The sequence below is a fragment of the Gordonia sp. IITR100 genome (assembly GCF_002009645.1).
GTDB classification, from domain to species: Bacteria; Actinomycetota; Actinomycetes; order Mycobacteriales; family Mycobacteriaceae; genus Gordonia; species Gordonia hongkongensis.
In genome coordinates this window covers 57,672-98,689 of the sequence record NZ_MVKV01000019.1, presented here as the reverse complement: position 1 = coordinate 98,689, position 41,018 = coordinate 57,672, and the positions used below count along the sequence as shown (strand labels likewise).

40 protein-coding genes, 1 tRNA gene and 1 pseudogene (1 of these 42 only partly in view) are annotated in these 41,018 nt (G+C 68.5%); 23 read left to right on the top strand and 19 right to left on the bottom strand.

Annotated elements, in window-relative coordinates; translation table 11 throughout:
* Positions 1-205: 205 nt before the first annotated feature.
* From B1818_RS20560 to B1818_RS20475, 18 genes are all read left to right on the top strand, one after another.
* Positions 206-2,422 carry an HAD-IIA family hydrolase gene (locus B1818_RS20560; RefSeq protein WP_058253149.1) on the top strand — a complete coding sequence of 739 codons (2,217 nt, stop codon included), beginning with the start codon at positions 206-208 and terminating at the stop codon, positions 2,420-2,422.
* 11 nt (positions 2,423-2,433) lie between these two features.
* Positions 2,434-2,724 carry a hypothetical protein gene (locus B1818_RS20555; protein ID WP_058253150.1) on the top strand — a complete coding sequence of 97 codons (291 nt, stop codon included), beginning with the start codon at positions 2,434-2,436 and terminating at the stop codon, positions 2,722-2,724.
* A 52-nt stretch (positions 2,725-2,776) separates the two neighbouring features.
* Positions 2,777-3,664, top strand: a complete 888-nt coding sequence (locus B1818_RS20550; RefSeq protein WP_058253214.1) for a TlyA family RNA methyltransferase — start codon at positions 2,777-2,779, stop codon at positions 3,662-3,664.
* 70 nt (positions 3,665-3,734) lie between these two features.
* Positions 3,735-4,754, top strand: a complete 1,020-nt coding sequence (locus B1818_RS20545) for an NAD kinase (RefSeq protein ID WP_058253151.1) — start codon at positions 3,735-3,737, stop codon at positions 4,752-4,754.
* A gap of 2 nt (positions 4,755-4,756) precedes the next feature.
* Complete coding sequence (gene recN, locus B1818_RS20540) at positions 4,757-6,511, top strand: DNA repair protein RecN (protein WP_058253152.1); 1,755 nt, start codon at positions 4,757-4,759, stop codon at positions 6,509-6,511.
* A 102-nt stretch (positions 6,512-6,613) separates the two neighbouring features.
* Positions 6,614-7,801, top strand: a complete 1,188-nt coding sequence (gene steA / locus B1818_RS20535; protein WP_058253215.1) for a putative cytokinetic ring protein SteA — start codon at positions 6,614-6,616, stop codon at positions 7,799-7,801.
* 3 nt (positions 7,802-7,804) lie between these two features.
* Positions 7,805-8,740: a copper transporter gene (locus B1818_RS20530; RefSeq protein ID WP_058253153.1), complete on the top strand. Its 936-nt coding sequence runs from the start codon at positions 7,805-7,807 to the stop codon at positions 8,738-8,740.
* A 142-nt stretch (positions 8,741-8,882) separates the two neighbouring features.
* Positions 8,883-10,682, top strand: coding sequence for a CTP synthase (locus tag B1818_RS20525; RefSeq protein WP_078113827.1), 1,800 nt, complete (start codon positions 8,883-8,885; stop codon positions 10,680-10,682).
* Positions 10,683-10,687: 5 nt separating this feature from the next.
* Positions 10,688-11,323: an NUDIX hydrolase gene (locus B1818_RS20520; RefSeq protein WP_058253154.1), complete on the top strand. Its 636-nt coding sequence runs from the start codon at positions 10,688-10,690 to the stop codon at positions 11,321-11,323.
* On the top strand, positions 11,320-12,240 hold the full coding sequence (gene xerD / locus B1818_RS20515) for a site-specific tyrosine recombinase XerD (RefSeq protein WP_058253155.1): 921 nt from the start codon (positions 11,320-11,322) through the stop codon (positions 12,238-12,240). Before B1818_RS20520 ends, xerD begins: the two co-directional genes overlap by 4 nt.
* Before the next feature lie 159 nt (positions 12,241-12,399).
* Positions 12,400-13,347, top strand: coding sequence for a ParA family protein (locus B1818_RS20510; RefSeq protein WP_058253217.1), 948 nt, complete (start codon positions 12,400-12,402; stop codon positions 13,345-13,347).
* Entirely contained in the window at positions 13,344-14,270 is a 927-nt protein-coding gene (locus tag B1818_RS20505) for a ScpA family protein (RefSeq protein WP_078113836.1), read from the top strand. Before B1818_RS20510 ends, B1818_RS20505 begins: the two co-directional genes overlap by 4 nt.
* Positions 14,267-15,028 carry an SMC-Scp complex subunit ScpB gene (scpB, locus tag B1818_RS20500; RefSeq protein ID WP_078113826.1) on the top strand — a complete coding sequence of 254 codons (762 nt, stop codon included), beginning with the start codon at positions 14,267-14,269 and terminating at the stop codon, positions 15,026-15,028. Before B1818_RS20505 ends, scpB begins: the two co-directional genes overlap by 4 nt.
* Positions 15,029-15,034: 6 nt before the next feature.
* Positions 15,035-15,967, top strand: coding sequence for a pseudouridine synthase (locus B1818_RS20495; protein ID WP_058253158.1), 933 nt, complete (start codon positions 15,035-15,037; stop codon positions 15,965-15,967).
* Positions 15,964-16,677, top strand: coding sequence for a (d)CMP kinase (gene cmk, locus B1818_RS20490; RefSeq protein WP_058253159.1), 714 nt, complete (start codon positions 15,964-15,966; stop codon positions 16,675-16,677). Before B1818_RS20495 ends, cmk begins: the two co-directional genes overlap by 4 nt.
* Positions 16,674-18,113, top strand: a complete 1,440-nt coding sequence (der, locus tag B1818_RS20485) for a ribosome biogenesis GTPase Der (RefSeq protein WP_078113825.1) — start codon at positions 16,674-16,676, stop codon at positions 18,111-18,113. Before cmk ends, der begins: the two co-directional genes overlap by 4 nt.
* 126 nt (positions 18,114-18,239) lie before the next feature.
* Positions 18,240-18,503 carry a GlsB/YeaQ/YmgE family stress response membrane protein gene (locus tag B1818_RS20480; protein ID WP_058253218.1) on the top strand — a complete coding sequence of 88 codons (264 nt, stop codon included), beginning with the start codon at positions 18,240-18,242 and terminating at the stop codon, positions 18,501-18,503.
* A 151-nt stretch (positions 18,504-18,654) separates the two neighbouring features.
* Positions 18,655-18,728 (top strand) — tRNA-Pro (locus B1818_RS20475).
* Between the two features lie 57 nt (positions 18,729-18,785).
* On the opposite strand, the gene B1818_RS20470 is transcribed toward B1818_RS20475, so the two are convergent.
* The 8 genes from B1818_RS20470 to B1818_RS20435 form a co-directional block, all read right to left on the bottom strand.
* Positions 18,786-19,874 (bottom strand): ATP-binding protein, encoded by a 1,089-nt coding sequence (locus B1818_RS20470; protein WP_254859773.1) that lies wholly within the window; start codon positions 19,872-19,874, stop codon positions 18,786-18,788.
* A gap of 37 nt (positions 19,875-19,911) precedes the next feature.
* Entirely contained in the window at positions 19,912-20,385 is a 474-nt protein-coding gene (locus tag B1818_RS20465) for a GNAT family N-acetyltransferase (RefSeq protein ID WP_058253219.1), read from the bottom strand.
* A gap of 42 nt (positions 20,386-20,427) precedes the next feature.
* Entirely contained in the window at positions 20,428-21,369 is a 942-nt protein-coding gene (locus B1818_RS20460; protein WP_078113824.1) for a diiron oxygenase, read from the bottom strand.
* Entirely contained in the window at positions 21,366-22,247 is an 882-nt protein-coding gene (locus B1818_RS20455; protein ID WP_078113823.1) for a prephenate dehydrogenase dimerization domain-containing protein, read from the bottom strand. The genes B1818_RS20460 and B1818_RS20455 overlap by 4 nt, the downstream gene beginning before the upstream one ends.
* The gene (gene pabB, locus B1818_RS20450) at positions 22,244-24,385 is read right to left on the bottom strand and encodes an aminodeoxychorismate synthase component I (RefSeq protein ID WP_139363059.1); all 2,142 of its coding nucleotides are present in this window, start codon (positions 24,383-24,385) and stop codon (positions 22,244-22,246) included. The genes B1818_RS20455 and pabB overlap by 4 nt, the downstream gene beginning before the upstream one ends.
* 1 nt (position 24,386) lies before the next feature.
* Positions 24,387-24,785, bottom strand: a complete 399-nt coding sequence (locus tag B1818_RS20445; RefSeq protein ID WP_078113822.1) for a chorismate mutase family protein — start codon at positions 24,783-24,785, stop codon at positions 24,387-24,389.
* Between the two features lie 289 nt (positions 24,786-25,074).
* Positions 25,075-25,377 carry a hypothetical protein gene (locus B1818_RS20440; RefSeq protein ID WP_065629820.1) on the bottom strand — a complete coding sequence of 101 codons (303 nt, stop codon included), beginning with the start codon at positions 25,375-25,377 and terminating at the stop codon, positions 25,075-25,077.
* Complete coding sequence (locus B1818_RS20435) at positions 25,374-25,946, bottom strand: recombinase family protein (RefSeq protein WP_078113821.1); 573 nt, start codon at positions 25,944-25,946, stop codon at positions 25,374-25,376. The genes B1818_RS20440 and B1818_RS20435 overlap by 4 nt, the downstream gene beginning before the upstream one ends.
* Before the next feature lie 270 nt (positions 25,947-26,216).
* On the opposite strand from B1818_RS20435, the gene B1818_RS20430 reads away from it, so the two are divergent.
* Positions 26,217-27,131 carry an alpha/beta fold hydrolase gene (locus B1818_RS20430; RefSeq protein ID WP_078113820.1) on the top strand — a complete coding sequence of 305 codons (915 nt, stop codon included), beginning with the start codon at positions 26,217-26,219 and terminating at the stop codon, positions 27,129-27,131.
* A 105-nt stretch (positions 27,132-27,236) separates the two neighbouring features.
* On the opposite strand, the gene B1818_RS20425 is transcribed toward B1818_RS20430, so the two are convergent.
* A complete protein-coding gene (locus tag B1818_RS20425; RefSeq protein ID WP_068972186.1) occupies positions 27,237-27,740 on the bottom strand; it encodes a methylated-DNA--[protein]-cysteine S-methyltransferase in 504 nt (167 codons plus the stop codon).
* A gap of 108 nt (positions 27,741-27,848) precedes the next feature.
* Between B1818_RS20425 and B1818_RS20420 the strand changes: the two genes are divergently transcribed.
* Together B1818_RS20420 and B1818_RS24685 are read left to right on the top strand one after the other, a co-directional pair.
* On the top strand, positions 27,849-28,274 hold the full coding sequence (locus B1818_RS20420) for a nitroreductase family deazaflavin-dependent oxidoreductase (protein ID WP_058253168.1): 426 nt from the start codon (positions 27,849-27,851) through the stop codon (positions 28,272-28,274).
* A gap of 80 nt (positions 28,275-28,354) precedes the next feature.
* Positions 28,355-28,832, top strand: a pseudogene (locus tag B1818_RS24685) (phage tail protein).
* 9 nt (positions 28,833-28,841) lie between these two features.
* Here the strand turns inward: B1818_RS24685 and B1818_RS20410 are convergent.
* Positions 28,842-29,894, bottom strand: coding sequence for a fused (3R)-hydroxyacyl-ACP dehydratase subunits HadA/HadB (locus B1818_RS20410; RefSeq protein ID WP_078113833.1), 1,053 nt, complete (start codon positions 29,892-29,894; stop codon positions 28,842-28,844).
* Between the two features lie 63 nt (positions 29,895-29,957).
* Complete coding sequence (locus B1818_RS20405) at positions 29,958-31,217, bottom strand: oxygenase MpaB family protein (protein WP_078113819.1); 1,260 nt, start codon at positions 31,215-31,217, stop codon at positions 29,958-29,960.
* Positions 31,218-31,356: 139 nt separating this feature from the next.
* Between B1818_RS20405 and B1818_RS20400 the strand changes: the two genes are divergently transcribed.
* The gene (locus B1818_RS20400; RefSeq protein ID WP_058253222.1) at positions 31,357-32,007 is read left to right on the top strand and encodes an MBL fold metallo-hydrolase; all 651 of its coding nucleotides are present in this window, start codon (positions 31,357-31,359) and stop codon (positions 32,005-32,007) included.
* Here the strand turns inward: B1818_RS20400 and poxB are convergent.
* Complete coding sequence (poxB, locus tag B1818_RS20395; protein WP_078113832.1) at positions 32,004-33,740, bottom strand: ubiquinone-dependent pyruvate dehydrogenase; 1,737 nt, start codon at positions 33,738-33,740, stop codon at positions 32,004-32,006. The two genes, B1818_RS20400 and poxB, sit on opposite strands and share 4 nt — an antisense overlap.
* Positions 33,741-33,872: 132 nt before the next feature.
* On the opposite strand from poxB, the gene B1818_RS20390 reads away from it, so the two are divergent.
* Positions 33,873-34,904 carry an LLM class flavin-dependent oxidoreductase gene (locus tag B1818_RS20390; protein ID WP_078113818.1) on the top strand — a complete coding sequence of 344 codons (1,032 nt, stop codon included), beginning with the start codon at positions 33,873-33,875 and terminating at the stop codon, positions 34,902-34,904.
* Between the two features lie 29 nt (positions 34,905-34,933).
* Here the strand turns inward: B1818_RS20390 and B1818_RS20385 are convergent, their stop codons facing one another.
* From B1818_RS20385 to B1818_RS20355, 7 genes are all read right to left on the bottom strand, one after another.
* Positions 34,934-35,563 (bottom strand): GyrI-like domain-containing protein, encoded by a 630-nt coding sequence (locus B1818_RS20385; RefSeq protein ID WP_078113831.1) that lies wholly within the window; start codon positions 35,561-35,563, stop codon positions 34,934-34,936.
* A gap of 10 nt (positions 35,564-35,573) precedes the next feature.
* Complete coding sequence (locus tag B1818_RS20380; protein ID WP_078113817.1) at positions 35,574-36,377, bottom strand: ABC transporter permease; 804 nt, start codon at positions 36,375-36,377, stop codon at positions 35,574-35,576.
* A complete protein-coding gene (locus B1818_RS20375) occupies positions 36,374-37,372 on the bottom strand; it encodes an ATP-binding cassette domain-containing protein (RefSeq protein WP_078113816.1) in 999 nt (332 codons plus the stop codon). Before B1818_RS20375 ends, B1818_RS20380 begins: the two co-directional genes overlap by 4 nt.
* A gap of 31 nt (positions 37,373-37,403) precedes the next feature.
* Positions 37,404-37,889 (bottom strand): PPOX class F420-dependent oxidoreductase, encoded by a 486-nt coding sequence (locus tag B1818_RS20370; RefSeq protein ID WP_058253174.1) that lies wholly within the window; start codon positions 37,887-37,889, stop codon positions 37,404-37,406.
* A gap of 28 nt (positions 37,890-37,917) precedes the next feature.
* On the bottom strand, positions 37,918-39,117 hold the full coding sequence (locus B1818_RS20365; RefSeq protein WP_176455963.1) for a serine hydrolase: 1,200 nt from the start codon (positions 39,115-39,117) through the stop codon (positions 37,918-37,920).
* 73 nt (positions 39,118-39,190) lie between these two features.
* A complete protein-coding gene (locus B1818_RS20360; protein ID WP_078113815.1) occupies positions 39,191-40,498 on the bottom strand; it encodes a polysaccharide pyruvyl transferase family protein in 1,308 nt (435 codons plus the stop codon).
* An 89-nt stretch (positions 40,499-40,587) separates the two neighbouring features.
* On the bottom strand, positions 40,588-41,018 hold the final stretch of the coding sequence (locus B1818_RS20355) for an FAD-dependent monooxygenase (RefSeq protein ID WP_078113814.1). 1,198 nt of this gene lie beyond the right edge of the window; only the last 431 of its 1,629 coding nucleotides appear in the window; its start codon lies beyond the right edge, outside the window; its stop codon occupies positions 40,588-40,590.

Sequence of the window (41,018 nt, the reverse complement as noted above, 5' to 3'; positions counted from 1 at the left end):
CCCGGAAGCTAAGCCCTCCAGCGCCAATGGTACTGCACCCTAATCAGTGTGGGAGAGTAGGACACCGCCGAACACAATTTCAGAAAGGCCCCGTATTCGATGATTTCTTTCGTCGGATATGGGGTCTTTCTCGTGCGTCGGTCGCCTGATGCGTCATCGCCGGGCGGCACAACTCAGCAAGGTTCGAGGGCATAGATTGGCAGCTATGAGTGATCGTGATCGTCCGCGCCGCGACGGGCGCGGCCAGCGGGACACACGTGGACAGCGGGATGGCGGTCGAGGTGGCCGGAATGATCGTCCGGGGCGTGACCGCGGATCTGATCGCGGCAGCCGGCAGCCCGGGCCACCGCTACCCGAGGACATCGCGGCGTCGGATCTCGATCCCGAGGTGCGCCGTGATCTGCTGACGCTCGACAAGGCCAACGCCGAGATCGTCGCGCGGCACCTGGTGATGGTGTCGCGCATCCTGCTCGAGGATCCCGTCCAGGCGCTGGAACATGCACGTGCCGCTCGCGCTCGCGCTTCCCGGGTCGGCGTCGTTCGCGAGACCGTCGGCATCGCTGCCTACAACGCGGGCGAGTGGCAGGAGTCGGCGACCGAACTGCGCGCAGCCAAGCGCATCACCGGCAACCCGGCCCTGTTGCCGCTCATCGCCGACTGCGAACGCGGACTCGGGCGCCCTGAGCGTGCCGTCGAGATCGCGCGCGGTGACGAGGGACGGTCACTGACCGGCGACGATGCCACCGAGATGCGGATCGTCGAAGCCGGTGCCCGCATGGACCTCGGTGAACCGGAGAAAGCGGTCGTCACGCTGCAGGCCGAGAACCTCAAGCCCGGGCAGATCGGTACCGGACCGGCCCGTCTCTTCTACGCCTATGCGTCTGCCCTGGAAGCTGCCGGTCGTCGCGACGACGCGATCACCTGGTTCATGAACGCGGCGGCCGCCGACGTCGACGACGTCACGGATGCCGAGTTCCGGTTGACCGAGCTGGCCAACGACGACCAGCCGTCCGAGAGTGTGGGAGTGAACGGCGCTGCGCCAGGCGAGCTCGACAGCCCGCTGTCGGTGCCGGCTGTCGAGCGGGACATCGACTCCGATGCGGACCCGATCCCGCCCGCCTCGGCGCCTGCGCCCGATGTCACTCCCGCAATCGATTCACCTGCTGCGTCCGGTGCCATCGAGAACGACACCATCGAGAAGGACACCATCGAAGCCGTTCCGGGTACGGCCGACCTGTCGCAGACCTCGGATTCGGTGGCGCTTTCCGCCGTTGCTGAGGAAGGGAGCGATCCCGGCGATGACGTGATCGCCGAGTCGACCATCGTGGAAGGGGTGCCCAATCCCCTCGCCACCCTGGACGAGTCGTCGGAAACCGAGTCCGTGGCCGAAACCACCACCGCCTCGCCGTCCGACTCCGTGACCCTCGTCGATCGTCACGACGCACTACTCCTCGACCTGGACGGCACCGTGTTCGCCGGGCACCACGCGCTGCCGAATGCGCTGGATGCCCTCGCCCGGCTGAACATCCCGCGGTTCTTCGTGACCAACAACGCGAGCCGGCGGCCGTCGGAGGTGGCCGAGCACCTGCGTGAGCTGGGGTTCGAGGCGACCGACGACCTTGTCGTCACGAGTGCACAGTCGGGCGCGCGGCTGCTGTCCGAACATCTCGAGCCGGGTTCACGTGCATTGGTGATCGGTACCGACGGACTCGCGCAGGAAGTCCGCGAGGTCGGTGTCGGGGTGACGCGTAGTGCCGACGACCGACCGGCCGCGGTGATCCAGGGACACTCGCCGGACACCGGTTGGGCGCAACTGTCGGAGGCGGCGCTCGCGATCCGGGCCGGCGCGCTGTGGATCGCGACGAACATCGACGCCACCCTGCCGTCCGAACGGGGCCTGCTCGTGGGGAACGGTTCGATGGTCGCCGCGCTGCGCAACGCGACGGGCAAGGACCCCATGGTGGCCGGCAAGCCCGCCGCACCGTTGATGGCCGACGCGATCGCGCGTGCTCGGGCGAGTGCGCCGCTCGTGGTCGGGGACCGGCTGGACACCGACATCGAGGGCGGCCATGCCGTCGGTATCGAGAGCGCCCTGGTACTGACCGGTGTGAGCACGGTGGACGATCTGCTGTCGGCGCCCCCGGAGCAGCGACCCACCTACGTTCTCGACGACCTCGCCGGCCTGTTCGTCGACATCGACGCTGTGCGGGTGTCCGACCAGCCCGGTTGGGACATCACCGTCGAGGGTTCGACCGTGCGGGTCGCCGGTTCCGGCGCGGACGCGGGACTGGTGCCCGCGCTCGCCGCCGCCACCTGGGCCGCAGTCGATGCGGGGTCCGCGGATCCGGACGAATTGCGGGTGATCGCGGAGGGAGCCGCGAGGACCAAGCTCGAGTCCCTCGGTGTCACAGTCGTCGGCTAGCGTGGTCCACGATGACTCACCCGACCGCCTCCCCGGCTGACCCAGGACCGTCCCGGCCCACGCCGGGAGCGATGCCGCGTCGGCAGTTCGACCCCGTCGCCGACGCATTCGCCACCGCCGATGGGGTCGGGGAGCTGCCCGACGTGGAGGCCGAGGTCACCGAGATGCTCGCGCAGGTCGACGAGATCCGTGAATCGGCGGGTGACGCCTTCTCGCTGGCGGCGCTCGAACGTCAGGCGGCGCTTCTCGAGCAGGCCCATGACACGCTCACCGCGGCCCTCGACGCCGTGGACCGACGATGAGACCGGCCTCGGTGCGGAAACCGGAGTCGTCCACGAGGGAGCGGTTCTGACCATGGTCGCCAGAGCACGACTCGATGCCGAACTCGTCCGCCGAGGTCTCGCCCGATCGCGCGAACAGGCGCGTGAGCTCGTCGATGCCGGGTCGGTCCGGGTCAACGGGACCATCGCGTCGAAGGCGGCCACCGGGGTCACCCGGGACACCCCGATCGTCGTCGACGAGGGTCCGCGAGACGACTGGGCGTCACGAGGCGCGCACAAGCTCCTCGGTGCGCTCGAGGCGTTCGAGCCGGGTGGCCTGACGGTGGAGGGGCGTCGGTGCCTCGACGCCGGCGCATCGACCGGGGGATTCACCGATGTACTGCTGCGCCGCGGGGCCCGCGAGGTGGTCGCCGCGGACGTCGGATACGGACAACTGATCTGGCGGTTGCAGAACGACGAGCGCGTCGTGGTCCACGACCGGACCAACGTCCGGCACCTCGAGCCCGGGTCCATCGGCGGCCCGGTCGACGTCGTGGTCGCCGACCTGTCGTTCATCTCGCTGGGCCTGGTGCTGCCCGCGCTGGCCCGTTGCTGCGCGCCGGGCGCCGACCTGCTGCCCATGGTCAAACCGCAGTTCGAGGTCGGCAAGGACCGGGTGGGGTCGGGCGGCGTGGTCCGCGATCCCGCGCTACGCGCCGAGGCGGTACTCGGGGTGGCGACCGAGGCCGCCGCGCACGGACTGCGGACGCGCGGCGTGGTGGCGAGCCCGCTGCCCGGGCCGTCGGGGAACGTCGAGTACTTCCTGTGGTTGCACAACGAGCTCGCCGACCGGACGGGCGAGGAGTCGGGGTGGAGCGATAGGGTCGACCGGGCGGACTCGACCGACGCGGATCGCCTCCTCGGGTCCGCGGACGAACTCCGGGACATGATCGAACAGGCGGTCGCCGCGGGACCGCGCTGACCGCTGGGCCCGCGTCTCCGTACCGACACCGCACTTGTCCCAGACCGCACTTCGATGGAGGGGATCACCAGTGACCGACGATCCGGCACCGGACCACACCGGTGCCCGCGAGTTCTTGGTGGTCGCCCACACCGGACGCGAGAACGTGCTCGAGACCATCGAGGCGATCGCGCGCCACTGCGCGGCCGCCGACGTCGCGCTGCGCGTGGTCGACCACGACACCCTCGACCGCGACGCCCCCGATCACGATGTGCTGTACCGGAACAACGAGGGCGAGTCGCCCCGTCCCCGCAACGTACCGGTCGACCCCGAATACCTGCGTTCGCTCGGCGCGGTCGTCGAGGTCACGACGGCCGAGTCCGCGACGGCAGAGGGCTGCGAACTCGTCATCGTCCTGGGCGGTGACGGCACCTTCCTCCGGGCCGCCGAGCTGGCCTATCCCGCCGAGGTCCCGGTCCTGGGTATCAATCTCGGACACATCGGCTTCCTCGCCGAGGCCGAGGCGCATCGCGTCGACGAGGTCATGACCCAGCTGATCGCCCGGGACTACCGCATCGAACCGCGGATGACCCTCGACATCGCCATCGTGGACCCGGCCGACCCGGATCCGCCGACCGCGTGCAGCTGGGCGCTCAACGAGGTCGCGGTCCTGAACACGAGCAACAACGGTGTCCTCGAGCTCGTGACCGAGGTCGACGGCCGGCCGGTCTCGGCCTTCGGCGCCGACGGAGTGCTGGTGTCGACACCGACCGGGTCGACGGCCTACGCGTTCTCCGCCGGCGGGCCGGTGATGTGGCCCGACCTCGAGGCCATCCTGGTCGTGCCGAACAACGCCCACGCCCTGTTCGCCCGGCCGATGGTGACGAGTCCGCGATCGCGGATCGCGGTGGAGGTGGACAAGAACGGGCGGTCCGCGCTGGCGCTGTGCGACGGCCGACGCGCACTCGACGTGCCCGCGGGAGCGCGGGTCGAGGTGGTGCGCAGCGAACGGTCGGTGCGTTGGATCCGGATCGATTCCGACCCCTTCGCCGACCGACTGGTCACCAAGTTCGCCCTCCCGGTCACGGGATGGCGAGGGAGGCAGGCATAGTCGTGCTCGAAGAGATCTCGATCTCCGGTCTCGGTGTCATCGAGGAGGCGCAGGCGCGCTTCCATCCGGGATTCACGGTGCTCACCGGCGAGACCGGAGCGGGCAAGACGATGATCGTCACCAGCCTGCACCTGCTGTCCGGTGCCCGTGCCGACGCGACGCGCGTCCGGACCGGCAGCCCCAAGGCAGTCGTCGAGGGCCGGTTCCGGCTCGCGAACAACGGCGGAGCGCACCGGGATCCGGTCGTCGCCGACATCCTGGACTCCACCGGAGCCGAACTCGACGACGACGACACCGTCATCGCGGTCCGGTCGGTCAGCGCCGACGGACGATCCCGCGCCCATCTGGGCGGCCGGTCCGTTCCGGTGGGCGTCATGGGCCAACTCACCACGGCGGTCCTGGCCATCCACGGCCAGAACGACCAGTTGCGGCTCCTCCGCCCCGAACACCAGCGCGCGGCACTCGACACGTTCGCCGGCCCGAAGGCGGCTGCGGCGCTGGACTCATACCGGAAGGCACGAACGGCCTGGGTCGAGGTCCTCGACGAACTCGACGCCCGGCGCGCCAACTACCGGGAACTCGCGCAGGAAGCCGACCGGCTGCGGTTCGGCATCGACGAGATCGCCGCCGTCGATCCGGTGCCCGGCGAGGACGAGGAGCTGACCGCGACGATCCGCCGGCTCTCCGACCTGGAGTCCATCCGTGGTGCCGCCGACCAGGCGCACGCCATCGTCGCCGGAGATTCGGGATCGTCGGTCATCGAAGGACTCGGAACGGTGCGCACGCTGCTGGAGACCGCGGCCGACGACACGCTGCGTGATCTCGTACCGCGCGTCGCCGAGGCGCTCACCGTCATCACCGATGTCGGCGCCGAACTGACCGCCTTCACGTCGGGCCTACCCGCCGACGCCGAGGAGCTCGACAAGTTGCTCGCCCGTCAGGCCGAGCTGAAGACGCTCGTCCGCAAGTACGCGCCGGATGTCGACGGGGTGATCGACTGGCGCCACAAGGCCGAGGCCCGGCTCGCGGAGATCGAGGACCCACGGGCCTCCATCGAGGAGCTCGAGGTTGCCGCGACGGCGGCCCGGGGCAAGGTGCAGGCCGCGGCGGACAAGTTGCACACGCTGCGGTCCAAGGCCGCGAAGTCGATGGCCGACAAGGTGTCTCGAGAGCTCAAGGGGCTGGCGATGGGGGACTCGGCGCTGGCGGTCGCGGTCAACCCGGATGCGGCGACGCCCGACGACCGGCTGACCGTCAGCGTCGCGGGCACCGCCGCGCACGCCGGCGCCGACGGCGCGGACAAGGTCGAATTCGCACTTCTCGCTCATCCCGGCGCCACGCCGCTGCCCATCGCGAAATCGGCGTCGGGCGGCGAACTCTCACGGGTCATGCTCGCCCTCGAAGTCGTCCTCGCCGCACCCACCTCGGGATCGGTGATGGTCTTCGACGAGGTCGACGCCGGGGTCGGTGGTCGCGCGGCCGTGGAGATCGGGAAGCGGTTGTCGAGGCTGGCCCGAGCACACCAGGTGATCGTGGTGACCCACCTCCCTCAAGTCGCGGCGTTCGCCGACAACCACCTGGTCATCGGCAAGAGCAAGAAGGGCGCGCTCGTCACCAGCAGTGTGCGCACCCTCGATCGGAGCGAGCGAGTGGCGGAGTTGGCCCGCATGCTCGCGGGCCTGGGGGAGTCCGACACCGGGCGCGCCCACGCCGAGGAACTGCTGGCCACCGCGGAGGCGGAGCGCGCCGCCGACTGAGCACCGCCGACGGTGAAACACGTGGTGCGTGTGTGACAAAAGTTGCTGTTGTTACGGCGCGCCTCCCCGGCTGAGGCGTGCCTTCGGCCGATCATGGCCGTCATGAAGATGCCTGCACTGCTCGCGCGTAACACCGAAGAACTGCCTGGCGTGACCGGTATCGCCAGAATCGACAAGAACACGAAACGGCTGCTCAACCGCGTCGGGCCGGGCGACATCGCCATCCTCGACGAGGTCGACCTCGACCGGGTGACCGCCGACGCGCTCGTCGAGGCCAACGTAGTGGCCGTGGTCAACGCCTCGCGGTCGATCACCGGCCGCTACCCCAACCTCGGACCCGAGGTCCTGGTGGCCTCCGGCATCGTGCTGCTCGACGATGTGGGTCCGGAGATCTTCAAGCGGGTCAAGGACGGTGCCAAGGTGCGGGTCCACAACGACCGGCTCCTCGTCGGCGAACGGCGACTCGCCCTCGGTACCGAGCTCGAGGAGCGCGACATCGCCGACATCATGATCGGTGCCAAGGCGGGCCTCGTCGACCATCTCGAGGCGTTCTCGGGCAACACGATCGAGTTCATCCGCAGCGAGTCGCCGCTGCTGATCGACGGGGTCGGTGTGCCGGAGATCGACGTCGACGTCGCAGGCCGTCACGTCGTCATCGTCGGCGAAGGTGCCGACCGTGCTGCCGACCTCCGCTCGCTGAAGCCGTTCATCAAGGAGTACCAGCCCGTCATGGTGGGCGTCGGGGCCGGTGCGGACACGCTGATGAAGGCCGGGTACAAGCCGTCGATCATCGTCGGCGATCCCGAGACCATGAAGACTCCGACGCTGAAATCCGGTGCACAGCTGGTGCTTCCGGCCGACACCGACGGACATGCGACCGGGCTCGAACGCATTCAGGACCTCGGCATCGGGGCCACCACGTTCCCGGCTGCCGGGTCGGCCGGCGACCTCGCGTTGCTGCTCACCGACTACCACGGCGCCGACCTGATCGTCACCGTCGGCTACCCGGGATCGCTTGACGACTTCTTCGACCGGTCGCGCCGGGAGAGCAATCCGTCGATGTTCCTGACCCGACTGAAGGTGGGCCAGAAGCTCGTCGACGCGAAGGCGGTCGCCACGCTCTACCGCAGCCGGGTGTCGGGTGCTGCCATCGCGTGTGTCGTGCTGGCGGCACTCGTCGCCGTCATCGCCGCCGTGCTGCTGTCGAACGCGGGCACCGACATCACCGACTGGATCGTCGTGCAGTGGAATGCGCTGCTCGACTGGGCTCGAGAGGTCTGGAACCGGTAGCCGATGATCTCGCTACGACAGCATGCGATCTCGCTGATCGCGGTCTTCCTCGCGCTCGCCCTGGGACTGTTCCTGGGGTCGGGATTCGTCGGGGACCGCGTCAACTCGATGACCGGCACGAGTCGTGACCGCATCGGCGACCTGGAGAGCGAGCGCGACGATCTCAACGCAAAGCTCAACGCCTCCAACAGCTTCGACCTCGCCATCACGCCCCGGCTGATCGCGAACAAGCTCAAGGGGCAGTCCGTGCTGGTGGTCACCGCACCGAACGCGGCGGATGCCGATGTCGATGCGGTCAAGGAATCGATCTCGGGTGCCGGTGCCCGCTTCGGCGGACAGATCGGCTTGACCGACGCACTGCTCACCGACGGCAAGGCCGAGGAGCTGCGGACGATCGTCGACCAGACCATTCCGCCGGGCACGATGCTGCGCGCGGAACTGACCGATTCCGGGGGCCGGGTGGGGGACCTGCTCGGGGCCCTCGTGCTGTCGAACGAGACGGCACGGCCGGCGTCGTCCGGGGACCGTCGGACCGGTCTGGCGACACTGCGCGACGGTGGGTTCATCGACTACGCCGACAACGCGATCACCCCGACCGATCTGGTGGTGGTGGTGACCGGTGACGAGTTCGGTCCGGACTCCGGTGCGCAGGGCACGCTGGTCGGCCGCCTGGCCGCCACGCTGTCGGCACGCGGGGTCGGCGGGGTACTGGTCGGACGCACCGGCTCCGCGGCGGGCGGGTCGCCGATCGCCATCGTCCGCTCGGATCCGTCGCTGGCCAACGCGGTCTCGACCGTCGACAACATCGACCAGCCGACGGGTCTCATCACGACGATCCTCGCCCTGGCCGCCGAGGCCGACGGGACGACCGGCTCCTACGGCACCGGCCCGGGCGCGACCGCGATCACCGTCGGTGCCGACGGACGACCGGCCGCCTGAGATCGAGTCCGCCACCGAACGCGAGCACCGCCACACCCGTCGACGGTGTGGCGGTGCGGCGTCGGGCGTCGGTGGTGTTACCCTGGAGTCCCGTAGGTAATCAGGGCATCGGCCCCGATTCGGCCGACGGGAGACACTTCTTTTGCGACCACTTCGCCATGTACACGACACCAAGCACATCTTTGTGACCGGTGGCGTCGCCTCTTCGCTGGGCAAGGGCCTGACGGCCTCCAGCCTGGGTCAGCTTCTCACCTCGCGGGGCCTGCGGGTCACCATGCAGAAGCTCGATCCGTATCTGAACGTCGATCCGGGCACCATGAATCCGTTCCAGCACGGTGAGGTGTTCGTGACCGAGGACGGCGCCGAGACCGATCTCGACGTCGGACATTACGAGCGTTTCCTCGACCGCAATCTCTCGCAGTCGGCGAATGTGACCACCGGACAGGTGTATTCGTCGGTCATCGCCAAGGAGCGCCGCGGCGAGTACCTCGGTGAAACCGTTCAGGTCATCCCGCACATCACCGACGAGCTCAAGTCGCGCGTGCTGGCCATGGCCGAACCCGACGCCGACGGTGAGGTGCCCGATGTGGTCATCACCGAGATCGGTGGCACTGTCGGCGACATCGAGTCGCTGCCGTTCATCGAGGCCGCGCGCCAGGTGCGCCACGACGTCGGCCGCGACAATGTCTTCTTCCTGCACGTCTCGCTCGTGCCCTACCTCGCGCCGTCGGGGGAACTCAAGACCAAGCCGACCCAGCACTCGGTCGCCGCGCTGCGCAACGTCGGCATCCAGCCCGACGCGCTGATCCTGCGCTGCGACCGCGATGTGCCCGAAGGGCTCAAGAAGAAGATCGCGCTCATGTGCGACGTCGAACTCGACGGCGTGATCTCGACCCCCGACGCCCCGTCGATCTACGACATCCCGAAGGTGCTCCACAGCGAGCACCTCGACGCCTACGTGGTCCGCAAGCTCGGTCTGCCGTTCCGCGACGTCGACTGGACGGTGTGGGGCGAGCTCCTCCGCCGTGTGCACGAGCCGCGCGAGACAGTGCGTGTCGCGCTGGTCGGCAAGTACGTCGATCTCCCCGACGCCTACCTGTCGGTGACCGAGGCCATCCGCGCCGGTGGCTTCGCCTGGAAGGCGCGCACCGAGATCAAGTGGGTGCCGTCGGATGAGTGCGCCACCCCGGCCGGCGCGCAGGCCGCCCTCGGCGACGTCGACGCGATCCTGATCCCCGGCGGCTTCGGCATCCGCGGCATCGAGGGCAAGGTCGGTGCCATCTCGTACGCACGGCGGCGCGGGATCCCGCTGCTGGGCTTGTGCCTCGGGCTGCAATGTGTGGTCATCGAGGCGGCGCGCTCGGTCGGCCTCGACGAGGCCAGCTCGACCGAGTTCGACCCGGAGACCCCGCACCCGGTGATCTCGACGATGGCCGATCAGGCCGACGCCGTGGCCGGCGACGCCGACCTGGGCGGCACCATGCGACTCGGTGCCTACGACGCCGTGCTGAAGGCCGGATCCGTCGTCGCCGAGGCCTACGGGACGCGGGAGGTGTCCGAACGTCACCGTCATCGCTTCGAGGTCAACAACGCCTACCGCGACAAGATCGCCGACTCCGGGCTCGTGTTCTCGGGTACCTCGCCCGATGGGCACCTCGTCGAATTCGTCGAGTACCCCAAGTCGGTGCACCCGTACCTGGTTGCCACGCAGGCACACCCGGAGCTCAAGAGTCGGCCGACCCGGCCGCATCCGTTGTTCCGGTCGTTCATCGAGGCGGCCCTGAAGTACAAGGCGGCCGAACGTCTTCCGGTCGACCTCGGCGACGACTACGAGTCGAACGACGCTCCCGCGGACGCGGTGGCCGCCGTCAACGCGGTCACGGTGGAACCGGTCGCCGGGCTGGGCGAGGCAGTCCTCGACGACCCTGCCGGCAGGGACTGACCGCGTTGGGCCACGACTTCGAGGTCAAGGACAGCCGCACCGTCTACGACGGCGCGATCATCACCCTCCGGGTCGACGACGTCGAGATGCCGGGCGGGCGCGTCGCCGAGCGCGAGGTCGTCGAACACTTCGGCGCCGTCGCGATCCTGGCGCGCGACGACGCCGGCCGGGTGGCGATGGTGCGGCAGTACCGTCACCCCATCGGCCGACGCCTGCTCGAGTTGCCCGCCGGGTTGCTCGACCAGGCCGACGAAGAACCCCTGGCCGCCGCCCAGCGCGAGCTGGCCGAAGAGGCCGACCTCGCCGCCGACTCGTGGCACGTCCTGGTCGACCTCGCGCTGTCACCCGGCTTCACCGACGAGGCGCTGCGGTTGTATCTCGCCGAGGGGCTGCACCATCTCGACGCGGCCGAACGCGTCGACGAAGAAGCCGACATGTCGATCGAGTGGGTGCCGCTCGACGACGCCGTCGCGAAGGTGTTGTCGGGGGAGATCGTCAACGCGACGAGCGTGGCCGGCATCCTGGCCGCGGCCGCAGCCGGCGGGTCGACGGCCGGCCTCCGCGGCGTCGACGCCCCGTGGCCGGACGAGCCGACCGCGTTACGGAACCGACGTGCCGACGATCGGGGCCGCCGGTCGTGACCCTGGCCGCCGACATCGCGCGCTACCTCGATCACCTGACGGTGGAGCGGGGTGCGGCGGCCAACACGGTGTCGTCCTACCGGCGCGATCTCGAGAGGTACCGCGGGTATCTCGACCGGCGGGGGATCCCGTCACTCGACGCCGTGACCGAAGAGGACATCCGCGAGTTCCTCGTCGAACTCCGTCGCGGTGACGCCGAGGCGGGCTTCGCCCCGCTCGCCGACAGTTCGATCGCGCGAACTCTCGTCGCCACCAGGCGTTTTCACAAGTTCGCGGTGGACGAGGGGATCGTGCCGACCGACGTCGCGCACGAGGTCCGGCCGCCGCGCGCGGCGCGGCGCCTGCCGAAATCCCTGCCGGTCGACGAGGTGCTCGCCATTCTCGATTCGGCCGGCGTCGAGGACCATCCGCGCGGGTTGCGGGACCGCGCGCTGCTGGAATTCCTCTACAGCTGCGGGGCGCGGATCTCCGAGGCCACCTCCCTCGATCTCGACGATCTCGATCTCGACGACATGCGCGCGGTTCGCCTCCGGGGCAAGGGCGGGAAAGAGCGTCTCGTGCCGCTCGGCGGGCCCGCCGTCCAGGCACTCGAGGCGTACCTCGTCCGCGGGCGACCCGCGCTGGTGTCACGGGCGACGCCCGCGGTGTTCCTGAACGCGCGCGGCGGGCGGCTCTCGCGGCAGAGCGCGTGGCAGGTGCTCGTCACCGCGGCCGAGCGCGCCGGCCTCGACAAGGCGGTCTCGCCGCACACCCTCCGGCACAGCTTCGCGACCCATCTGCTCGACGGCGGCGCCGACGTCCGCGTCGTCCAGGAACTGCTGGGCCATGCCTCGGTCACCACCACGCAGGTGTACACGCTCGTGACGGTCAACACGATGCGGGAGGTCTATGCCGTCGCCCATCCGAGGGCGCGTTGACCCCGCGGATCCCCCGGGCGCGCCGACGCCGGGATGACCGGGGAGATGTCCTAGGCTGATACGAGGCTCGGCCGTGGACGGACAGGACGACTGAACCACCGAGAAGCGGCATCGAACAGCGAAGGGAGCGGCGGACACGTGACCACTCCGAGCGCACCCCTGTCTGGCGCCCGTCCGGGAGGGTCTGGCGCCCGTCCGGGAGATCAGTACAGCATCCAGGTGTCGCCCGGAAACGACACCGAAGAGGCCGAGCACGATGCCGACGAGATCGGCCCCACCGGGCGGCCGTATCGCGACGTGCCCCAGCCCGCTCCGCTGGACCGTCACGGACCTGCCACGGTGATCGCGGTCTGCAATCAGAAGGGCGGCGTCGGCAAGACGACGTCGACCATCAATCTCGGTGCGGCGCTTGCCGAATACGGTCGTCGAGTCCTGCTCGTCGACCTCGACCCGCAGGGTGCGCTGTCCGCGGGACTCGGTGTGCCGCATCACGAGCTGGAACAGACCGTCTACAACCTGCTCGTGCCGCCGCAGGTGGCGACCGACGAGGTCCTGATGCGGACCCGCGTCGATGGTCTCGACCTGCTGCCCAGCAACATCGACCTGTCGGCCGCGGAGATCCAGCTGGTGACCGAGGTGGGTCGCGAGCAGTCGCTCGGCCGGGCACTGCATCCCGTGCTCGACCGCTACGACGTCGTCCTCATCGACTGCCAGCCGTCGCTGGGTCTGCTCACCGTCAACGCGCTGGCCTGCGCCGACACCGTGCTCATCCCGATGGAGTGCGAGTACTTCAGCCTGCGCGGGCTGGCCCTGCTCACCGACACGATCAACAAGGTGCGCGACCGGCTCAACCCGCGCCTGGACCTCGGCGGCATCCTGGTGACGATGTTCGACGCCCGCACGCTGCATTCCCGTGAGGTGATGGCCCGCGTCGTCGAGGTGTTCGGTGACGCGGTCTACGACACCGTCATCGCCCGCACCGTCCGGTTCCCGGAGACCAGCGTCGCCGGGGAACCGATCACTTCGTGGGCGCCGCGGTCGGCGGGCGCGAAGGCGTACCGGGCGCTCGCACGCGAGGTGATCGCCCGCAACGTCACGCCCGCATGACGACCGGCGCCGACCAGGCAGTCACCGAACCCGCCGTCCCCGAACCCGCCCTATCCGAACCCGGCGCGTCCGATTCGGTTGTTCCCGAAGGTGCTTCGAGCTCGGCGGAAGCGTCGTCCGAGGTCGGTGGCGAGGAGTCCGGTTTCCGGGTCAAGCTGCGCAACTTCGAGGGTCCGTTCGACCTGTTGCTGAACCTGATCTCGCAGCACCGCCTCGATGTGACCGAGGTGGCGCTGCACGAGGTGACCGACGACTTCATCGCCTACACCCGCGAACTCGGCCCGGAGATGGGGCTCGACCAGACGACCGAATTCCTCGTCGTCGCGGCGACGCTGCTGGATCTCAAGGCGGCTCGCCTGCTGCCCTCCGGCGAGGTCGATGATCCGGAGGACCTCGCACTCCTCGAAGCCCGGGACCTGTTGTTCGCGCGGTTGCTGCAATACCGCGCCTACAAGCAGGTCGCCGCCCTGTTCGGCGAACTCGAGGCCGCCGCGCTGCAGCGCTACCCACGCGCGGTGTCGCTGGAGAAGCGCTTCGAGGATCTGCTGCCGGAGGTCACCCTCGGTGTCGACGCCGACGGCTTCGCGCAGGTCGCCGCGGCGGGGCTGACGCCGCGTCCGGTGCCCACCGTCGGCCTCGACCATCTGCATGACGTCCAGAAGGTGTCGGTTCCGGGCCAGGCACGTCGGATGGCATCTCTGCTCAGTGCCGCACCGGGCACATGGCTGACCTTCGGCGAGCTGACCGCGGACTGCGAGAACGTGCTGGAGATCGTCGGTAGCTTCCTCGGCCTGCTCGAGTTGTTCCGGGAGCAGGCCATCACCTTCGAACAACCCGAGGCACTCGGCGATCTCGCGGTGATGTGGACGGGGGAGCGCGGTGCCGACGACCTGCGCATCGACAAGGCAGAGGACTACGGATGACTGATCACGCTCCTGAGGTCGACCACCACGACCCGACCGGCGCAGCCGAGGGAGAGGACCCGGGACCGGCCGAACCCGTGCAGACCGCTCTGCACGGGGAAGGGGAGGAGTACCTCGACGACGCGCGCCTCCGCTCCGCTCTGGAGGCGGTGCTGCTCGTCGTGGACACACCGGTCACCACCGAAGAACTCGCGAACGCCGTCGACCAGGATCGGACGCGGGTCCGGGAGACGCTGAACGCCATGTCGTCGGAGCTCACGGCGTCGGGCAGCGGCATCGATCTGCGCTTCGCCGGCGACGGCTGGCGTTACTACACCCGTGCGGAGTACGCCCCCTACGTGGAGCGGCTGCTGCTCGACGGCGCGCGGTCGAAGCTCACGCGGGCGGCGCTCGAGACGCTGGCGGTCATCGCCTACCGGCAACCGGTCACCCGGGCACGGGTGAGCGCCATCCGCGGCGTCAACGTCGACGGCGTGATCCGCACCCTCGTCGCTCGCGGACTGATCAACGAGGTCGGCAGCGAACCGACCACGAACGCGACGACCTATGCCACCACCGAACTCTTCCTGGAACGGCTCGGGCTGGCGTCACTGTCGGAACTGCCCGATCTGGCGCCCCTGCTGCCCGACGTCGACCTGATCGACGACCTCGACGAGGAGCTGCTGTCGGATCCCCGATTCGCCAAACTGTCCTCCCAACCGTCAGACTCGAATGAACTGATCATCGACGGTGGCACCACCACCGACTCACAGGACTGAGAGAACATGGCATCCGCTGGCCGAGATGGCTCACCGGGAAAACGCCGCAAGGGCGCGCCCGCACAACAGCCGCGAACCAAGAAGACCCACCGCAAGGGGTCGTCGAAGCCGAACGCCGAAGTGGGCCGGATCCGGTTGAACAACGCCCGACCGGCGCGGCACCAGACACCTGAGCACGGCGAGGGTGCCGGCGCCAACTACGTCGAAGACGGCGTCCGCCTGCAGAAGGTGCTCGCCCAGGCGGGAGTGGCCTCGCGTCGCGGCGCCGAGGAACTGATCGCGGCGGGTCGTGTCGAGGTCGACGGGGAGATCGTCACCGAGCAGGGTCTGCGCATCGACCCGGACACCGCGATCATCCGCGTCGACGGTGCCCGCGTCATCATGGACGAGACCCGTCAGTACCTGGCGTTCAACAAACCCAAGGGCTGGCAGTCGACGATGTCCGACGACCAGGGCCGTCCCTGCGTCGGTGATGTGGTCGCCGAGCGGGTCATGGCCGGTCAGCGCCTGTTCCACGTCGGCCGCCTCGACGCCGACACCGAGGGTCTGCTGCTGCTGACCAACGACGGTGAACTCGCGCACCGGTTGATGCACCCGTCGTTCGAGGTGCCCAAGACCTACCTCGCCACGCTCAAGGGCGAGGTGCCCCGCGGGATCGGACGTCGCATGCGCGAGGGCGTCGAACTCGACGACGGCCCGGTGACGGTCGACAAGTTCACCGTGATCGAGGTCCACGAAGGCCAGTCGCTGGTGCGGATCACCCTCCACGAGGGTCGCAACCGCGTGGTGCGGCGCATGATGGACGAGGTCGGCTTCCCGGTCGTCAAACTGGTTCGCACACACGTCGGTTCGGTGGCACTCGGCGAACAGCGCCCGGGCAGTCTGCGTGTTCTGGGCAACGACGAGGTCGGTGGGTTGTACAAGGCGGTCGGCCTGTGAGCGACGGAGCTTCGGAGTCCGCCGGCGGGACCACGCATGTCGTGGCGATCGACGGTCCGGCCGGTACGGGCAAGTCCTCGGTGTCCAAGCTCCTGGCGGCCGAGGTCGGCGCCAGTTATCTCGACACCGGCGCGATGTACCGCGCGGTGACCCTCGCCGTTCTCGATGCCGGTGTGGCGCTGGATGATCCGGCCGGAATCGCCCGCGTGGTCGCCGACGTCGCCATCGAGTTGGTCCCCGATGGGGACGGCGCCAAGGTCTTCCTCGACGGGCGCGACGTCTCCGGGCCGATCCGCACCGACCACGTCACCAGCGCCGTCTCCGCGGTCTCGGCGGTACCCGAGGTGCGCACCAAACTGGTTGCGCTACAACAGCAGAACGCGCAGGGTCGGTTCGTGGTAGTGGAGGGGCGCGACATCGGGACCGTGGTGTTTCCCGACGCCGACGTCAAGATCTTCCTCACCGCGACACCCGAGGCGCGGGCCGAGCGCCGGCACAAGCAGAATCTCGCCGGCGGTCGCGACAGCGACTACGACGCGGTGCTGGCGAGCGTGAACCGCCGCGACCATCTCGACTCGACACGCAAGGTCTCGCCGTTGCGCGCGGCCGACGACGCGACCGTCGTCGACACCAGCGACAAGACCCTCGACGAGGTGCTCGCGGAACTGAGCGGCCTCGTCGCGACCCGGATCGGAGCAGTGGAACGGTGAGTGACGACTACTCGAACGACCTCGCGGCGCTACCCGGCGACGGCACCTGGTCGGACGAATCCGAGTGGCAACTGACCGATGTCGGGGGAGCCGACGACGCGTCCGGTGTCGAACACATGCCGGTGGTCGCGATCGTCGGGCGGCCGAACGTCGGCAAGTCGACGCTCGTCAACCGCATCCTGGGGCGTCGTGAAGCCGTGGTCGAGGACATCCCCGGCGTCACCCGGGACCGGGTGTCGTACGCGGCGTCGTGGTCGGGCCGGCGGTTCACCGTCGTCGACACCGGTGGCTGGGAACCCGACGCGAAGGGCCTGCAGCAGGCCGTCGCCGCGCAGGCCGAGCTGGCGATGCGCACCGCCGACGCGATCGTCGTCGTGGTCGACGCCACGGTCGGCGCGACCGCGACCGACGAGGCCGTCGCACGGGTCCTGCGACGCTCCAAGACCCCGGTCATCCTGTGTGCCAACAAGGTCGACAGCGAGCGACTCGAGTCCGACACCGCATCGCTGTGGTCGCTGGGACTCGGTGAGCCGTATCCGGTGTCGGCCGCACACGGCCGCGGCGCCGGCGATCTGCTCGACATCATCCTGGACAAGCTGCCCGAGACCCCGCGGGAGGCACCGACTCTCGGCGGTCCGCGTCGCGTCGCCCTGGTGGGCAAGCCGAACGTCGGCAAGAGTTCGCTGCTGAACAAGCTCACCGGCACCGAGCGGTCGGTGGTCGACAATGTCGCCGGGACGACCGTCGACCCGGTCGACGAACTCGTCGAACTGGGCGGCAAGACCTGGAACTTCGTCGACACCGCCGGTCTGCGCCGCAAGGTGCGGACCGCGAGCGGCCACGAGTACTACGCGTCGTTGCGGACGCGGTCGGCGCTCGATGCGGCCGAGGTGGCGATCCTGCTGATCGACGCGTCGGAACCGATCACCGAACAGGACCTGCGGGTGCTGTCGCTCATCATCGAGAGCGGCCGCGCCCTCGTGATCGCGTTCAACAAATGGGATCTCGTCGACGAGGACCGTCGGTACCAGCTGGACAAGGAGATCGACCGCGAGCTGGCCCGCGTGCCATGGGCGCGTCGGGTGAACATCTCGGCGTCGACCGGCCGGGCCGTCCAGAAGCTGGTGCCCGCACTGGAATCCGCGCTCGACTCATGGGACAAGCGCATCTCGACCGGCCCGCTGAACAACTGGCTCAAGGACGTCATCGCCGCCAATCCGCCGCCGCTGCGCGGGGGCCGGCAGCCGCGCGTGATGTTCGCGACCCAGGCCTCGGTCCGGCCGCCGACCTTCGTGCTGTTCACCACCGGCTTCCTCGAGGCGGGCTACCGCCGGTTCCTCGAGCGGCGCCTGCGCGAGGAGTTCAACTTCGACGGTTCGCCCGTCCGGATCAACGTCCGAGTCCGAGACAAGCGGGAGCAGCGCCGCAAGCGCTGATCACCGTCCGGCACATCCGCCACCGTTGGGCAGGTCCGCCACCGCGCAGGTGGCGGACCTGCCCATCTCCGGTGGACGTGTCGCGCGCCGGTGGCGCACGACACCTGCTGTGAGATACTGCGTCTCGTGCTCATCCTGGCAATCATCGTTTTCGGCATGGTCATCGGCGCCCTGGCGCAGATCCTCCTCGGCGGCAAGAGCCTGCGCACCGTCGATTGGGGTCTCGCCCTGGTGGCCGGCATCGTCGGCTCCTTCGTCGGCGGACTGCTCATCAGCCTGCTCTCGGGCGACGGCCTCGAGCTCCGTCCCAGCGGCATCATCGGCTCGCTCGTCGGCGCCGTTCTGGTGACCGCCGGGTGGATCTTCTTCAAGAAGCGTTCGACCGTCTAGCAGCCGGTGTCAGATGTAGCGCTTCGTGGCGGCAGAAGCAACGGCACACTACATCTGGCCACCGGCCCCGAAATGAGGCCTGACCAGGCGATTGGTTCGGGACCGTGCTCGTCGGCTAGGCTTTACATCGCTCCGCTTCTCCAGGGAGCAACGGGCTGTGGCGCAGTTTGGTAGCGCACTTGACTGGGGGTCAAGTGGTCGCAGGTTCAAATCCTGTCAGCCCGACAGAAAACCCCGGTGAGCGTCGCTCACCGGGGTTTTGTTCTCGGAACCATCGACCGCTCACACGACCAGCGGCACCGCGACGTCGGCGCCGCCTTCCTCGGTGATCCGGGCACCCATCTGCGTGTACGTGGGCGCGGTGATGAACCCACCGGCGAGGAGTGCCTCACCCTGGCGGAACCCGGGCGACTCCGCCAGGAGGTGTTCGGGTACGAAGCCGAAGGTGTCGGCCAGCTCGGCGAGATCGCGTGGGGCGTTCATCCGCATCAGGCACAGGTTGTCGCACTGGGACAGGACATTGGGGTGGATCTTGGTCGGCCGCTGGGTCGACAGCAGCAGCCAGAGGCCGAACTTGCGGCCCTCGGCCGCGATCTGCACGACCCGGTCGATCAGCGCCTGCTCCACCGCGCTGGTGGCCTGCGGTGGGCATATGTTGTGGGCCTCGTCGATCACGATGAGTATCGGGCGCCGCTCGTCGCGGTGGGCCCAGAGGTGTTCGAGCACACTGAGAGCGGCAACCTTCGGTTCCGCTGGATGGGCGAACCCACCCAGGTCGAGCACGGTCGCCTGGGGTCGCTCGTCGATGACGTCGGTCGCTGCGAGGTCACCCCGCGCCCAGAGTGCCCAGTCGAGGACCTGCAGATTCTCGATACGCTTGGCCAGCCGCTGATGTCCGGGGTCGGCGGAACTGCGCAGCGCATCGAGGTAGGTCGTCTGGTCGGATGTCTCGGTGAGTGTGGCGTCGGCGTGCAGGAGGACGTTGTACTCGTCGGCGTCGGCGATCGGATCCAACTGCAAGACCGCGGCCTTCGCTGCCAGGGGCAGGGTCAGGAACCGTGTCCGCAACTGCGGTCCGTCACGTCGCGTCGAATGCAGGACCCGGATGTCAGAGGCCGCGATCGCGTCCGCGGCGGTGGGGTCGGCGGTGCTGCGTGTCTCGGGCAACCGGGTGAAATCCGCGTTCGGATCGAGGATCAGCAACGGGAGTCGGGTTCGGAGCAGCAGCTGTTCGAGAACCACGCCGAGCGCGTAGGTCTTCCCGGAGCCGCTCTGGCCGCACCAGAAGGTGTGCCGATTGAACTTCTCCGCGGTGAGGAGGACGTCGGTCGTCGCGTTGTCGCGATGGCTTCCCACTGTCAGCTGAACCACGCCCGTACCTTACTGGCACGGGCGGGATTCCATCGGATTACGGAGCGGTCAGCTCCTTGCGGAGAACGAACGCCCGGTCGCCGGTCTCGGGATCGCGCAGCGGGAACCCGTGCCGGGCATAGAAGCGGTGCGCGTCGACGTCGGGTTCGTCGACCTCGATCTCGAATTCCCCGGCGCCCCGTCGCGCCGCCTCGGCAACCGCGGCGGTGAGGACGGCACCACCGAGTCCGCGGCTGCGTTGGCCAGGCGTGGTGTACATCTCGTCGAGCAGGGCGATGCCGCCGTCGACCCAGACGTTTGTCCGGATGGTCACCAGGCCCAGCGAGGTGATCGGGTCGCCGGCCACGATCGCGAAAGTCGAACTGCGCGAGAGTAAATCGGTCAGTCGTTCGGCCAGGAAGTCCGGTCCGGGAGACGGTTCGCCGTACTCGCGGTTGAAGGCGTCGAGCAGTTCGGCCATGGTCGCCGCGTCGGCCGGTGTCGCCACTCGCGGGCTGTCGGGCTCGTTCACGGTCACCACCGTAGCCGCCCACCCGACGATCACCGGCGCAGGTCAACCCAGGGCGCCGAACCGGGCGAGTAGGCGGTCGACCGCACTGCAGTCTTGTAGAACTCGCCGTCGATCGGGGTCCTCGGCGGACTCGCGCAGCATCGTGGCGCCGTCCGGGATCCGCTCGGCGGCGAGGATGGCCGACCACGCGGCGGTGTCGGTCGCCGTGAACGCGTCGACGCCGTCGCGCAGCGCATGCGCCAGGACGAGCCGGTCGTCCGGGCCGAGCCGGTCGAAGACCATCGCGATCATCTCGCCGGCGACCGAGCCGTGCGCGCGCTCGTCGCGGCGATGCAGCGCGACGGTGGCTTGGTGAACCGGTTGGATCGTCCGATCCTCGGCGATCAACGTGAGGTAGTCCCCGATGGAGGTCTCGGCGACCGTCGCGTAGGCCAGGGTCGTGAGCGCCGCGGCTCGTGCCGACTCCGCACGTGCGAGCGCAGCGCGATGGCGGCGCACCATCAACGACTCGGGCAGTGTGGCATCCGGAAGCGTCCAGGCACGCCGACGGCGGGTCAGCGCGGACGCGTTCAGATGCATCAGCGTGTGGTACTCCTCGTCGACCATCGACTGGACGACCGCCGCCCTCCCGGCGTCGGAGAACCCGGTGCCGAACGCGTCCCGGAACAGCAATCCGAAACCGGGTGTGACCACGTCTTGTTCGATGTCGACGACATTCTTGTTGTACGAGATCCACCCCCACGCCCGGACCCGGGACCGGCGGTCGTCGTCGAGCCGGTTCCATCCCGGATGTCCGGCGAAGGGGAGCAGTGTCTCGGGATAGTCGACGCAATCGTCGTCGTAGAGATCGTCCATCGTGGGGCCGTCGAGTTCGGGCTCGGTGCGGCGCACCGTGGCCCGCCGCGACCAGCTGCGCACCAGCCCACGGATCACCGCCGTCTCCACCGGGTCGGCGGCGTCGTGGTCGGGCAGCGTGCCGGTCACGACGCCAACCCGGCGAACAGTCGCGCGCACAGCCCGGCATACTCGCTGCCGCGATCGCCCAGCGGCGCTCCGGCCCGGGCGAGCAGTGCCGTGAACTCGTCGCTGTCGCCGTCGCAGGTGGCGGAGACCCGGGACACCGCACGCGCCAACGCATCCCGGGCCGTCGACGCGCACGGGTTCGACGACTGCACGTCCCGGTACACCTCCGGTGTCCCACCGGCGACGCGCGCCAGCATCGCCGACATCGTCATGAACGGTGGGGTGGCCAGTGTCGCCGCCTCATCGGCCTCGACGCCGAGATCGGCGAGCGCGACCCCGAACGACAGGATGGTCGCATGGGTGAGGGCCTGCACCGCGGCGCACAGGCGGTCGTGCCGATCGGCGGTGGTGACCTGCACGCGAGCGCCCCACCTCGCCAGGTCGTCGATCAGGCGGTCCACGCCGGGTCCGTCGCGATGGACGACCACCGCGATCGCCCGGCCGGGCAGACCGAGGGACGGGGCGAACATCGGGTTCACGCCGACGGCCGGGCCCGTTGTGGCGCAACGGCTCCCGTCCGGTCCGCCGACGGCCGCCGCGAACCGGGTCTTCACCGACAGCGTCTCCACCAGCATCGCGGTCGGGCGCATCAGTGATCGCACCGTCCCCAGCGAGGCGACGGCGACATTCTCCGGTACCGCGAGGACCACGATGTCCGCCGCGCGCACCCGCGCGGTCGCCTCTGGGCCGGGGGCACGGATGTCGTCGCCGGAGGTGGCGTCCAGGATGTGTACGAGGTCGCCGCCACTGCGCCACCGGTCGGCGAACATGGATCCCACCGCCCCTGCTCCGCCGGCCACGACCACCGACCGCGCACCGGGGGCGGCCGATTCGGTCACGGGCCGCTCTCCTCGGCGACGGACAGGCAGCGTCGCATGGTCAGGGCCTTGACCATCGTCTCCTCGAACTCCTCGTCCGGATCCGACAGCGCGACGATCGCTCCGCCGACCCCGAAGGTCACCTCGGAACCGGTCGCCACCATCGTGCGGATCACGATCGACAGGTCAGCGGTTCCGGTGAGCGAGAAGAAGCCGATCGCCCCCGAGTACACGCCCCGCGGACCCGCCTCGAGTTTGTCGATGATCTCCATCGTGCGGATCTTCGGTGCGCCGGTCATCGAACCGCCGGGAAAGGCCGCCCGCACACAGTCGACCGCCGACACCCCGTTCCGCAGCGTCCCCCGCACGGTCGACACCATTTGATGCACGGGTGCGTAGGTCTCGATGTCGAACAGTGACGGCACATGCACCGACCCCGGGACGCAGACACGCGACAGGTCGTTGCGGACGAGGTCCACGATCATCAGGTTCTCCGACCGGTCCTTCTCGCTCGCCCGTAGCGCGGATCGCAAGTGGTGGTCCTCGGTGGGATCGGCCGACCGCGGCCGTGTCCCCTTGATCGGCTTCGACTCGACCGTCCCGTCGGCACCGATCTTCAAGAACCGTTCCGGCGACGCGCTGAGCACCGACATCCCGGCGAACTGCAGCAGGGCGTTGTAGGGCATCGGGCTGATCTCCCGCAGACACGAATACCCGGACACGGGGTCGAGGCTGCGGTGCACGGTCGCCGAGTTCGTCAGACACACCTCGTACGACTCCCCGGACCGGATCTCCGCCAGACAGTCCTCGATGAGCCTCAGGTACGTCTGGCGGTTGTGGCGGAACACGATCGGCACCTCGTGGGGCGCCGGGACCAGCGGGAGAGTCGTCGCCGGAGCGGGTGTGGCGGTTCGCATCTCCCGAATGGTCGACGCCGTCTCGTCCAACCACGTCGCGACATCGGGATCCGGGCTCTCGGCTGCTTCTAGTGCGAGCACATACGCACACCCGTGTCCGTGGTCGATCACCACCGCGCGGTCGGCGAACACGAGCGCCGCGTCGGCCTGCTCGGAGGCATGCGCCAGCTGGCCGCCGGTGTCCGCTTTGAGCTCGTAGCCGAGATAGCCGACGTACCCCAGACAGAACGCGAACGGCAGCTCAGGTTGCGCAGCCACCGCACGCGCCCGCAGCTGGGCGTCGAGGTAGTCGAAGAAGGTGCTGCGGACCTCCTCCGCTGTACCGTTCGAATGTTCGACTCGCACAGTCATTTCCGGGACCCGGTAGGTCACATACTCGGCGTGGGGACCCGAGCAGTCTCCCATGACGGAGTAGCGACCGTCGGTCTCCTCGGCCGCCGACCGGTCGAGCCAATAGCTGTTCGGGCCACCGGCGAACAGTCGTTCATAGACGCTGTTCGGGTCCACCACGTGGTCCACCCGAACCGATCGGACCCGGTAACCCTCGTGCCGATTCCCCGCCGATTCACTCCCCGCCGATTCACTCGCCGACGCCTCACTCGCCGGCCGCTCCGTCGTCGCCGACGCCCGACTCGCCCCGGCCGAGACCCCGCGGTGCGCTCGCACCCGTGTGGCCGCCGCGAAGTTGGCCAACAGCTCCCGGCCGTACTCGCTGCAGATCGACTCCGGATGGAACTGCACTCCCCACATCGGCAACACCCGGTGGCGCACCGCCATCAGGACGCCGTCGTCGGACCACGCCTGATCCTCCAACTCGTCGGGGACATCCACCACCGCCAGCGAGTGATACCTGACCGCCCGGAACGGGGAGGGGAGCCCCGTGAACAAGCCGCGGCCGTCGTGGTGGACGGCGCTGAGTCGTCCGTGCCGCGGTTCGGGGGCCCGTACCACCGGGCTGCCGAACACATGGCACAGGCCCTGGTGGCCCAGGCACACCCCGAGCACGGGTAGTCCGCTGTCGGTCAGCGCCCGTGCGCTGATCCCGAAGTCGCGGGGGTGATCCGGACGGCCCGGGCCGGGGGAGACCACCACGTTGTCGAAAGCTGTCAGGTCCACCGACGTCCAGGGCACATCGTTGGCGACGACGACCGGCTCCCGGCGGTTGACCTGGGTCAACAACGCGTACAGGTTGTACGTGAACGAGTCGTAGTTGTCGATCAGCAGTGTGCGCACCGGGTCCACCTCAGTCCGCGCTCGCGACGGCGGACGGGTGTCGGGCGGGGTCACGATCGTGCCCCGCTCGCTGCGACTTCTCGGTCCCGACGATCAGATCCTCGACCCGACAGGTCTCCGAGATCATGAGGTCGTAGAGGGCATGTAGGAAATCGGTGGAGAGGTCGTGATCGATGGCGAACCGGTGGGCGTGTTCGTGTACAGCGCCGACCCGGCGCGGCTGCATCACCGGGATGGCGTGCCGTCGTTTGAGTTCCGCGATGCGTGTGCAGACCTCGATCCGGGCCCGCACGTCTTCGAGCAGACGGTCGTCGATCCCGTCCAATTCCGTTCGCAGGGCTTCCAGTTCGCGTGCGGTGGGGTCGTCTCCACCCGGCGCACGGCTGTTGATGTTCGTCGATCGGGTCATGGCGCGACCACCTAGCAGTGTCCGAAAGTGCGGCCCGCCGACTTGACCCGCCCGACATGCGGCGCCTGCCCCCGTGCGGCATTGCGCCCGGCCCGCGTTCGCGAACCGCATCCCCGACTCGGTCCATGGTCGCACCGAGCGTGCATGTCGCGAGGGGCGTTGACGTCACCAGGTGATCACGATTCGCCAACGACCAGTACGTCAGCGCACGAGATCCGTTGCCGGGGCGGCGGTTCGAATGCGGCAAGTCCGACCTTCCGGGCTTCGTTGCCGAGACCCTTTGCGGCGCTTACTTTCCGGCGTGCCGGAGGTGTCCGTAGAGGGCGGCGCGATAGCCGCGTGTGTAGCTCGGTTCCTCGTCGTCGGGGTCCGGCGGACACGCGAGCGTCGACGACGCCAGTTGTCGCGCCCACGGCGCGGGAAGCGCACCGAGATCGGCCGCGGCATCGACGAAACCTTGCTGGAACAGGTCCGGATCGAGGTGCTCGTCGAGTTCGGCGTCGAAGATCGGGAACGAGGTGGGCAGGCGCGTGACGACGCCGTACTCGGTGACGATGTCGAGTTCGGGGAGGTCGGAGTCGGGATTCTTCAACGGACCGAACGCCTCTCGGCCAGGGTGCGATACAGGGTCGCGCGGCTCACCCCGAGCTCTTGCGCGATCCTGGGTACGGAAACCCCCTGCGTGCGCATCTGTTCGGCGCGCACCACCTGATCGGCATCGAGCGCCCGCGGCCGGCCGATCGCCGACGTGGACCCACGCAGGGTTCTCGGCGTGGAACGGTCCGACCGTCTCGGCGCGTCGTCGTCGAGTTCGGCCAGCGACGCCAGCACCGCGACGACCATCGCTCCGGCCGGGTCGGCGGTGTCGATTCCCTCGCGGAGCGAGCGCAGTCCGATGCGGCGCCCGGCCATCTGGTTCGCGACCTCCATGACCTCGCGAACGTTCCGGCCGAGGCGGTCGATGCCGACGACCACCGTGGTGTCGCCGGCTCGCGCGTAGTCGAGGAGGGCGGCCATCCCGGGCCGCTGACCCGCGGGCGCGGAGCGATCGGTCGCATCGGTGTAGATCCGCGCGGGGTCCACCCCGGCATCGGTGAGCGCGTCGATCTGGGGCGCGAGCGCGTGGGCACCGGGGGAGTCGCGTGCGTAACCGAGGGCCATCCCCGACGGCTGTGTTGCGTCTGCTGTCACCGCGACAGCGTATCTCAGAAGTATCGAGACAGACTCAAAAGACGCGCCCATGTTTCGAGACATGTGACGCAGCGGGGATATCGGGTCTCGATAGTCGCAAAAATAGTCTCGAAAGAGGGGAGATGACTCAGGTGCGGCCGCGTGCGGGGTTCACCCGTTCGCGCCGCTTCACCGCGTTGTGCCGCGCGGGCGTCGCGCCGGCGCTACCGTCGCACCACGGTCGTCGGAGGAGGTACATCCATGGGGCTCGCTCACTCGGACAGTCACTCGACGGAACCGCGCCTCGTCGAGACGCCGACCGGGCCGGTCGAATATGTCGACGTCGGATCCGGGCCACCGCTGGTGTTCGTGCACGGGTCCCCGGGTGGCTGCGACCAGGGAGTCCTGATGACGCGCTTCCTGGCCGGGACGCATCGCGTCATCGCGGTCTCTCGACCGGGCTACCTGGGTACGCCCCTGGGCGGCGACAATAGAGATCCGGCCGCGCAGGCGGCACTGGTCAGGGCGGTGCTGGATTCGGTGGGGATCGATCGTTTCGGGCTGATGTGCTGGTCCGGTGGCGGGCCCGTCGCCTACTCGTTGGCGGCTTCCGTACCCGAGCGGGTGTACGCGATCGTCGCGGTCGCCGCGGTCAGCACCCGCTTCGATCCGCGGAGCAGCCTGCGTGGACGACTCGAACTGTCCGAGGAGAAGCTTCTCTTCAGTCGTTTCGGTCAGTGGCTGGCGACCACGGTCGCGTCGAAGGCGCCGTCCACGGCCATCTCGACACTCCTGTCCGGTGAGGGAGACCTGTCGCGTGTACAGATCAGGGCGCTCACCGCGGAGATCATCGCCGATGACGACCAGCGCACGCTGGCGATCGATCTGTTCGACACCGTGTCGGGGTCGCGAAAAGCTGGTTTCGACAATGACTTCGACCAATTTCGCGAACTCGACCTACCGCTCGCGGAGGTGACCGCACCCGTGCTGGCGATACACTCCCGAACCGACGCCGACGTCCCGTTCGATCAGAGTGTCCATGCCGCGCAGACGCTGCCCGATGCTCGCCTCGAAGCCGTCGACGAGGGAACGCACCTGTCGTTGTGGCTCGGCTCGGACGCTCCGAGGCTGCAGTCGCTGGTCGTCGAACATCTGTCCGGGGCGTCGCGCACATGACGCTCGACGCTCGAGGATGCCGGATCACGAACTCACGTCGCGTGCGACATCGGTCCGCTGATGCGACTTCGATCCCAGGGCCGGCGTAGTCGGCTGGGCTCCTGATCAGAACAGTGTCGGCGGGAGAGCGCCCTCGAACTCGAGCAGCCAGCGTTTGGTCGCCAGACCCTGACCGTCCGCGCCGCCCGAGTAGCCGCCGAGTCCGTCGCCGGCGACGACGCGATGACACGGGATGATCAACGGCAGGGGGTTGATCCCCATGATCGTGCCGACGCCGCGCGCAGAGACCCGCGTGCCGCTCATCGCCGCGAGTTCGCCGTAGGTGACCGTGTCGCCGTGGGCGACCGTCCGGTGCAGCGTCGACAGGACCGCCCGGGCGGCGTCCGACATCCGATCGAGATCGACAGGCAGGTCGAACTCGGTCAGGTCACCGGCGAAATAGGCGCGGATCTGTCGAATCGCCTCTGCGAGAACGGGATCGATGGTCTCGTCATCGGTCGGTACGTCGGTGGTCACTCGCCAGGCCACGCGCACGACGGCCGATCCATTGCTGTCGACGGCCACGGTGCCGACCGGCGTCGGTACGAGAGCACGGCATGGTGTGGTCATCGGTGAGATCTCACGGTCGAGGTCAGGTCCGGCCACACAGTATCGGAGAGTCACGACACAGACGGCGCTGCGGGGAATACCCGGCCGAGCTGTGGTGTTCAGCCCACCATGAGTGCTAAAGCAGAGTTGAGTCCTGAAGGCTGGGTCCGCGAGCAGACCGAGAAGATCCTGGAGCAGGGCACGACCGACGGTGTGACCGTGATGGACCGTCCGATCGTCCTGTTCACCACGACCGGCGCGAAGTCGGGCAAGAAGCGCTACGTCCCGCTGATGCGCGTGGAGGAGAACGGCAAGTACCTCATGGTCGCCTCGAAGGGCGGCGCGCCCGAGCATCCGGCGTGGTACCACAACGTGAAGGCGAACCCCCAGGTCACCGCGCAGGACGGTACCGAGGTGAAGGAATTGACCGCGCGCGAGCTGAGTGACGGCGAGGAGCGCGATCACTGGTGGGAGCTGGCCGTCGCCGCCTTCCCGCCCTACGCCGAGTACCAGACGAAGACCGATCGGCAGATCCCGGTGTTCGTCCTGGAGTGAGCGTCGCGCTGCATCGATAAAGCCCCCGACCGCGGTCGGGGGCTTTACGCTGTCTGAGGCAACCTGCCGGAGGGAGGGTCATGGGTGACGTGATCGACTTCAAGCAGGTCTCCACCGCGGGACTCGAGAGTTCACCGGTTGCGGAGGCGCTGGCGGGACTCCGGGCAAACGAGGCCCGGTACTACAAGACGAAGTACGGGCACGACTTCACCGTCGTCCCGGCGTCGGACGCGCCCGAAATCCTCGACCGGGTGACCGCGATCCTGGCCGACGAGCGCGACATCACCATCGCCTCACCCGCGCTCGAGGTCAGCGACTTCGAGGTGGGCCCGGACGACGGAAGGCTGCACATGTCGTACGTGTTCTACGAGTCCGGCCCTCGCGGTGAACGTCATGTACAGCATCGATCCCGGTGGGAAGCGTGCCGTCGGGTTCAAGCTCTCGGACGGCATGGACGTCCCGGCCGAGTTGGAGTCGAAGTTCAAGTTCGCGCGTCAGAGATCGAAACTCGCCGGCGTGATCCGCGGGTCGTACTTCGTCATCAAAGGGGAGTACTGACCCCCGGGGTCACGAGAAGCGGATATTCAGTGTGGCGAGACCGAAGATCTTGCGGCCGCCCGACTTGGCCACCACGATCACGATGCCCGTCCGGGTCGCCGGATCGAGCGACTTGATCCGCCCGCTGTACTCGATCTCGCCGCCCTCGGCGCCGGACACGACAGCGGGCTGGGACAGGCGCACCGCGTAGCGGGTGACGGCACCCGGGTCGCCCGACCACGACGACACGAAAGCGGCCCCGAGCCCCATGGTCAGCATGCCGTGCGCGATGACATCAGGCAGGCCGGCCAGTTTTGCGCTCGTCTCGTCCCAATGGATGGGGTTCGCGTCGCCCGCGACACCGCCGTAGTTGACCAGATCGCCGCGCGACAACCTGATCGTGTGCAGAGGCAGTTCGTCGCCGACGTTCAGCTCGTCGAAGTTCCGTGCGCCCGATGTCCGCCCGCTGTCGTCAGCGGTGCGGACGTCAGCGTCGGGACGGACCGTCCGCACGTATCGTTCCGCCGCTTCGTCGTGGCTGAAGATGTTGACGTCGTGCATCATCACCTTGCGGACCGCACTGCTCAACTCGGGGTCGACCTCGTCGGCGGTGACCCCGACGACCGTCGTGTGCATGGTGTGCACACGCTCGCCTGAGGCATCGGTCATGGTGTTGGTCACGGTGATCAGGTCTTTGCCCGCGATCCGACGGACACTCGTCAGCTCCACGTCCGTCGTCAGCTTGTCGCCGGCGACGATCGGGCGGTGCTGCTCGAAGACCTGCTCGGTCTGGACGTAGGTGTCGTATCCGACGATGACCTTCTCGAACAGCTCCCGGTTCGCCGCCATCGCCGGGATGGAGGTGAAGGTGAGCGGCGCGACGAGACCGGAATAGCCAAGGGCGGCTGCGGCTTCGGGCTCCCAGTGGGCGCCGTGGTAGTCCTGGACCGCGCGTGCGTACTCACGCACCTTCTCGCGGCCGACCTGATACGAGCCGTCGAGCACGTAGTAGTGGCCGACGCGGGATCCGATCCCGGAGGGATCGTCGGTGGTCGTGGCGGTGGTCGTCGGGGTGTGCGTCACCCCGAACACGCTAACGGTGTGCGCATTCGAGTCCAACTCCGGAGTAACTCTCCGACACCGCGGTCAGCGCCGGAGACCTTTCCCGTGGGCGTACTCGGCCGGGCGACCCGAGGTCTGCCAGTCGTGCCAGTTCTCCCGATGGCGGCACATCCACTTCTCGTGAAGTCGACGGAATCGAGGTGAGAGTCGACGGGTGGTTTCGACGACGATCACCACCGGTAGTCGGAGCACGATGACGAGCATCCCCGGAACCGGACTGGGCATCCGGTAGCGCAGCCGCGTCGTGGGCAGCATGTAGATGCTCGAGTACGCCGCGTACATCGCCGCGTTGTATGTGCCGCGCAACCGCTGCAAGCCGGTCGACCCGCGCTTCGCGAACGCCGCCGGGAACGACTCGATGAGCTCTGCGCCGTCGGCCCCGGCGTCGTAGGTGCGGGTGGACGTGACGAAGGCCAGCAATCGCAACGAGTCGGCGATCGTTTCCGGATACCACTGCGTGCGCACCCCGAGTAGGTGGCCGAGGTAGCGCTGATAGTGCAGCAGGACGCGGATCTCGCGGGGTGTCGTCTGTATTCCGGTCAGCCACAGCGCCATCGCGGGCACCACGCTGCCGCCCAGCAGGGTCAGTAGTTGGTAGGACTGACTGATCGGGTCGCCCCAGCGTCGGCGGTCCCATTCCGGGTGTTCGGCGACGGTGCGCCGGACCCACACGTGCATGATGCGTACCCGCATCGCCGTCGCACGACCCTGCGACCCCGGCGTCAGCAACGCGCCCGGGTGCGAGACGTCGATCCAGAAACGCGAGGTCTCCAGGAAACGTCGCAGAGCGTTGTCGCCCGCATAGCCCCCGGCCAGCGAGAGCGGTTTCGCGACCGCGGCCTCGGTGTACATCTCCAGGGTGATCCCCCCGGCGACGCTGAACAGGCCGGTACCCCACCGGCGCCAGATGGCCTCGCCCTCCGTGATCAGCTCGGGGTCGACCCAGTCGGGCACCGTCTCGAATTCCTCGAACAGGTCGACCAGTGCCGGCGGGGGATCGTCGATGCTGTCCAGGCCGTCGGTGAGTGCCTGATCGAGCAGGGCCCGGGCCGCCTCGCCGCCCAGCGTGCCGTAGACCTCGTCGACGAATCGTTCGGCCACGGGATCGGTGCGGAACATGTCCTCGGCGAAGGTGCGGAGGTTCTCCGGCTCCGGGAAGAGGTCTTTGCGGGTGAACTGCCGTACCAGCGCCCGCACGCCTCGCAGACGCTGGTTGGTCATCGCGGACTCGTAGGCGACCGCCGCCGGAAAGGCAGGAGTATCGGGTGGCAGCGAGGTGGACACAGGACTCCTGACGTGAGACGGATTCCTAGATGTGTATCACCCGCGGTGCTCTGCTGACCAGTCGGCAACGGCGTCTTGACTTCAAGTGAACTCGAAGTTGCACCGTGGTGGGACATCCAACCAACTCGTGGAGGTATCGATGCGCCGCGTATTCGCCGACCTGTGGGAGACCAGCTCCGACAACCCGTTCCCGGGACTGACCACGCATGCCTACCTGTGGAGGTCGACTCGAAATGTCCTCTTCTACTCGGTTGCGTCGGACTCCGAGTTCGATGAGCTCTACCGCCTGGGTGGGATCGACGAGCAATATCTGTCGCATCAGGATGAGGCCGGGCCGCTGCTGGCTGCGATCCACGGACGATTCGGGACGACACTGCACGCTCCTTTCGCCGAAGCGGACCGGATCGGCCGCTACGCGCGGATCGGGGTGGGGCTCGCGGACCGGCACACGGACGGCAACGGGGTCGAGGTGATCCCGACACCCGGCCATTCCCCGGGTAGCACGAGCTACCTGGTGCACGGCGCCGACGGCGACCGCTACCTGTTCACCGGGGACACCCTCTATCGCAGCGAGTCGGGGCGGTGGACCGCCGGGTATCTCCCGGGCATCAGTGACCCCGTCCAGCTCGCGGGGAGCCTCGAACTGCTGGCCACTCTTGCCCCGGACGTCGTCATATCGAGCGCGTATGCGGGGGAGTCAGCCGTTCACCGTGTCGACACGTCCACCTGGACAGCCGGTGTCACCGAAGCGATTCTCGGCCTGCAGGTGGCTGCGGACCGAAACGCCTAGTCGAACAGCCGCCGGAAGAGATTGGTCTCGGCGAGGTCGACCAGTTCGTCGCCGCGTCCGGACAGTACGGTGCGGAGCGCGTACAGCGTGAAGCCCTTGGCCTGGGCGGCGGTGATCGTCGGCGGGATGGACAGCTCCTGCCGAGCGGTGACGACATCGAGAAGCGCCGGACCATCGTGGGCGAGGAGCTCGTCGACCGCACCGGCCAGGTCGTCCGGCCGCTCGACGCGCCGACCGTGGATACCGAGCGACTCCGCCAGCGCGGCGAAGTCCGGATTCTCCAGATCGGTTCCGTAGTTGACGAATCCGGCCGCCTTCATCTCGACCTCGACGAAGTTCAGCGACGAGTTGTCGAAGACGACGATCTTCACCGGCAGGTTGTTCTGCGTGATGGTCAGCAGCTCGCCGAGCAGCATCGCGAGCCCGCCGTCGCCGGCGAGCGCAACGATCTGGCGGTCCGGGAAGGCGGTCTGTGCGCCGATCGCCTGGGACACGGCATTGGCCATCGAGCCGTGGGTGAACGAGCCGATCAGGCGACGGGCCCCGTTCATCTCGAGGTAGCGCGCCGCCCACACCACCGGTGAGCCGACGTCGGGGATGAACACCGCGTCGCGGTCGGCTTTCTCGCTGATCAGGCGAGTCAGGTACTGCGGGTGGATCGGTGCCCGGTTGCGGTCGTTGTCGGCGAGGTCGTCGAGGCGGCGACGTGCCGTGGCGTAGTGGGCCAACGAGGTCGACAGGTGTTCGGAGTCGCGGCCGGTGGAGATCTTCGGCAGGAGCGCACGGGCGGTGTCGCCGACATCGCCGACGAGTGGCAGGTCGACGGGGCAGCGTCGACCGATCTGCTCGCCACGGATGTCGACCTGGATGATGGTCGCCTTCGACGGATAGAACTGTTCATAGGGGAAGTCGGTGCCCAGCATGAGCAGTGTGTCGCACTTCTCGATCGCCCGGTATCCGGACGAGAAGCCGAGCAGCCCGGTCATTCCCACGTCGTAGGGGTTGTCGTACTCGATGAATTCCTTGCCCCGCAACGCGTGCACGACGGGGGCCTGCAGGGCACGGGCGAGCTCGACGACCTCGTCGTGAGACCCCTGCACCCCCGCCCCGGCGAGAAAAGTCACGCGCTCGGAGGCGTTGAGAGTGTCTGCGGCGCGGTCGATCTCGGCATCGGTGGGCCGGGTGACGCGGGGGATACGGCGGATGGGGGCGCCGGCGCGCCGTTTCGGGCACGGCGCCAGGAAGGTCTCACCCGGGATGACGAGGACCGCGACGTCCTGTTTCTCGACCGCGGTGCGCAGGGCGATGTCGAGCAGGCGCGGCATCTGGTCGGGCGTGCCGACCATCTCGCAGAAGGCGCTGCATTCCCGGAACAGCTGCTCGGGGTGGGTCTCCTGGAAGTAGCCGGTGCCGATCTCCGTCGCCGGGATGTGCGCGGCGATCGCGAGGACCGGGACACGACTGCGGTGTGCGTCGAACAGTCCGTTGATCAGGTGCAGGTTGCCGGGCCCGCAACTTCCCACGCACACCGCCAGTTCACCGGTGAGCGCGGCTTCGGCGGACGCGGCGAACGCCGCCGACTCCTCGTGTCGCACATGTCGCCACGAGATGGTGTCGTTTCTCCGCAGGGCATCGGTGAAACCGTTGAGTGAATCACCGGGCAACCCGTGGACGTGCCGGACTCCGGCGCGCTCGAGTTCCTCGACGATCCTCTCCGCGACAGTGGGCGGCATGGCGATCCGTTCGGTCGGCGGCGGTGTGCCCCGACTATAGACGCGGCGCGCGCCGGTGTGACCTCCAGAGAATTCGACCCACCCTGATTCGCCGACATGTCTCCGCTGCCAGACGGTGTGAAAATCGATTGCATGCCACGACGCGGTGAACCACTCCGGAAGCTCGGTTTCCTGACGATCGGACGCTTCGACGGTGACGACCCGCGCCCCGGTCACCTCGAGACGCTCCGGATGATCGAGCTGGCCGAGCAACTCGGCTTCGACAGCGTGTGGGTGCGCAACCGGCACCTGCAGTACGGCATCTCCTCGCCGGTGGCTCTGTTGGCGGCCGCAGCGGTGCGCACCAGCCGTATCGAGCTCGGTACCGCGGTGATCCCGCTCGGTCTGGAGAATCCGCTGCGGCTGGCCGAAGACCTGGCGACGGTCGACATCCTCAGCGGGGGACGGCTCAACCCGGGGGTCTCCGTCGGTGTGCCGATGCGCTACGACGACTTCAAGACCGCGCTGTACCCCGAAACCCATGCGCTGGAGAACTTCTCGAAGGACCGGGTGGTGAGGCTCCTGGACAACCTGCGGGGCGAACCCGTCAGCGACTTCGAGGGCACCGTCGGGATCGAGACGTTCTCCCGACGGGTGCAACCGCATTCCCCGGGTCTCGCCGGTCGGGTCTGGTACGGAGGTGGATTGAGCTCGGCGATCTGGGCGGGCCGACAGGGCATCAACTATCTGACCTCGTCGGTGGTGACCACCGAGGGCACGGAGTCGCGCGACTTCGCGACCATCCAGGCCGAACACATCGATGCCTACCGTGCCCATCACGTCGATCCCGACCGTGCGCGCGTGTCCCAAGGGCTCGTGGTGATCCCCACGGATTCCGCGACCGCGGGCCAGATCCGCAAGTACCGGGCGTATGTCGACGGTCGGTTCGAGCGCACCCTCACCCCGCAGGGCCCGCGGGGCCTCCTGTTCTCGCCGGATCTCGTCGGACCGTCCGATGAACTCGCCGAGAGACTGTATGAGCACGCGGGATTCCAACGCGCCACCGAGGTGGCCTTCGCGTTGCCGTTCTCCTTCGACGAGCCGGACTACCTGCAGATCGTGGGTGATCTCGCCGGGCAGCTCGGACCGGCACTCGGATGGACGCCGGCCGGCGGGACTTCGTAACGAGTAACCCTGCGATGAAGCATCTTTCGCTACGGGATGGTGGAGGACTCGACCGGTTGACGCAGCAGGGTCCGAAGTTTCTCCGGAGCTACTCGGCGGAAGTCGCTGAAGTAGATCTCATGGTGACGGCCCGACATGCGTAAGCCGTTGTCGGGTATGAACCGATCGTGCATCTCGGCCAGCACCGGCCCCTCGTCGTCGAAGGGCCCGTGGTGCAGTGTCTGAACACACGACCCCTCGTCCAACGACTCCGTGCGTAGATCGGCGAGACGCGGCGGGGGCTTCGTCGCGCCGGCCTCGAGAACAGCGGCGTCGAGCAGGTCCTCGCCGATCCAGTCGGGAACCATCAGCATGAGCGTCCAACTCCAGCGGCCCTTGTCCCGGGCGCCGGTGAAGGTGCTCATGTCGTCGGCCCACCAGAGCCCCTCGAGGGGCGGGACGACGTAGTCACGGCCGAGTTCACGACTGCTTGCGAACTTCAGCTTGTACGCAACCGGATACAGCGTCTCGATCGACGCCGCGAACTGTGGTGTCGAGTTGGGGTCGCCCGATCCGTCGATCATCAGGTAGCGCATGGCCGGAACGTCGAGAATGCGGAACTGGCCGCGCCGCGCCTTGTACGAGTCCAGCGTCTTCTTGAAGTCCACCTTCTCGGGCACGCCCTCGACACTATCCGGGAATGCGTCGCCGCTCATAGGTTCGCAGCGCGAGAAAGTATGCGGCCCCGCCGATGGCGAGACTCCAGGCGAGCGAGGCGACAACACTCGCGGTGGGGACCGGAGCGTCGGTGAGGGTTCCGCGCAGGACCTCGATGACGGGGGTGAAGGGCTGGTACTCGGCGAATTGCCGCAACCCGGTGGGTAGGGATTCGGCCGGTACGAAACCCGTGCTGAGGAACGGCAGGATCGTGAGGAACATCGGTGTGTTGCTGGCGGTCTCGACGCTCTTGGCCGCCAGCCCGAGGTAGACCGAGAGCCAGATCAGCGCGACGGAGAACACGGAAGTCACGCCGAGCGCGCCCAGCCAGTCGAGCGGACCGGCCGACGGCCGGAATCCGATACCGACCGCGACGGCGAGGACCACGACGATGCTGAACAGCGCCTGCAGGAGGCTGGCGAGTACGTGACCGGTGAGGACAGCGGAGCGAGCGATGTCCATGGTGCGGAAACGGTTGATGATCCCCGAGGTCATGTCCATGGCAACGACGATGGCGGTGCCCTGAACCGCCGACGCGACAGTGACCAGCACGATCCCGGGCACCACATAGTCGAGGTAGGCGGCCCGCCCGCTGTCGCCGGACTGCGTGGTCATCCCGGCGCCGAGCTGGCCCCCGAACACGAAGACGAACAGCAGCAGGAAGACCACCGGGATGCCGACCAGCATCACGGTGAGCACCGGGAACTTGATGAGCCGCCGAACGTTGCGGCGGACCATGACCCGCGAATCCGACACCGTGTGTGCCAGGGTCGTCATGAGGCGGCTCCGGACGGATCCGGGTCGGTGGCACCGGGTTCGCCGGTGTCGGCATCGGCGGCCGCGGAAGCGGGATTGCCGGTGAGCGCGAAGAACACATCGTCGAGGGTCGGGGCGTGGACACCGACGTCGGTGACCGTGATGCCGGCGGCCTCCAGCTGGTTCAAGGTGGTGCGGACAGTGGTGACGGTGTCGTCGGTCGCGATGTCGAGGCGTCGTGCTTCGGGAACCGGACGCGCATCCGGCAGAAGCGATGCCGCCTTGTCGAAGGAGTCGCGGTCGGCGAAGGTCAGGCGCACCTCGGAGTCGTGCACCCGGCTCTTCAATTCGGCGGCGGTGCCCTCGGCCACGATGTGGCCGTGGTCCAGGACGGCGATGCGGTCGGCGAGCTGGTCGGCCTCCTCGAGGTACTGCGTGGTGAGGAAGATCGTGACGCCTTCGGCGGCGAGCCGGGAGATGGTCTCCCACAGCATCCGTCGACTCCTGGGGTCGAGACCCGTGGTCGGTTCGTCGAGGAAGATCACTCGCGGAATGGACACCAGAGTCATGGCGAGATCGAGGCGCCGACGCATGCCGCCGGAGTAGGTCGACACCGCGCGGTCGGCGGCCGCGACCAGATCGAACTGCTCGATCAACTCCTGGGCGCGGGCCTGTCCGTTGCGTCGGCCCAGCCGTCGTAGGTCGGCCATGAGCACCAGATTGTCCCGCCCGCTGAACAATTCGTCGACCGCGACCGACTGGCCGGTGACACCGATCATCGCGCGCACCGCACGCGTCTGCGCGACCGTGTCGTATCCGCCGATCGTCACCGTCCCCGAGTCGGCGGGGAACAGGGTCGACGCGATGCCGACGGTCGTGGTCTTGCCGGAACCGTTCGGCCCCAGCAGGGCGGTCACGCTGCCGGCGGGTATCTCGAGATCGATGCCGTCGAGAACGCGGTGTCCGCCATAGCTTTTCGTCAACCCGCGGATCTCGATGTCGGCGCCGGTGGTCAACCGATCGGGTCCGTCCGGCGGGCCGGTGCGCTCATCGGTCCTGCGCGTCGAGCCGGGCCGCGACCTCGGCGGGGAATCCGCCGGTGGCCACCGGACCCCACCTCGTCGGCGTGATGCGGATCAGCGACTTGCCCTGTGTTCGCATCGCCGCTCGGTACTCGTCCCAATCGGGGTGCTCACCGGAGATGCTGCGGAAGTAGTCGACGAGCGCGTCCTCGGCCTCGGGCATGTCGAGGACCTCGGCATCACCGTGGACCTGGACCCAGGCGCCGTTGAAGTCGTCGGAGAGCACCACGACACTGGCCACCGGCGTGTGCCGGAGGTTCGCCGCCTTCGCCCGGCCGGGATAGGTCGAGATGACGATGCGGCCCTGCTCGTCGACCCCACCGGTGACCGGCGACATCTGCGGGCTGCCGTTGGAGCGGACGGTGCTGAGGATCATGTGGTGGCGCGGCCGGATGAACTCCAGCAGTTCGGCACGGTCGACACCATCGGCTTTCGCGACTGTTCTGGCCATGCGCCGACCTTACGCCGGGACCGGGGTCTCAGGGCAGCGCGGCGATGAGGCCGGCCTGGACGGCGCTGACCGGGGTCGTCGACTTGCCGTCGACCGTCATCGCGTCGTCGGTGTTGATCACGATGATGATCGTCGTGTCCGAATCGTAGTTGTGGAACAACGAGGTGTTGTATCCGGGGAAATCCCCGTCGTGACCCCACCATCCGTCGCGGTTGCCGATACCGATGCCGTATCCGGAGGTGGCGGTGTTCGGTGGCGGCGAGGTGAGAATCGAGTCCCGGCGCAGTTGTTGGGTCGCCGGATTCAGGACGCCCTGCCCGGTGAACAAGGCCTCACCCCAGGTCTGCAGGTCGTCTACGGTCGAGATGACGGCACCGGCGGTGGACGCGAAGGACGGATTCCAGCGCGTCGAGTCGACCGTCTGCCCGTCGGGCTGGCCCTGGTCGGTGAGGCCGTCGAGGTGTGGGTCGGGGATCTCGACCGACCCGCCGGGCCACGAGGACTCGTCCATGCCCAGGGGCGTGAAGATCCGGTCGGCGAAGACCTCGCCGATGGGTTTCGCGAGCACCTTCTCGATGACCAGGCCCAGCAGGACGTAATTCGTGTTGGAGTACTCCCAGCCCTGCCCGGGCGGAAAGCTGGGTGGCAGCGCCTTCGCGGTGTCCACCAGTTCGGTGGGCGTCCAGACGGATTCGGGGTCGGCGAAGAACTTCCGGTCGAAGGACTCGGACGCGGTGTACGACGGGATGCCGCTGGTCATGTCGGCGACCTGGCGCAACGTCGCGCTGCCGTTCGGGGCGTCCGGGACGAACCTGTCGATGCGGTCGTCGAGCGAGACGCGGCCCTCCTGGACGAGCTGCAGCAGCAGGGTGGCCGTCATCGTCTTGGTGAGCGAGCCGATGCGGGTGTGATCCGCCGCCCGGATGGGATCGTCCCCGCCGGCCGCCCGGACCCCGGACGTCCCCGTCCAGGTTCCGGCCGGTGAGATGACCCGGGCGATGACGCCGGGGAGATTCCCGGCGGCCCGGGTGTCGTCGATCGCCTTCTGGAACGCCGCCGCGGTGTCGGCCGGCACCGAGGTCGTCTGACCCGAGCCGGGCGCTGCACTCGACGATCCCGCACCGGATGCCGTCTCCGAGGGTGAGCATGCGACGAGGCCGAGTACGGCCGCTGCACCGATCGTCACCATGCGGAGGAGGGCCGTGGCGCGCACGGGGTTTCGGCTCATGTGGTCACTCTAACGGCAGGTCGGCGCACCGAGGCGACTTGGCGCAAATGGGACAACGTCCGGGGCGGGTATGTCAGATGCGGTGCGCCAGCGCCGGCGAGACCGGGTAGATGTCGACGGCCGTGGCGAGCTTCGAGGCGACGGCCCGCTCCCGCGCCACCGGGTCGAAACCCCGCCCGTACGGCCGGTCCGGGACGGACGTACCGGAATCCACCACCGTCCAGTCCGAGCCGGCCTCGACCAGTGACCAATGTTTGGTGGTGTAGTAACCCGGCATCGCCGCGACCGCGATCCCGGGATCGCCCGCGGCCGCGGCCATCAGGTGCGGGTGGAACCGCGTGCTGATCCAGGTGTTGTGGTGACCGGCGGGCAACCCGTCGTTCCAGACGTCGCGGAAGGTGCGCACGGTGGCACCGGCCAGACGTGTTCCGAGCCGGTAGGGAACCTCGTAATCGTGCCCCGGGATTCCCTCGACGACGGTGACCGCCGAACCGGGTACGTCCCAGGCGTCGAGCGTCGCCCGCACGAAGTCGGCCAGGGCTTCGACGCCGGTCGCCCGCGGTCCGGTGAACCGCTCCGTGAGATCGGACTGCAAGCACAGGACGACGCCGTTCTCGGCCGGTGTGTCCATCTCGCGATACAGCGGAGGTCGCGGTCGGTGCAAGGCCAGCCACGCGTCGTCGCCGGAATGCCGTGCGCCGACGACGCCGTCGAGCACGTCGTACGACGCGGTGTCGCGCACGTCCACGACGTCGAATGCGGCGAACGCCTCGGTCAACGCCGCCCACGCCCGGCCCCGCAGCGCGGGCACGAGTCCCTGACCTGTCGCGGCGAGACGCGCGCCGGATCGCCGGGCCACTGCGGCAGCTGCGACGAACAACGAGACGTGGTGCGGCCACACGGTGTTGAGATAACCGCCACCGAGCAGGTGGATGGTGGTCGCCGAACCCAGGAGGTCGAGCCCGGCGGTCAGTCGCGGCGCCAGACCGGAGTCGAGGGCGGCGGCGGCGACCCACTCCCAGGGCGCGGGTTGTTCGGCCTCCGCCGCGTATGTGGTCAATTGCCACAGGGTGTCGACGACGAGCATGTTCGGGTGGGCATCGCGCAGCAGCGTCGTGGCCGTGCCCGGGCTGTGGCAGTCCAGCACGATCGTGGCATTCGGACGCACCCGGGTCAGGTGCCGCAACCAGGTTCTTGCGATCAGTTCGTCGCCGTAGTTCGGGTGGCCGGCCGGTGCCACCAGGTAGATCACCTCGCCGGCACCCATCGCGCGGCCGAGACGTGATTCGGCGGAGCGCTGCCGGACCGAGGTGCCGATGCGGTCGGCGAGCACGCCCGCGGCCCGGAACAGGGGGCGGTTGGGTGCCGGTCTGCTGGTCACGATTCCCAAGGTTACGGCGTGCGCGGCCGGTGGCCCCGGCCGGACAGAGATCGAACGACATGGCCGCGCGCCGGTACGAGGTGCCGCCGCTACCCGAAGGTGCCTTCGAGATGACGCAGCGCGGCCTTGCCGTCGGTGGTCGGCCCGCGGTACCCGACATACCCGTCGGGCCGGATGACGAACACCGTCGAACCGTCGGGGCGGTAGCCATCGGTGAAGCGGCCGTCGGTGTCCCGGAGCAGCGGTAGTTCGGTGCTGCCGACCTGCGCGGTCGGCGCGGCGATCACATGGATGTCGAGGTGGCCGTGCGCTTTCGCCGACATCTCGTCGGCGAGTGATTCGAGCGCCGCGACCTCGTCGGCGCCGGCGGTGGGGTCGGCGTACAGGACGAGCGAATGGTCGACGCCGCCGATCACGTCGAACAGTCGCAGCGGGAAATTGACGGAATCGCGGCTGAGGCCGGCGGCATCCGGTGCGCGTTCACCGGCGCGCGGTGCGGCCGGCGCCGTGGGTACCGCCG

Excerpts from the sequence above, each read along its gene's own strand:
- B1818_RS20560 (WP_058253149.1), top strand. The coding sequence starts at position 206 with ATGAGTGATCGTGATCGTCCGCGCCGCGACGGGCGCGGCCAGCGGGAC.
- B1818_RS20555 (WP_058253150.1), top strand. The coding sequence starts at position 2,434 with ATGACTCACCCGACCGCCTCCCCGGCTGACCCAGGACCGTCCCGGCCC.
- B1818_RS20550 (WP_058253214.1), top strand. The coding sequence starts at position 2,777 with ATGGTCGCCAGAGCACGACTCGATGCCGAACTCGTCCGCCGAGGTCTC.
- steA (WP_058253215.1), top strand. The coding sequence starts at position 6,614 with ATGAAGATGCCTGCACTGCTCGCGCGTAACACCGAAGAACTGCCTGGC.
- B1818_RS20530 (WP_058253153.1), top strand. The coding sequence starts at position 7,805 with ATGATCTCGCTACGACAGCATGCGATCTCGCTGATCGCGGTCTTCCTC.
- B1818_RS20505 (WP_078113836.1), top strand. The coding sequence starts at position 13,344 with ATGACGACCGGCGCCGACCAGGCAGTCACCGAACCCGCCGTCCCCGAA.
- scpB (WP_078113826.1), top strand. The coding sequence starts at position 14,267 with ATGACTGATCACGCTCCTGAGGTCGACCACCACGACCCGACCGGCGCA.
- B1818_RS20495 (WP_058253158.1), top strand. The coding sequence starts at position 15,035 with ATGGCATCCGCTGGCCGAGATGGCTCACCGGGAAAACGCCGCAAGGGC.
- B1818_RS20445 (WP_078113822.1), bottom strand. The coding sequence starts at position 24,785 with ATGACCCGATCGACGAACATCAACAGCCGTGCGCCGGGTGGAGACGAC.
- B1818_RS20435 (WP_078113821.1), bottom strand. The coding sequence starts at position 25,946 with ATGGCCCTCGGTTACGCACGCGACTCCCCCGGTGCCCACGCGCTCGCG.
- B1818_RS20430 (WP_078113820.1), top strand. The coding sequence starts at position 26,217 with ATGGGGCTCGCTCACTCGGACAGTCACTCGACGGAACCGCGCCTCGTC.
- B1818_RS20425 (WP_068972186.1), bottom strand. The coding sequence starts at position 27,740 with ATGACCACACCATGCCGTGCTCTCGTACCGACGCCGGTCGGCACCGTG.
- B1818_RS20420 (WP_058253168.1), top strand. The coding sequence starts at position 27,849 with ATGAGTGCTAAAGCAGAGTTGAGTCCTGAAGGCTGGGTCCGCGAGCAG.
- B1818_RS20400 (WP_058253222.1), top strand. The coding sequence starts at position 31,357 with ATGCGCCGCGTATTCGCCGACCTGTGGGAGACCAGCTCCGACAACCCG.
- poxB (WP_078113832.1), bottom strand. The coding sequence starts at position 33,740 with ATGCCGCCCACTGTCGCGGAGAGGATCGTCGAGGAACTCGAGCGCGCC.
- B1818_RS20390 (WP_078113818.1), top strand. The coding sequence starts at position 33,873 with ATGCCACGACGCGGTGAACCACTCCGGAAGCTCGGTTTCCTGACGATC.
- B1818_RS20380 (WP_078113817.1), bottom strand. The coding sequence starts at position 36,377 with ATGACGACCCTGGCACACACGGTGTCGGATTCGCGGGTCATGGTCCGC.
- B1818_RS20370 (WP_058253174.1), bottom strand. The coding sequence starts at position 37,889 with ATGGCCAGAACAGTCGCGAAAGCCGATGGTGTCGACCGTGCCGAACTG.
- B1818_RS20365 (WP_176455963.1), bottom strand. The coding sequence starts at position 39,117 with ATGAGCCGAAACCCCGTGCGCGCCACGGCCCTCCTCCGCATGGTGACG.